39 protein-coding genes and 1 pseudogene are annotated in these 44,486 nt (G+C 41.4%); 27 read left to right on the top strand and 13 right to left on the bottom strand.

Translation table 11 applies throughout. The features are described 5' to 3' along the window. The first annotated feature begins 12 nt into the window (after window positions 1-12). Window positions 13-1,401, top strand: coding sequence for a group II intron reverse transcriptase/maturase (gene ltrA / locus R8925_RS12105; RefSeq protein WP_430536099.1), 1,389 nt, complete (start codon window positions 13-15; stop codon window positions 1,399-1,401). Between the two features lie 68 nt (window positions 1,402-1,469). Here the strand turns inward: ltrA and R8925_RS12100 are convergent, their stop codons facing one another. Next, on the bottom strand, window positions 1,470-2,759 hold the full coding sequence (locus tag R8925_RS12100) for an NCS2 family permease (RefSeq protein WP_430536094.1): 1,290 nt from the start codon (window positions 2,757-2,759) through the stop codon (window positions 1,470-1,472). A 193-nt stretch (window positions 2,760-2,952) separates the two neighbouring features. Here R8925_RS12100 and R8925_RS12095 point away from each other — a divergent pair, with 193 nt between their 5' ends. The 4 genes from R8925_RS12095 to R8925_RS12080 all read left to right on the top strand — a co-directional run bounded on the left by R8925_RS12095 (window position 2,953) and on the right by R8925_RS12080 (window position 7,509). Then, window positions 2,953-3,600, top strand: a complete 648-nt coding sequence (locus tag R8925_RS12095; protein ID WP_430536093.1) for an HAD family hydrolase — start codon at window positions 2,953-2,955, stop codon at window positions 3,598-3,600. 34 nt (window positions 3,601-3,634) lie between these two features. Beyond that, on the top strand, window positions 3,635-3,925 hold the full coding sequence (locus tag R8925_RS12090; protein WP_430536098.1) for a hypothetical protein: 291 nt from the start codon (window positions 3,635-3,637) through the stop codon (window positions 3,923-3,925). Between the two features lie 142 nt (window positions 3,926-4,067). Beyond that, complete coding sequence (locus tag R8925_RS12085; protein WP_430536092.1) at window positions 4,068-5,174, top strand: AAA family ATPase; 1,107 nt, start codon at window positions 4,068-4,070, stop codon at window positions 5,172-5,174. After that, complete coding sequence (locus R8925_RS12080) at window positions 5,167-7,509, top strand: S8 family peptidase (RefSeq protein ID WP_430536091.1); 2,343 nt, start codon at window positions 5,167-5,169, stop codon at window positions 7,507-7,509. The genes R8925_RS12085 and R8925_RS12080 overlap by 8 nt, the downstream gene beginning before the upstream one ends. A gap of 89 nt (window positions 7,510-7,598) precedes the next feature. Here R8925_RS12080 and R8925_RS12075 read toward each other — a convergent pair whose 3' ends face one another. From R8925_RS12075 to R8925_RS12065, 3 genes are all read right to left on the bottom strand, one after another. After that, entirely contained in the window at window positions 7,599-8,738 is a 1,140-nt protein-coding gene (locus tag R8925_RS12075) for a pyridoxal phosphate-dependent aminotransferase (RefSeq protein ID WP_430536090.1), read from the bottom strand. 65 nt (window positions 8,739-8,803) lie between these two features. Next, window positions 8,804-9,526: an amino acid ABC transporter ATP-binding protein gene (locus tag R8925_RS12070; RefSeq protein WP_133619932.1), complete on the bottom strand. Its 723-nt coding sequence runs from the start codon at window positions 9,524-9,526 to the stop codon at window positions 8,804-8,806. After that, a complete protein-coding gene (locus R8925_RS12065; protein WP_430536089.1) occupies window positions 9,519-10,985 on the bottom strand; it encodes an ABC transporter substrate-binding protein/permease in 1,467 nt (488 codons plus the stop codon). The genes R8925_RS12070 and R8925_RS12065 overlap by 8 nt, the downstream gene beginning before the upstream one ends. A gap of 249 nt (window positions 10,986-11,234) precedes the next feature. Between R8925_RS12065 and R8925_RS12060 the strand changes: the two genes are divergently transcribed. After that, window positions 11,235-11,681, top strand: a complete 447-nt coding sequence (locus R8925_RS12060; protein ID WP_430536088.1) for a hypothetical protein — start codon at window positions 11,235-11,237, stop codon at window positions 11,679-11,681. Between the two features lie 59 nt (window positions 11,682-11,740). Here R8925_RS12060 and R8925_RS12055 read toward each other — a convergent pair whose 3' ends face one another. From R8925_RS12055 to R8925_RS12045, 3 genes are all read right to left on the bottom strand, one after another. Continuing rightward, the gene (locus tag R8925_RS12055) at window positions 11,741-12,259 is read right to left on the bottom strand and encodes a hypothetical protein (RefSeq protein ID WP_430536087.1); all 519 of its coding nucleotides are present in this window, start codon (window positions 12,257-12,259) and stop codon (window positions 11,741-11,743) included. 137 nt (window positions 12,260-12,396) lie between these two features. Beyond that, window positions 12,397-13,398, bottom strand: a complete 1,002-nt coding sequence (locus R8925_RS12050) for an inorganic phosphate transporter (RefSeq protein ID WP_430536086.1) — start codon at window positions 13,396-13,398, stop codon at window positions 12,397-12,399. Between the two features lie 12 nt (window positions 13,399-13,410). Beyond that, complete coding sequence (locus R8925_RS12045; protein WP_036079902.1) at window positions 13,411-14,031, bottom strand: DUF47 domain-containing protein; 621 nt, start codon at window positions 14,029-14,031, stop codon at window positions 13,411-13,413. A gap of 469 nt (window positions 14,032-14,500) precedes the next feature. Here R8925_RS12045 and R8925_RS12040 point away from each other — a divergent pair, with 469 nt between their 5' ends. The 3 genes from R8925_RS12040 to R8925_RS12030 are packed head-to-tail and all read left to right on the top strand — an operon-like array spanning window position 14,501 to window position 16,442. Continuing rightward, the gene (locus tag R8925_RS12040; RefSeq protein ID WP_430536085.1) at window positions 14,501-15,370 is read left to right on the top strand and encodes an aldo/keto reductase; all 870 of its coding nucleotides are present in this window, start codon (window positions 14,501-14,503) and stop codon (window positions 15,368-15,370) included. 41 nt (window positions 15,371-15,411) lie between these two features. Beyond that, window positions 15,412-16,044: a DNA alkylation repair protein gene (locus R8925_RS12035; RefSeq protein WP_430536097.1), complete on the top strand. Its 633-nt coding sequence runs from the start codon at window positions 15,412-15,414 to the stop codon at window positions 16,042-16,044. Window positions 16,045-16,055: 11 nt separating this feature from the next. Then, window positions 16,056-16,442 carry a VOC family protein gene (locus R8925_RS12030; RefSeq protein WP_430536084.1) on the top strand — a complete coding sequence of 129 codons (387 nt, stop codon included), beginning with the start codon at window positions 16,056-16,058 and terminating at the stop codon, window positions 16,440-16,442. A gap of 40 nt (window positions 16,443-16,482) precedes the next feature. On the opposite strand, the gene R8925_RS12025 is transcribed toward R8925_RS12030, so the two are convergent. The 3 genes from R8925_RS12025 to R8925_RS12015 all read right to left on the bottom strand — a co-directional run bounded on the left by R8925_RS12025 (window position 16,483) and on the right by R8925_RS12015 (window position 19,481). Then, window positions 16,483-17,805 carry a hemolysin family protein gene (locus R8925_RS12025; RefSeq protein ID WP_430536083.1) on the bottom strand — a complete coding sequence of 441 codons (1,323 nt, stop codon included), beginning with the start codon at window positions 17,803-17,805 and terminating at the stop codon, window positions 16,483-16,485. A 281-nt stretch (window positions 17,806-18,086) separates the two neighbouring features. Continuing rightward, entirely contained in the window at window positions 18,087-18,971 is an 885-nt protein-coding gene (locus R8925_RS12020) for a cation diffusion facilitator family transporter (protein ID WP_430536096.1), read from the bottom strand. Between the two features lie 90 nt (window positions 18,972-19,061). Next, window positions 19,062-19,481 (bottom strand): low molecular weight phosphatase family protein, encoded by a 420-nt coding sequence (locus R8925_RS12015; RefSeq protein WP_430536082.1) that lies wholly within the window; start codon window positions 19,479-19,481, stop codon window positions 19,062-19,064. 355 nt (window positions 19,482-19,836) lie between these two features. Here R8925_RS12015 and R8925_RS12010 point away from each other — a divergent pair, with 355 nt between their 5' ends. The 4 genes from R8925_RS12010 (at window position 19,837) to R8925_RS11995 (ending at window position 25,158) form a co-directional block, all read left to right on the top strand. Next, window positions 19,837-21,975: a transglycosylase domain-containing protein gene (locus R8925_RS12010; RefSeq protein ID WP_430536081.1), complete on the top strand. Its 2,139-nt coding sequence runs from the start codon at window positions 19,837-19,839 to the stop codon at window positions 21,973-21,975. A gap of 170 nt (window positions 21,976-22,145) precedes the next feature. Next, the gene (fumC, locus tag R8925_RS12005) at window positions 22,146-23,501 is read left to right on the top strand and encodes a class II fumarate hydratase (RefSeq protein WP_430536080.1); all 1,356 of its coding nucleotides are present in this window, start codon (window positions 22,146-22,148) and stop codon (window positions 23,499-23,501) included. Window positions 23,502-23,598: 97 nt separating this feature from the next. After that, window positions 23,599-24,732: a DUF445 domain-containing protein gene (locus R8925_RS12000; RefSeq protein ID WP_430536079.1), complete on the top strand. Its 1,134-nt coding sequence runs from the start codon at window positions 23,599-23,601 to the stop codon at window positions 24,730-24,732. A 72-nt stretch (window positions 24,733-24,804) separates the two neighbouring features. After that, the gene (locus R8925_RS11995) at window positions 24,805-25,158 is read left to right on the top strand and encodes a YlbF/YmcA family competence regulator (RefSeq protein WP_036070534.1); all 354 of its coding nucleotides are present in this window, start codon (window positions 24,805-24,807) and stop codon (window positions 25,156-25,158) included. A gap of 56 nt (window positions 25,159-25,214) precedes the next feature. Here the strand turns inward: R8925_RS11995 and R8925_RS11990 are convergent, their stop codons facing one another. Further along, a complete protein-coding gene (locus tag R8925_RS11990; RefSeq protein ID WP_430536078.1) occupies window positions 25,215-25,649 on the bottom strand; it encodes an NUDIX domain-containing protein in 435 nt (144 codons plus the stop codon). A gap of 161 nt (window positions 25,650-25,810) precedes the next feature. On the opposite strand from R8925_RS11990, the gene R8925_RS11985 reads away from it, so the two are divergent. From R8925_RS11985 to yhaM, 3 genes are read left to right on the top strand one after another with little or no spacing between them, the layout of a single operon-like run. Beyond that, window positions 25,811-27,049 carry a metallophosphoesterase family protein gene (locus R8925_RS11985; RefSeq protein WP_430536077.1) on the top strand — a complete coding sequence of 413 codons (1,239 nt, stop codon included), beginning with the start codon at window positions 25,811-25,813 and terminating at the stop codon, window positions 27,047-27,049. Further along, window positions 27,046-29,853, top strand: a complete 2,808-nt coding sequence (locus tag R8925_RS11980) for an ATP-binding protein (RefSeq protein WP_430536076.1) — start codon at window positions 27,046-27,048, stop codon at window positions 29,851-29,853. The genes R8925_RS11985 and R8925_RS11980 overlap by 4 nt, the downstream gene beginning before the upstream one ends. Window positions 29,854-29,904: 51 nt before the next feature. Further along, entirely contained in the window at window positions 29,905-30,843 is a 939-nt protein-coding gene (yhaM, locus tag R8925_RS11975) for a 3'-5' exoribonuclease YhaM (RefSeq protein ID WP_430536095.1), read from the top strand. Between the two features lie 304 nt (window positions 30,844-31,147). On the opposite strand, the gene R8925_RS11970 is transcribed toward yhaM, so the two are convergent. Both R8925_RS11970 and R8925_RS11965 read right to left on the bottom strand, forming a co-directional pair. Then, window positions 31,148-31,537, bottom strand: coding sequence for a tautomerase family protein (locus R8925_RS11970; RefSeq protein WP_430536075.1), 390 nt, complete (start codon window positions 31,535-31,537; stop codon window positions 31,148-31,150). Between the two features lie 25 nt (window positions 31,538-31,562). After that, a complete protein-coding gene (locus R8925_RS11965) occupies window positions 31,563-32,315 on the bottom strand; it encodes a DeoR/GlpR family DNA-binding transcription regulator (protein ID WP_430536074.1) in 753 nt (250 codons plus the stop codon). A 289-nt stretch (window positions 32,316-32,604) separates the two neighbouring features. Between R8925_RS11965 and iolA the strand changes: the two genes are divergently transcribed. The 11 genes and pseudogenes from iolA (at window position 32,605) to R8925_RS11910 (ending at window position 44,406) form a co-directional block, all read left to right on the top strand. Next, window positions 32,605-34,071: a methylmalonate-semialdehyde dehydrogenase gene (gene iolA / locus R8925_RS11960; protein ID WP_430536073.1), complete on the top strand. Its 1,467-nt coding sequence runs from the start codon at window positions 32,605-32,607 to the stop codon at window positions 34,069-34,071. Between the two features lie 16 nt (window positions 34,072-34,087). Next, window positions 34,088-34,897 carry a 5-deoxy-glucuronate isomerase gene (gene iolB, locus R8925_RS11955; protein WP_430536072.1) on the top strand — a complete coding sequence of 270 codons (810 nt, stop codon included), beginning with the start codon at window positions 34,088-34,090 and terminating at the stop codon, window positions 34,895-34,897. Between the two features lie 16 nt (window positions 34,898-34,913). Further along, window positions 34,914-35,891 (top strand): 5-dehydro-2-deoxygluconokinase, encoded by a 978-nt coding sequence (iolC, locus tag R8925_RS11950; protein WP_430536071.1) that lies wholly within the window; start codon window positions 34,914-34,916, stop codon window positions 35,889-35,891. 20 nt (window positions 35,892-35,911) lie between these two features. Beyond that, entirely contained in the window at window positions 35,912-37,822 is a 1,911-nt protein-coding gene (gene iolD, locus R8925_RS11945; RefSeq protein WP_430536070.1) for a 3D-(3,5/4)-trihydroxycyclohexane-1,2-dione acylhydrolase (decyclizing), read from the top strand. A 21-nt stretch (window positions 37,823-37,843) separates the two neighbouring features. Further along, window positions 37,844-38,743, top strand: coding sequence for a myo-inosose-2 dehydratase (iolE, locus tag R8925_RS11940; RefSeq protein WP_430536069.1), 900 nt, complete (start codon window positions 37,844-37,846; stop codon window positions 38,741-38,743). After that, window positions 38,740-40,176 (top strand): sugar porter family MFS transporter, encoded by a 1,437-nt coding sequence (locus R8925_RS11935; RefSeq protein ID WP_430536068.1) that lies wholly within the window; start codon window positions 38,740-38,742, stop codon window positions 40,174-40,176. The genes iolE and R8925_RS11935 overlap by 4 nt, the downstream gene beginning before the upstream one ends. 38 nt (window positions 40,177-40,214) lie before the next feature. Then, complete coding sequence (gene iolG, locus R8925_RS11930) at window positions 40,215-41,261, top strand: bifunctional inositol 2-dehydrogenase/D-chiro-inositol 1-dehydrogenase (RefSeq protein ID WP_430536067.1); 1,047 nt, start codon at window positions 40,215-40,217, stop codon at window positions 41,259-41,261. Further along, window positions 41,245-42,105, top strand: a complete 861-nt coding sequence (locus R8925_RS11925; RefSeq protein WP_430536066.1) for a sugar phosphate isomerase/epimerase family protein — start codon at window positions 41,245-41,247, stop codon at window positions 42,103-42,105. Before iolG ends, R8925_RS11925 begins: the two co-directional genes overlap by 17 nt. 22 nt (window positions 42,106-42,127) lie before the next feature. Then, window positions 42,128-42,964, top strand: coding sequence for a 2-keto-myo-inositol isomerase (gene iolI, locus R8925_RS11920; RefSeq protein ID WP_430536065.1), 837 nt, complete (start codon window positions 42,128-42,130; stop codon window positions 42,962-42,964). A 70-nt stretch (window positions 42,965-43,034) separates the two neighbouring features. After that, window positions 43,035-43,888 (top strand): annotated as a pseudogene (gene fba / locus R8925_RS11915) (class II fructose-1,6-bisphosphate aldolase). A gap of 137 nt (window positions 43,889-44,025) precedes the next feature. Further along, window positions 44,026-44,406, top strand: a complete 381-nt coding sequence (locus tag R8925_RS11910) for a VOC family protein (RefSeq protein ID WP_430536064.1) — start codon at window positions 44,026-44,028, stop codon at window positions 44,404-44,406. Window positions 44,407-44,486: the final 80 nt, after the last annotated feature.

The raw sequence follows: 44,486 nt of genomic DNA, 5'->3' as shown, positions 1-44,486 counted from the left end.
GGAGGTGGAGAGATGCATTCACTGCAGAAAACCGAGAAATCGGGCTATTATCAAAAGGATAGGCTGGAAGCCGAAAGGTATGACGAAGCGCATAGTATTCTCTCTGGTGAAATTGGCAGACAAGATGGTGTAGAAAATCTGATAGACAAACTTATCCATCGAGATAATCTGAACCTTGCTTACCAGAAAGTAGTACGTAATAAAGGCGCCGCAGGCATCGATGACATGACAGTGGAAGAACTACTTCCTTATCTGCGGGACAACCGAGAAAATCTAGTAGAACAATTGCGTACAGGAAAATACCAACCGCAACCAGTGAAACGTGTCCTGATTCCAAAAGCAGATGGTGGCAAACGTCAATTAGGTATCCCTTGTGTACTAGATAGGCTGATACAACAAGCGGTGGCACAAATCCTAGAGCCTATCTTTGACCCGTTATTTTCCGATAATAGTTATGGATTCCGCCCAAAACGAAATGCGCATCAAGCCATTCGTAAGGCAAAAAGCTTCTATGAAGCTGGCTACAAATATGTGGTAGATATGGATATGAAGCAATATTTCGATACCGTCCATCATGATAAATTGATGGGATTCATCGAAAAGTATGTGCTAGATAAACAGCTACTATCCTTGATTCGTCGATTTCTACAAAGCGGTGTGATGATTGGTACGGAACGACAAGAAACGGAGAGAGGAACGCCACAAGGTGGCAATCTATCCCCGCTTCTCAGTAATATTTATTTATATGTCTTCGACCAAGAATTACATCGGAGAGGACACCTATTTGTACGCTATGCCGACGACTGCAATATTTATGTGCGTAGTAAACGTGCTGGTGAGCGCGTGATGGCAAGCTGTATTACCTTCTTGGAGAAAGAATTATATCTGCCGGTAAACCGTGATAAAAGCCAAGTAGGAAGTCCAACGAAACGTAAGTTTCTAGGTTTCTGCCTACTACCAACGGCAAATGGCGTCAAGCTACGTCCACATTCTCAGGCGAAGAAACGATTCAAAGAGAAATTAAAGAGGATTACCAAGCGAAATAGAGGCAAAGCTATTGAACAGATATTTCAAGAATTGGATCGCGTGACACGAGGCTGGATAAATTATTACGGCATTGCATCCATGAAGACATTTCTTTCAGAAATAAATGGTTGGTTAAGACGTCGAATCAGACAATATATTTGGAAGCAATGGAAAAGAGTACGAACGAGATTCAGTCGCTTGCGACAACTAGGCACAGATAGGTATCAAGCTTGGCAATGGGCGAATACTCGAAAAGGTTACTGGCGCATTGCGAGCAGTGGCATTTTACATCGTACACTGACAGATAAATACCTCGTATCGATTGGATATAAAGATATCTCCAAAAGATACGAGGCACTACACTCAAGCTATTGAACCGCCGTATACCGAACGGTACGTACGGTGGTGTGAGAGGTCGGAGCCTAACGGCTCCTCCTACTCGATTAATGTGGTAGGAATGCGACTAGAATGAAGAACAGAATCGCGATGACAATGACGAACCAGTTTAGTTCACGCCATTTCCCAGTGAAAATTTTTAAGATTGGATAGGAGATGAAGCCGAAAGCTAGGCCGATTGCAATGCTGGATGTTAGTGGCATTGCAAGAATAACTAGAAATGCTGGGAAGGCTTCGTCCAATGTGTCCCAATCGATTTCCTTAACCGCACCAATCATCATGCTACCAACGATGATGAGGGCGGGTGCCGTGATTGCCGAAATACCGGATACTGCGCCAACAAGTGGTGCAAAGAAGGCAGAAACTAGGAATAATCCTGCAACGGTAAGTGTTGTTAAACCTGTACGTCCACCAGTTGCAACACCAGCAGAGGATTCAATGTAGGCACTTGTTGGTGTTGTACCAAACATGGAGCCAACACTTGTCGCAACAGCATCTGCAAGCAGAGCGTGTTTGGCGTTTGGCAAGCTTTCGCCTTTCATGAGACCAGCTTTTTTTGCAACACCAATCATCGTTCCTGTTGTATCAAAAATAGTGATTAAAAGGAACGAAAGAACAACGCCATAGAGGCTATACGTGACTACATCACCGAATGCGTGGATTGGATTTGTGATGACAAAGTCAGGCATCGATGGTACTTTGACAAAACCGTCGAATTTTAGTTCGCCAGTGAAGAAGGCAATGATTCCAGTTGAAATCATCCCAATGAAAAGTGCTCCTTTAACCCTCAATGCTAAAAAAATTAGCGTAATGAGAAGTCCCACTATTGCTAACAAGGCTTCGGGAGAGTGCAAATCACCTAACCCGACTAGATTGGAGTCGCTTTTTACGATAATTCCTGTCATTCGGAAACCTAGAAAAGCGATAAAAAGCCCGATACCAGCAGTAATCCCTGCTTTTAATGTATGGGGAATCGCTGTGATTAGTTTTTCGCGGAAGGGTGTTAGAGATAGTAGTAAGAAAATAATACCTGCTACGAAAACGGCGGTGAATGCGGTCGCGTAGTCTAATTTTTGCGTTGTGACAACAGTGACAAAATAGGCGTTCATACCAAGTCCAGGTGCAATTGCAATTGGGTAGTTGGCGAATAGTGCCATCCAGAGTGTTCCAATGACCGCTGAGATAATTGTTGCCATAAATACCGTGTCAAAAGGAACGCCTGCCGCTGAAAGGATTGCCGGGTTTACGACGATAATATAGACCATTGTTAAAAATGTTGTAAAACCTGAAATAACCTCTGTTTTGACGTCTGTTCCGTGAGCTTTTAGTTGAAACATGAAATTCCACTCCCTTTTATAGTTAAAAAGATGATTTTTCGTCTCATTACGAACGTTTTAAATCACAATTACAATAATATTCGTTTTTCGGATGAAATGCAAGCTTATTTTAGGAAGTCGTATTCTTTTGAAGGATGAAACTATTTCATATGGTATAATGAAGAGGTCGAAATATGAGAGTTGGAGGAATTTCATGAAAGCATTTGTTTTTGATTTTGATGGGACGATGATTGATACGGAAGCGGTTTGGTTTGACGAAACACAGAAGTATTTGCAGGAACATTATGGTATGAGTTTGCCGATGGATGTGTATGAGAAAGTGGTTGGAAGCACGGATGAGCCTCTTCTTCTTTACATGGCGGAGCAAACGAATGGAAAATTTGATGCGGCGGCTTTTCAGAAATACATAGATTTGCAAGTGCACAATGGCCGTGACAAATTGGAGATGCGTGAAGGGTTTATGCGTTTATTCAATTATGCGAAAGATAATGGCTACAAAATTGGCTTAGCAACGAGTTCAGCACGTGCTTGGGTTGATCCAATTTTAGAGAAGTTTGGAATCTTAGCGGATTTTGAAACGATTCAGACGGCAGATGATGTGGAGGTTATTAAGCCAGATCCGGCGCTTTATCGTCAAGCAGTGGAGGCTCTTGGCGTGAAACCAGAAGAAGCGGTTGCGGTGGAGGATTCGCGAAATGGTTCTTTATCTGCGGTTGGTGCAGGATTACACGTAATTGTTGTAAAAAATGAAGTGACGAAAGGTATAGTTTTCCCGGAAGGCACGAGCGTTTATGATTCATTTGAAGATGTGGATTTGGATGCATTTTTAGCGGGTAAATAGAATCAGAGGAGTGGTTGAAATGATTGAAAACACGATAAAAGAAGTGGAGTTATTTGAACAAATGAAGCATGGTGAGCCGGTGCTTTTTGTAACATCAATTGGCTATATTATTGGTATTACGGATATTCCAGATGAAATTCCACATAGTGTTGTGAAGCTAAAAGATGTGTATATTAATTGTGTTTCGGCTTCACGAGTGAATCGCTTTTCTAAGGGATTGACGATTTCGGTGGATCAAATTATTGGTTTTAATGCGTTGACGGTGGAAGAAATGGACCGGATGGTTACGAATTGGCAGGTATCTATGGCTCCTACGATTGGATAAAAAGGTCTGTGACTTTATTTTTAATAAAGTCACAGACCTTTTTTATTTAAATGAAAAAATCGCCCATATTTTAAATTTCATGTACGTTTTGTTGATTAAAATGTCCAATAATGATATCCTTAGTTAGGAAGGGGTGTTTTTCGTGTACGATGATTTATTTAAAATTATAGAAGGTGGTATAACAAATAATCGCCAAAAAGTTATTAACTACTCAGCAAAATTAGTTGACTATTATGAAGAAAATAGTCAACAAAATGTGGCTAAAAAAATCAGGAAAATAATTCAAGAAAATAACACTCATGTTGCCTCTCTGGATAGTTTATCATCTAAACCGTTTGATAGTGATAGCAAACTAGATATTGTGGATGTAACAGTTCCTAAGGAAAGTAGCGAGGTTTTGATTTTTAATTCTTTAATTGAAAATGAGGTGAGAGATTTTATTTTATCTTATGAAAAAAAAGATGAATTGATTACTCTGGGAATAGAATCAAACAATCACTTGTTGCTTCATGGTCCACCAGGCACTGGTAAAACATCTTTAGCCAGATTTATTAGTTTGCAAGTTGGTTTACCTTTGGTGACAGCGAGACTAGATGGACTTGTATCGTCAATGCTAGGTAGTACATCAAAGAATATAAGAAAGGTGTTTGATTTTGCATCTAGACAACCATGTGTTCTTTTTTTGGATGAATTCGATGTATTGGCAAAAATTAGGGATGATAAAAATGAGTTAGGTGAGCTAAAGCGTGTGGTCAATAGCTTGCTCCAAAATATGGATTCTTTTGATGATAAAAGTATATTAATAGCAGCTACAAATCACTCGCAACTGCTCGATGAAGCTGTATGGAGAAGGTTTGATAAAATCATAATGCTTAGTGCCCCTGGTGCAAACGAGCGGGAGGAAATTATTTTAGAATATTCGGATGTCTTGCCTAATGATTTTTCTATGGATAAGAAAAAAATAAATCGTTTAGTATCTTTAATGGAAGGCTACTCTCCTTCGACAATAAAGTCAATAATTAATACATCAGCTAAAAAAAGTATTGTAAACTCACAATCAGAACTAAAGTATGCTCAAATAATATATGAATTATTCATGAAAAATTCTTCGTATGAGGCATCAAACGATTCACTAATTAAATATCTAAATGAAAATGGTGTAAGCCAAAAAGAAATTTCAAATGTTTTTAGATTTCCAAACAGGCAAGTGAGAAATATTTTAAAGAAAGGTGTGGGAGAGAATGAATAAAGAAAGATATCCAATTATAAAATTTTCACATAGGAAACAAGATAACTTGAGGACTGAAGGAGGTGGAAGTTCTAAGGTTCCATCTTGGGTATTGGATGAACAGCACCTACAAGACAAAAGCCAAGAATTAATATCAGATCTTAATAGTTTAAAGTATCATATAGGGGAATACCCATCACATATTCCTCATGCAATTGAGGTTAGCTTTATAGATGATGCAAAAGCAAAATCGCACCAGAGCCTTATTATTAGTATGTTTAAAGTAAGTCCTGAATCAGGGCAAATTGGTATGTCAGGAGAAAACTCTATACTGGTTAATATGGATTCGGAAATTTCATTGAATAGAGTTATTTCAAATGTACAAGATCTAAACAGATATAGAAATCAAATTTCTGCAATTACTAGTATAAATGTCTATGAACCCAAAATTATTGAGAATAGCGAGATAAATGAAGACGTGTATAAAATGAGTTTTTTGGATTTTCAAGATGCTGAAAAAAATAATGAAATACATGAATATATATTGACTGAATTGAGAGAACACAAAATTACTTTTAATGAAAGGGTTTACAATGAGGAGGAGAAAATAATTGAAATAACGGAACACGAATTTGATAGGCTACAATTTCTTAAAAAATTACCAATTAAGTCATTAGAGCCTATAGAGAAAACTCAATTTCCCTTTCCAGTTATAGACTTTTTAAATGAAGATAAATTGGAAGTTGGTGAGTATAATTCAAATATAAAATATCCGGTAGTGGGCTTATTGGATTCGGGCGTTGCTATTAACAAGTACACAGATGGGTGGGTTATAAAAGGGAGAGGTTGCGCATATAGAGAGGATCAGCTTGATACCAATCATGGTACATTTATTGCAACACTACTAATTCACGGAAATGAGATTAACAATTGTGAAGACTATTCGTTTAAAGGCTGTACTATTATTGATGTTCCGGTAGTGCCTATGGGTGGAATAGATGAAATAACTTTGGTTAATAATATAAGAGATGCGGTGGAACAAAATCCAGAAGTGAATGTATGGAATTTATCGGTTAGCTTAAAAGGAGAAATTGCATCAGATAGATTCTCAAATTTTGCTGTTTCTTTAGATAAAATTCAAGATGAATTCAATGTGATAATTTGTAAGTCGGCGGGGAATGATTCATCATTTTATAACAATGATGAGGCTGGATTATTGAGTGTTGGGGCTGAATCAATAAGGGCAGTGACTGTTGGGTCATTAAATAGGGGAAATGATGAGTATGGTTTTTGTAGAAAAAATTATCCGGCTCCCTACTCCAGAACTGGAAGAGGTCCAGGATTTATTATTAAGCCTGAACTAGTACATTTTGGAGGAGATGTTATTGCTACTGTAGAGAAACCAAGGACAAGAGAAGATTTCCGAGAAGTTAGTGAGATAGGAATTTCTAGTGATGAGCGCTTAGCTACTCATGTTGGTACAAGTTTCTCTACCCCAAAAGTAGCAAAAAATATAGCAGAACTCTCCGAAGGACTTAGAAGTGAGTTTAACCCTTTATTGTTGAAAGCGTTATTAACGCATTCAGCTGGCTATGCTGAAAATTTGAATATTTCTGGAGAAGAGAGATTATTGAAGATGGGGTATGGCAAGCCCTTAAATTCAAGAGATATATTAGTCGCTAGTTCGCCCTATTCCACAACGCTAGTTTTACAGGGGAATTTGAGAAAAGGTGAAAAAATAGATATCATGGATTTCCCCTACCCTAAAAATTTGATTGAGGCTGGTAAATATAAGGGGCAAATAAAAGCAACACTAGTGTACAACAATTTCTTAGAAGCTGATTTAGGGCCAGAGTACTGTCAGTCAGATATTAAATTGAGATTTGGTACCTATTCAGAAAAATTTGATAGGGATTTATCGAAACAGACTATTCTCAATCCGATTGGAAGAAAGAATGCTACGAATTTGTTGAATAAAGGATTGTATAGTAAAAAAATTATTAAAGCCAACGAAAAATATGCAACTGAGAGAATGCTAATTCAATATGGAGATAAATACTATCCAGTCAAAAAATTTGCGGCAGATTTGAGTGAATTAAAGAATTCGGTATCGGAGGAGTCTTTGGATCATAGTAAATCATGGTTTTTATATTTAGAAGGGCAGTATCGGGATTTTATTTTAAAGAAATACGATAGGGAAAGTAAAGTTCTTTCAATGGATTACTGCGTTGTAATAACGATATCAGATCCTGATTATAAAGAAGATGTCTATATGGGAACAATTCGCGAATTGGAATCAAATAACTTTGTATATGATGATATTGAGATTTCAAGTAATATTGATATTAATTTTTAATAATTGATTTTGCATTGAATAATTGGATAGTTCTGAGCAACTTAAAAAGCCGCTAAAGATTTATATCAATATAAATCTTTAGCGGCTTTTTAAAATGCTAGTTTTGCGAGTCGGTCAAAGGCTTCTTTTAATACCTCTAAGTTTTGCGTCGCAGCTAGACGGACGTAGTTGTCTCCGGTGTCGCCGAATGCCAAGCCAGGTATTAGTAAGACTTGCGTTTCCTTTAGGACATATTCGCAGAACGGAACGGAGGTCATGCCAGAGCCGCTGATGTTGATAAAGGCGTATATTGTGCCTTTGACAGGGTGGATTGACAGGTAAGGTATCTCAGCAACGCGTTTTCCGACGTATTCCAGCCGTTCTTGGAATGTTTTTGTGACGGCGGGTATAAACTTCTCAGCGTTATTTAAAGCGTGTATGGCGGCTCTCTGCGACGGTGATGGGGCCGAGAACGTAATACCTTCATTGATTCCTTTTACGGCCTCGATAATGTAGCTACCTGCAATCATATAACCAATGCGCCAACCAGTCATCGCAAAATTTTTCGAGAGACTACCAAGCGTGATAGTGTGCTCTGGTGCGTATTTTGCCATCGGTGTGAATTTTTCGTAAAAACTAAAGCCATCGTAAACTTCGTCAGATAGGATGTAAAAATCGTGTTTTCTCGCAATCTCAGCAATCTCTTCAAAAATTTCTTTTGTGAAAACCGCACCTGTTGGGTTATTCGGTGAGTTTAGAATCAATGCTTTTGTTTTATCGGTAATTGCGGCTTTTAAAATGTCTAGATTAATCGCAAAATCGTCTTTTTCGTAGGTTGGAATAAAAATAGGTACGCCACCAGCTGCTAAGACTTGATCTTTGTAGGGCGTAAAATAAGGCTCATGGATAATGACTTCATCGCCAGCATCAATAATTGCTTGTAGCGCTAGATACATACCATGACATGCGCCTACTGTTGCACGGATTTCACTTGTTGGGAACTGCAAATCATACGTGCGATCGTAAAATCCGGAAATAGCTTCGAGCAATTCAAGGTCACCAGATGCTTCGGTATATTTGGTTTGACCGTTTTTCACGTCTCGGAAAGATGCCTCGATGATTTCTTCGTCGGTAATTAGATCAGGATCACCAATGGAAAAGTCGATTAGATTCGGTGTTGTTTTTGCGATAGTGGTGATTTGAGAGAGAATATTGACAGGCGCTTGTTGGTATTTTTTCGCTAACTTCATTTAAAAAACCTCCATATGTATATAAAGAGGAATGCGTCTAAATTAGCATTCCTCTTTTTTATTTATTATAACACTTTTCCGAGGAAACTTTGTGTTCTTTCGTTTTGTGGGTTTGTAAAAATTTGTTCAGGTGTGCCTTGTTCTTGGATATAACCGCCGTCCATGAAGATAACGCGATCGGCTACTTCTTTGGCAAAGCCCATTTCATGTGTGACAACGACCATTGTCATACCTTCTTTGGCAAGACTCTGCATAACTTGCAACACTTCGCCGACCATTTCTGGATCAAGCGCGGATGTAGGTTCGTCAAAGAGCATCACATCTGGATTCATAGCCAAGGCACGCGCGATGGCAACCCGTTGTTTTTGTCCACCGGATAGGGATGATGGATAGCTGTTTGCTTTGTCCGCTAAGCCTACTTTATCGAGCAGGGATAGCGCGTGTTTTTTCGCTTTTTCGGCAGTTTCGCCTTTTACTTTTAGTGGTGCCAGAGTAAGATTCTCAAGCACGGTTTTATGCGGAAACAGGTTAAAGCTTTGGAACACCATACCCATCCGTTGACGCAATTCATTAATGTTGACGTTTTTATCAGTGAGGTTAGTGCCTTCGAATTGGATGACGCCGCCAGTTGGTTGTTCGAGTAGGTTAAGGCAGCGCAAGAAGGTACTTTTTCCTGATCCTGAGGGGCCGATGACAACGACCACCTCACCTTGTTCTACCTCTATATCAATACCTTTTAAAACTTCTAATTTATCGAAATGCTTTTGTAGTTTGGTTACTTTAATCACTTGTTCTCATTCTCCTTTCAGCAACGCCTAGCAGTCTGGATAGACCGAATGTTAGGATAAAGTAAATTACGGCTGCAACTGCATATGGTAGCACGGCATTGAAGCTGGCTCCTGCAACGACTCCAGACATAAACATCAACTCAGTGATACCAATAATGGATACGATAGATGATTCTTTAATTACGGTAATAAATTCATTGCCGAGTGCTGGTAAAATGTTCTTAATTGCTTGTGGCAAAATAATATAGCGCATACTCGCGACTTTCGTCATACCAAGACTACGTGCAGCTTCTTCTTGTCCTTTATCAACGGCCATAATTCCCGCACGAATGATTTCTGCGACATAGGCGGCACTATTTAGTGACAGAGCGATACAACCGGCTACAATTGCTGGTAAATTAAGCCCTCCGAAAACTGCTGTTGTTCCGAAATATACAAGAAAAATTTGGACGAGTAGTGGCGTTCCACGTACGAATTCAATGTAGCAGTTTGCTGGCCAGCGTAGCCATCTTGTTTTAGCTAATTTCATTAGGGCAAGTAGAGCACCGAGAATAGAACCGAAAAGTACGCCAACAGCAGCAATTCCAATCGTATAAAGTGCTCCTTTAACATAATAAGAACCGTATTGTGTGAAGAAGTTACCATCTTTAAACATGGCTTTATTAGCTTCTTCTTTGTACTCTTTCAGTAAGTTCTTGTCCTTTATTTCTTGAAGAGAGGCATTGACACTTTTTTGTAGCGAGGTCGTGCCTTTATTCATAGCGATGGCTGTTTGTTTCGTACCATTGACAAACTGTACATCAGATATCATCAAATCATCATATTGTGAAATATAAGCATCAGCAACAGGGCCTTCTAGTACGACAGCATCTAATTTCTTTTGCTGTAATTCAAGCATTAATGTGGTTACTTTCGATAATGATTTGACTTTCGCACCTGTAAGTTCATCTTGCGCAAGTGCTTCTTGTGTTGTTTGTTTCTGTGCCCCAACTGTTGCACCTTGGAAGTCGTTTGTTGTTTTAAATTTGTCTTTATCTGCTTTACGAATCACGACTTTTTGTTGCACAGTCATGTAAGGATTGGAGAAATCAACCTCTTTTAGGCGTTCCGGTGTTGGTGACATACCGGAGATAATCATGTCAATTTTGTTTGTTTTTAAAGCCGGGAGGAGACTGTCAAAATCCATTTCTTTAATATCTAGTGTAACTCCCATATCTTTGGCGATTTTTTTAGCGATACTAATGTCAAATCCAACAATTGTGTCTTTACCTTTAATCGTTTTGTGGAATTCATATGGCGGATAATCCGCAGATAAACCAACCACCAAGCGGCCAGTTTTTTGAATATCGGCCAATGATGTGTCTTTTTCTGCTGCTAAAACGGGAGAAAAGCTAGTAAATACTATCATTAGTATAAATAGTATAGCGGTTAACTTGAGATAAAACTTCCCTTTAATCATGTGTACACTCCTTTATTATGTATATCATCTCCATAGTTTATGCATTTTTGTGAATAACTATTAAAGATGAACATATAATTTATAACTTCTTTCGATGGATATAATAATACATGTTTTTGAGTAATTATGCAATAGAATTTTTTATAAAAACACGTAAATGATTTTCATTTGGCTAGAATACTAGTATCGTGTTATATTGAAAGCAAGCTATAGATACGATAGATTAAAAATTAGGAAGGCGGGATAAATATGGAGAAAGAATTTGAACTTGTGATGCAGGAAGTTGAATTTCCAAATGATTCTAGAGGAGTTTTTGATGGAACTCTTTTGTGCTTGGAATTTTTTGTGGCGAAAAATAAGGCGGCGTATGATGCGGAGTCTGGAGAGCCAATGTTGCGAAGAGAGGATCGGCGTCGTGTGAATAGTTTGATTCAAGGCGAGTTTAAGATATTTGAGCAGCGGATGGAAGAGGAGCAGGATATCAGGCCGCTACATCATTTGGATACGCTTTTTAAGGCGTTGGAAGTGGGGCTGGGCGAGCTGTTTTCACCGGAACAGGAGATTGAATTTGCCAATGTGGGGATTGATGGCTTTATTCAGGTGTATAATGATCCAGATGTGCAGTCGAAACACGCCGATGCGATACTTGCGAAGATGTTGGGGAGTTTGGATGGAGAAATAGACGAGGAATATTGATATATAAGATAGAAAATGCCGATGTAACCAGTTTTTTAACTGCTTGCATCGGCATTTTCTTAGAATTCTTCTTTTATAAGGCGAACGATGAAGGCGGTAAGTAAAAAGAAAGCGGGAGGTAGTTGCTCATTTTCTTGATATTCGATAGATACAGCGCTACCAGATAAAGAACGGTTGATGGCGATGTGGCATATGTCGGTATGGTCAAGCAAGACTTTGAGGAACCTTTTTGGTTCGGGCTGGATAATATCGATACGGTGGTCTTCTTTTAAACCGCGAATATGCAAACTATGGTCACTACCGGCGATTTCCTTAAGCGAGATATCAAAATTAGGTTCAGTATTGTGGTACACAACGGAAGATCCATCTTCTCCGAGCCACCCAATTTCGATTGTTAGTGTTGCCGATTCTTGTTTTGTTTCGTCGGTGGAATAGCTGTACAGTGGTTGATTGTTTTGAAAAGCGATGCGTGATGAAATTTTTTCGATGGTTCCGATAATCTCTTCATTTTCATTTTTAACTTCGATAGGATTGCCTTTTCTTAGAACGAGTGGTTTTTGGAAGTGAAAGCTCGGCATAATATTATTCATCTCCTGACGTAGTATACAATTTGTAAGTCAATTATTTTTAACAGTCTTACATTGGAACTATTCCCTTTATTTAGTAGAGAAAACATAAAAAACTCGCTTCTACGTGAGAAACGAGTTTTTGAGAATTAAGCAAGTATTAATTTTAGTAGGAAGTAGACGGCTGCAGCTAGTGCGGCTGAGATTGGTAGCGTGATAATCCATGTGGTAATCATGCGTTGTGCTGTATCCCATTTTACGCCCTTCACACGATGAGCTGTTCCAACACCTAAGATGGAGGAGCTGATAACGTGTGTTGTACTTACTGGTAAATGAATGAAAGTGGCACCAAAGATGATGAATACAGAACTTAAATCTGCCGCTACACCGCTCACTGGTTTAATTTTCATGATTTTACCGCCAACTGTTTTGATAATTTTCCAACCACCAATCGATGTACCAACAGCCATAGCAATCGCACAGGATACTTGAACCCAAAGTTGAACGTCATCTGTATGTTGGAATCCATTGGCGATCAAGGCAAGCGTAATGATACCCATTGATTTTTGAGCGTCATTTGTACCGTGTGTGTATGATTGGAGCGCTGCTGTTCCGACTTGAATGTAGCGGAAACGACGGTTCGTTGATGTTAGATTTAAATTTTTCAGGAACAATTTGAATAAACTATAGAGTAGGAAACCGACTCCGAATGCTATGAATGGAGACGCGATAAGGCCGATGATAATTGTTAAAAAGCCTTTATACTCGAGTGCGCCAAATCCGGCTGCGGCAATAGCACCACCCGCGATAGAGCCAATCAAAGCATGGGAGGAACTACTTGGGATACCGAAGTACCAAGTGACTAAGTTCCAGGTTATTGCTGATATCAGTGCCGCGAGAATAACAAGGTCGCCATGTGGCAAGGAGAATGGATCAACAATGTCTTTTGTAATTGTTTTGGCAACTCCTGTGAAGGAAATCGCACCGACAAAGTTCATCACTGCAGCTAATATAATTGCATGTTTTGGTTTTAATGCTTTCGTTGAGACACTGGTTGCAATCGCATTGGCTGTGTCATGAAATCCGTTGATAAGGTCAAACGCTAGCGCTGCAATAACAATGACAACCGTTATAAATAACATACCTTCCATTTAGCCGGCCCCTTACGCGTTTTTCATAACAATTGATTCAAGCGTATTGGCTACACTCTGACAACTGTCTGCGATTTCTTCAAAATTCTCATACACTTCTTTCATCCGGATTAGGCGGATTGGGTTTTCTTCGTTTTGGAACAATTGAATGAGAGATTCACGATATACTTCATCACAAATGGATTCGTAGTTTTTTATTTTAATAGCTAGTGTGCGTACGTCTTTTAATTTTTTATCGAAAACGAGATCTACTGCTTTTTCAATTTCAACAGTGCTTGCTTCAATCGCATCGATGAATTTTTGCATGTAATCGTCAAATCGCTTGATATGACAGATTTCGAATGTGAAGGCAATTTGTTCAAAGCCGTCCATTACGTCATCTAATCGGTTTGTTAGCTCTAACATGTCTTCGCGCTCGATTGGAGTGATGAAGGCATCGTTTAGTTCTAAAATCATTTTGTGAACTAGTGAATCACCATGCGTTTCATATTCCTTCATCTTCTCCGAAAAAGTATGTAAGTCTTCCCCAGTTTCGATGTTGTAAGAAGCGAAGTAATTGGCGCCCTCACGTAGGTTTACTGCCATGTCATGTAATAATGATGCAAAACGGTCCTTTTTGTTTTTAAAAGCCATTTTTTAATTCCCCCGATCTTTTTTGTGTGATTTTTTCCCAGTATAATAGGGCTCACTTTTCGTTGATGTATAGTGAGCAGATGTTTACAAAAAATATACGTAAAAAAATCATTACAAGGATAGAAATTTACTACATATTCATACTAACATAGGATGAAGCCAATAGGTATCTTTTTTTTGCAAAGAAATAGGAAGAAACTAGTTGAAATCGGTTACAATTGTTATTTGACGGGTTTTTAAGTTGTTTGGATATTTGTTGATTTATTTGGTGTGATAGGATATTTTTTGTTTGGGAGGATGAGGGATAGTTTTTTTAGGGAAATGTTGCTTTTTTTTTCACATCGTTTTTATGCATGAAAATTGCGTTTTGATGGATAAGGTTGGTGGTTTTCTGTATACTGATTTTAAGAATTAATGAAAGAAAAGGCAGAAAGTATCGATTAAACTACAATTGCAGGAGGTTTTATCAATGGTCAGTTCCTTTCAATCACGTTATCGTTTGAATAATGGGGTGATGATTCCTTATCTTGGTATGGGCGTTTTTCAAGTGACGGAGCAGCAACATGTAGCTGGTGCGGTTGAAAAAGCGCTTGAATTCGGTTACCGGTCGTTTGATACAGGCGCGGTTTACAATAATGAGAAGTTGGTTGGGCAAGCCATTAGTCATAGCGATGTACCGCGTGACGAGCTGTTCATTAGTTCGAAAATTTGGAATGGGGATCAGGGCTATGACAAGGTTTTGACTGCTTTTGAGCATACCTTGGCTAATCTTGGTGTAGATTATTTAGATATGTACCTGATTCATTGGCCGCTAGCGGAAATGTATACAAAGACGTGGCAGGCAATGGAGCGTTTATATGAGGAAAAAATGGTGCGCGCGATTGGTGTTGCCAATTTTAAAGAGCATCACTTGGCGAATTTAGCTGTGAAGGCTAATGTGAAACCAGCGATTAATCAAGTGGAAACGCATCCGCTATTGCCACAAAATGAGTTACGGGTTTATTTGGCAGAACAGGGAATTGCGCACGGGGCTTGGTCACCACTCGCAAAGGGTGCTTTATTTCAAAACCCGGTGATTGGAGAAATTGCGCGAAAACATGGTGTTCATGTGGACCAGGTGATTTTACGATGGCATATGGAGCGAGAAACGATTACAATGTCGCGCTCAATCAGTGCAAAACGAACGCTTGAGAACACGCAATTGTTTGATTTTTCTTTGGATACAGATGATATGAAGCGGATTGGGCAGTTGGAAAGTGGAAAACGTGTGGGGCCAGATCCTGATGATATGGATTTCATGATAGCGAGTATGGAGAAAGAGCGCGCGATGTTTTCTTAAAGAAGGAGATCTAGATGGATAATTATACGAAGCGATTGGTTATGTATATGAGGGAACATGTGGATTCAGAGGAGAAGCAGGCGATGGAGCAGTATATGCGAAATCAGTTTGTTTTTCTTGGCTTGCGAAGTCCTAAGCGACGTGTGCTGTATCGTGATTTTGTAGCGGAGCACGGGAAGCCACGGGATGCCATTTCTGTTGCCGAGATGTTATATGAGCAAGAAGAACGAGAATTTTATTACATGGCGATTGATATTTTGACGAAAAGTGTGAAGAAGCAATCGTCTGACGCAGTGGATTTTTATGAAAGGCTGATTCAAACGGAGTCTTGGTGGGATACGGTGGATTTATTGGCAAGTACGCTTGTCGGTGGTCATTTCGCGATGTACCCGGAATTGATTCCTGTGTATAATGCGAAATGGATTGATGGTGACGATATTTGGTTGGCGCGAACGGCGATTTTATTTCAGTTAAAGTATAAGGAAAAAACGGATGCGACACTGCTATTTGCGAATTGTGAGAAATGGCTGGATTCAGATGAGTTTTTTATTCAAAAGGCGATTGGCTGGGCGTTGCGTCAATACGCGAAATTTGATGCGGAAAAGGTTCTGGATTTTGTGGAGTCAAATGATTTGGCACCGCTCAGTCGGAGAGAAGCGTTAAAGCATTTTTAGGGGGAGAGCAGATGTTGCATCATGTGGAAGTAAATGTTTCAAATTTGAAAGAGGCTCGGCTGTTTTGGGATGATTTGTTGGGGTGCTTAGGCTATTCGCTTTATTCGGAGTGGGAAAAAGGCGTTAGTTGGATATATGGTGAGACGTACTTAGTGTTTGTGCAAACCGAGGCACGTTTTCTTGATGCAGGGTATCACCGCGGCCAAACTGGATTAAATCATTTAGCGTTTCATGTAGAGACGCGTGCGGATGTGGATATTTGGACGGAGCGTTTTCGTGCGCAAGAAGTTCCTGTTCTCTATGAAGACCGCCATCCTTTTGCAGGTGGGCCAGATTATTATGCTGTTTTTGTAGAGGGACCGGATCGGATGAAAGTAGAGCTGGTCGCAAAAAATTAGAAAATCCCGAAATCCGTTTAGGCTGGATTTCGGGATTTTCTTATGCTTCAGGTGTTTCTTGATGCTTGTCTTTTTTGAAAACTTCGATATAGGAAATGTGATGTGGTTCAGCCTCTTTCACGCGGAAAGTATAGCCGTTATTTTCGATCTCATCGCCAATTTCAACTTCGTAATTATGTGTCAGGAACCAGCCGCCGATTGTATCGACCTCTTCTTCTTCGATATCTGTGCCAAGCATGTTGTTAACTTGGTCAATCAGCACCTTAGCATCAATAATGAAGTGGCCGTCTTTAATTTTACGGATTTCGGGAATTTCATCAGCGTCGAATTCATCACGAATGTCACCAACGATTTCTTCGACAATATCTTCAACTGTTACGAGTCCAGATGTTCCGCCATATTCATCTAACAGAATCGCGATATGCGAACGTTCGCGCTGCATTCGGATGAGTAATTCTTTAATTGGAATCGTTTCAATCACACGTATAATTGGTTTAACATAAGGATCAATGCTGAATGCCGAATCAGAGCCATTTTCGACATATGCCGAAAGAATTTCTTTCAAGTTTAGTACACCAATAATGTGGTCTTTGTCGCCTTCAATAACTGGATAGCGTGTGTAGCGTTCGTATTTCATGATGTCAGATAAATCGGCAATCGTGCCACCAGTATCCACAGTAACAATTTCTGTACGTGGAATCATAATTTCTTTCGCCATTCGTTCATCAAAATCGAAAATCTTATTAACATAGCTAAATTCAGATTGGTTGATTTCACCACTCTTGTAACTTTCACCGACGATAATTCGTAGCTCTTCTTCTGTATGGGCGATTTCATGATCTGTAGCTGGTTCTAATCCGAACATCTTCGCGATAACTACTGCTGATTCATTTAAAAGCCAGATGAATGGGAACATAACTTTATAAAAGATATGGAGCGGGCGCGCAACAGCAAGTGCGACAGCTTCTGTTTTGTCGATAGCTAATGTTTTTGGAACGAGTTCTCCAACAACCACATGTAAGAAGGTAATTAGGATAAATGCAATGGTAAAAGAAAGTACAGACGTTACAGAGCTTGGCAATTCAAACATCACAAAAAGTGGATGTAAAGCTGCCTCCACTGTTGATTCCCCTAACCAACCAAGTCCAAGAGAGCTAATCGTAATACCTAATTGACAGGCAGAGAGATATGCGTTCATATGTGCGTATATATGTTTTGCTAAATTCGCGCGCTTGTTACCTTCTGAAATCAGTTGGTCCAAACGGCTTGGGCGCATTTTTACGATGGCGAACTCGGTTGCGACAAAAAATGCTGAAATTGCAATTAGTAAAGCAATAATTAAAAATTTAGTGGTTAATATCAATGAATGGCCATTCCTGATAAAGCACCAGAAATGGCGAACACCTCCTATGGGTTCTAAAGTTTTTGTGCTGTGTTTGTGTTTATCCAGGAAGGTTTATCCATTCAGCAAGGAAACACGAGACAGCAACGATTTATATGATTGTTTCGTTTTGTATATATTTTTAGTTTATCTGCCCCAACGTGTTTTTCCCTCCCAACGAGTATACTTAATCTAGATTATAAGTCAAATGTGAGAATAAAACAAGCGAACAAGAACTTATATTTACTCTAAATTTTTACAGTTTATTTACTTATATGGTTATCGAAATAAGGCTCGATATGAACGAGTGTGTAAGCGTTTGGATAGGTTTCTCGGATTGCGGTTTCAATTTTTTCTGTGATAGTATGGCTTTCGGCAACGCTTAGATCAGCTTTGACAGAAATCGTTGCGTCAATCCAGATTCTATTGCCATTCATGCGTGCTTTAATATCTAAAACTTGGTGGACTTGAGAGACGTTCGCGATGATAGTATGGATGGACTCGATTTTACCAATATCAAAGCCATCGGTGAGCGTGTGTGCCGCATCATAAAATATTTTCCATGCGGTGTAGATGATGAGTACGCCTACGAGAAATGCAGTGATATTATCTAGCCATGTAATCCCAATTATGGCACCAGTTATACCGATACATGTTCCAAAACTGACATACGCATCTGAACGATTATCGTAGGCTGCTGCTTTGACGGCTAAACTATCTATTTTTTTCGCGAGTTTACTGTTAATTAAGTATACGATATACATGACAATGCCTGAAAATAGAGCCACAATTGCTGTGAGAGAAGAGGGAGTGGCGAATTCTTGATGAATGAATGCGAGAAATGCCTGCCATATAACTTGGATGCCAACGAGAAACATAATGAAGGAAGCAATTAAGGAACTAATCGTTTCTGTGCGTCGGTGACCGTATAGATGATCTTCATCTGGCGGGATACGCGAAATTTTTAGACCGATAAGCAAGGCCACAGAGGCGATGATATCGGTTGTATTATTTAGTCCGTCGGCTTGTAGTGCGTCAGAATGACCTAGAAACCCAGTGACAATTTTGAGTGTTGCCAAGAAAATGTAAACAATGATACTAAGCCATGCGCCCCGTTCGCCTTTTTTTAGATCCTCATAATTATCCATCATATTTCACCTCTTCCTTTCATTTACGTTGGATAATAAAAATCCCGCTAGCAAGCGTATCAGAATACGGTGGCTAGTGAGATTAGCAATTTATAGCAATGATTTCTCTAAACCTTTAACGGATGCCGCGATACTGTCGCATACCTCCTGGTAATATGCCCATTTCACAGGCGCATCTGGGCTTAGTTCCGGGTCTTTGATGTCCCAGTAAACAATTTTATCGCTCAGTTCTTCTGGAAATCCTGGGGCAAGTTCAGTGGCGGAGTCGTAGATTGTGACAATTAAGTCAGCCTCGTTTAATAATTTTTGGCTAGGAGTTACGGGCATTGTTGCAGGTGGTTCCATGGCATACTCTAGAAGGGCATCTGCGACAAATGGCGATGTCTGTGTGTGACACCAAGAGCCACTAATAAATTGAGCATTGCTGATGGCGAGTTTGGAGGCCCAAGCTTCTGCCATGGAACTGCGAATGTGTCTTTGTGATAGGAAGTAAATAAGTTTCTTCTTCATGCTCCAAATCCTTTCTTGCTCTTTAGACTGAAAAAATGCGAATGTGCGTTATTTCAACTAGGTCTAAATGAAAGCAGGTAATAACGCCTTTTATGGAAGACGTGATGATATATACGATTCATTCGTTTGGCCTTTCCCGTTAACAGTAGGTAAATACCCCGTATGAAAAGACAAAAACCTCATTTCGAAAATAAAATAAAAAAAGCGTAAATATTGTTACGAAATTGTGTATAATTAGAATGAGGTTGTGGAAATCGGTCTAAAGTTGGTGGCGTGATTCGGTCTTTTGCCGTAAAATGGACGTATACAGCTGAGTTTAACTAACAAAACTAATGTAGAAAGCTAGGAGATATGCGTGAATAATGAGAACAAAACTATCTTGACCTATTTAAAAAGCTTCTTGCTCTTTCTAAAGAAGTGGTTGGGGATCGGTTGGCGTAAATTCCGCCGTTTTTGGAAAAATAAGCATATCGGGAAATTTATAACACTTATTGGTTTGACATGTATACTGATTTTTATTGTATCGCTGGTCATTGTGGCCAAGTCAGCCGACATCGATGCTTTAAAAAAGGGACTTGAAACGACGACAGTTATTTATGATAAGGATAATGACAAAGCGGGTGAACTCTCTGCGTCGGATGCTACATTTATTAGCATCAAAGACATGTCACCGAATCTACAAAATGCTGTTATTTCAATTGAAGATAAACGATTTTATGAACATGGCGGTTTCGATATAAAGGGGATTTTCCGATCTGTTTGGGGACTTGCCACGACAGGAAACATTACGGGTGGTGGCAGTACAATTACCCAGCAAGTAGCAAAAAATGCGCTCTTGACGCAGGATCAGACTTTTACGCGAAAAGCGAAAGAGCTATTTATGGCACGCGAAATCGAAAAGACGTATACGAAGGATGAAATTTTAGAGATGTACTTGAATACGTCCTACTTTGGCAATAATGAGTGGGGTGTGGAAAATGCTGCGCTGAAATATTTTGGAACGAGTGCTTCTGAATTAACGATTCCACAGGCTGCGACAATTGCTGGACTTTTGCAAGCGCCGTCTGCCTATGATCCGTATACGCACGCAGATAAGGCAATAAATAGACGCAATATCGTGCTAGGTGCGATGTACACAAATGGTAAGATTACGAAGGAACAAATGAAAGAATATCAGGCGACTAAGCTAGTATTGACGGATAAATCGAAGGATCCAGATAATTATCACTACCCATGGTATACCGATGCTGTCATTAATGAAGCTTTGAAAGAAACCGACCTAACGCAAGATGATATCATGAAAAAAGGCTATCAAATCTATACAGAGCTCGATCAGAATTATCAAGCGGCACTCGAAAGCACGTTTGAAAATGATAGTTTATTCCCGTCAAACTCGGCGGATGGCACCCTTGTACAAGGCGGAGCTGTCCTGATGGATCCAGAGAGTGGCGGAGTTCGTGCACTTGTTGGTGGTCGTGGCAAACATGTTTTCCGTGGATTTAACCGTGCCACACAGATGAAAGCTCAGCCAGGTTCAACAATGAAACCCCTTGCGACCTATGTTCCGGCGCTTGAAGAAGGTTGGAAAGTAGATGACATGTTGCAGGATGAGAAGACGACTTATGGTAAATATACGCCGACTAATGTGGGTGGTGTTTATCGCGGTGAAGTTCCAATGTACACAGCAGTGGCGAAGTCGATTAACGCGCCAGCTGTATGGCTTCTTGATAAAATTGGCCTACAAAAAGGTGTTGATTCGGTGAAACGCTTTGGGATTCAGTTGACGAAAGAAGATGAATACCTTGGTTTAACGCTTGGTGGCTTAAATAAAGGTGTATCACCAGTGGAATTAGCGACAGCGTATGCAACATTTGCCAATGATGGCGCAAAACCAGAATCTCACATTATTCGTAAAATTGTTGATCCCACAGGGAAAGTAGTGTATGAGAACGAGGCATCAACGAAACAAATTATTTCTAAGAAAGTTTCGACAGACATGACTTCGATGCTAATTGATGTCATTAATAATGGTGGTACTGGTGAAAATGCTGGCGTTTCTGGCTATGAAATGGCTGGTAAAACGGGCTCGACACAAGTACCATTTACGACGGATGGCACGAAGGATCAGTGGTTCGTTGGTTATACACCAAATTTAGTCGGCTCTGTCTGGATAGGCTTTGATAAAACAGACGAAGCTCACTATTTGAAGACGACAAGTTCTGATGGTGTGGCATCGCTTGCGCACTATGTGATGAAGAGCGGGTTGAAGTATCAAAAACCTGTTGATTTTGGAACAAAGAGCGCATCGGTGAAAACAGAAGAAAAGAATAAGGAGAATGCTGTATCTGAGCAAGCGGGTGATTTCTGGGGATCTATTAAGGATTCGGCGAAAGGTGCTGGCGAAACCATCAAAAAAGGCGCTGAGAAAGCGAGAGAAATTGGTGGTCAGATTGCGGATGGATTTAACAATATTCTTGATTCGTTTGGCAACTAAATAATTACGAAGGACTCAAAGTTAGAACTTAGAAAAACTGCTCGACATGATTTTTTGCAAAAATTAAGCGTTTGTCGACACGCTGGGACTCAAGGCGGATTGTTGCTTTGAGTCTTTTTTGTTGGTAGGATGGAGGAAGATACATAATTTTTGAAGGGGGACTTTTTACTATGGTAAGAATGGAACGGGATACGATTGGTGAGATTGCGGTTGCTGAGGATAAATTTTGGGGGGCGCAGACGGAGCGAAGTCGGCAGAATTTTAAAATTGGTGAGGAGCGGATGCCGAGCGAAATTGTACGGGCTTTTGCTAGGTTGAAAAGGGCGGCAGCTTGGAGTAATGCTGATCTTGGGAAACTTAGTGAGGAGAAAGCGCGTGCTATTTCAGATGTGTGTGACGAAATAGTCGCTGGGAATCTGGATGAGCATTTTCCGCTTGTTGTTTGGCAAACTGGGAGTGGTACGCAGTCAAATATGAATGTGAATGAGGTTGTAGCGCATATTGCTGGGGAGTCGGTGCATCCGAATGATGATGTGAATATGTCGCAGAGTTCGAATGATACGTTCCCGACAGCAATGCACATTGCAGCATACGAAGCAATTGTTGAGCAGTTGATGCCAGAACTCAGTGAGATGCGACGAGTGCTCGCGGAGAAGAAAGAGAAATATTGGCGAATGGTCAAAATTGGCCGGACGCATTTACAGGATGCAACGCCGCTTACGCTAGGTCAAGAGATTAGTGGTTGGGAGAGCATGATTGCGCATGCAGAGAAATTTATCGTACAAAGTAGTGACCATTTGCTAGAATTGGCAATTGGAGGTACGGCGGTTGGGACTGGACTCAATGCAACGGCGGACTTTGGAGATCGTGTCGCGAAACATTTGGAGGCTGACACAGGACACAAGTTCCGCTCGGCATCGAATAAATTTTATGCATTAACAAGTCATAGTGAGATTAGTTTTGTGCATGGAGCTGTGCGGGCTTTGGCGGCTGATTTGATGAAGATTGCGAATGATGTTAGGTTTTTGGCGAGTGGGCCGCGTAGTGGGATCGGTGAGTTGACGATTCCAGCGAATGAACCTGGTAGTTCGATTATGCCTGGAAAAGTGAATCCAACGCAATGTGAGGCATTGACGATGGTTGTGGCGCAAGTGATGGGCAATGATACGACGATTAATATAGCAGCGAGCCAGGGAAATTTTGAGTTAAATGTATATAAGCCGGTTATTATTTATAATTTCTTGCAGTCAGTGCGGTTGCTAGCTGATGGAATGCGTTCATTTAGAGTGCACTGTTTGGAAGGGCTAGAGGCGAACGAAGCAGTGATGCAGGAGTTGGTTGATCGGTCATTGATGCTTGTGACGGCGCTCAATCCACATATAGGCTATGAGAAGGCTGCAAAAATTGCAAAGACGGCGTTTGCAGAAAATTTATCGCTAAAAGAGGCGGCGATTCGGTCGGGATTCGTCACGGAAGAGCAGTTTGACATGTGGATTGATCCGTTAAAAATGACGAATTTGGAGTAATCATACTTTAGGCTGAAATTGCAACGAAACCATTGTGTAGTGAGCAAAAATGCCGTAAGATGATAACACGACATGGAAATTAGAAGGTGACGCTATTTTGAGCGATTGGATGACGATTATATTTATGGTTATTGTTGGAGCGTTTATCGGCGCTGCGACGAATTTTATTGCGATTCGAATGCTTTTTAGGCCGTTTGAGGCAAAATATATCGGAAAATGGCGAATCCCGTTTACACCGGGTGTTATCCCGAAGCGACGTGAGGAATTGGCAGTGAAAATCGGCGAGGTGGTCGCGGAGCATTTGTTGACGAACGAGGCGGTGCAGGAAAAGCTTGCGAGTGAAGATTTGCGCACAGAGCTTGTGACAACGGCGAATGAGCTGGTTCGGGAGCAACTTGCGATTCATACGACACCGAGAGAACTCTTGGCGCAGTGGGATATGACGGCTATTGGAGATACGGCGAATGACAAAATCGCGGTGGCTTTGAAAGGGCAACTGGATCAGTTTTTTGCTAAGCGAAATGAGTTGGCGGTGAAAAAAGTATTACCAGATGTGGTACACGCAGAGCTAGCTCGGAAAATTCCTGCCATTTCTGCCCAAACGTTACAAAAGGTCAGTATGTTTACGGCAAGTGATGCTGGGAAACTCCAGATTAAGTCTATGATTGAGCGAATTTTAGCAGATCGTGGCAAGGTTGGCGGGATGGTTGGACTTTTCTTGAATAATGATACATTCGTGACGCGGATGCAAAAAGAGGTTTTAAAATTTCTTGGTAAACCTGAGACAGAGGCTGTTTTGGAGGCATTGATTGTATCAGAATGGCAACAGTTTTCGGAGCGTGCATTGGTGGACGTGATGCCGGTCGACAAGCAGGAGCAGTTCTCGGAGCAGTTGATTGCGGAAATTATGCGCACGGTGCAACTGGAGAAGTGGCTGGATACGCCAGTTCAAGATTGGATTCGTCCGTATGAGCAGGACATCTTGGACAGAGTGGTACCATTTTTGATAGATACGGTGTTACATTTTGCTAGTGAACATAGCGCAGAAGTGATGAAGCGTCTTGAGATTGGAACAATGGTACAACATCAGATTGAGGCTTTTTCATTGCATGAAATGGAACAGATTGTACTCGATATATCCGGAAAAGAGCTAAAAATGATTACTTATTTGGGAGGCTTTTTAGGTGGATTTATCGGAGTACTTCAAGGCATTATTGCCATTTGGTTTTAACCTTTGCCCTTACTTGCGAAATTTGATATAGTGGGGATGGAAGAAAAATTCGGATATATGGAGGAACATAAGATGACTATCAATATTTATGACATTGCAAACGATTTAGAGCGTGGCATTCGTGAAACAGAACAATTTACAAACTTGAAGCAAGCATATGCGGATGTAAACGCAGATGCTGAGGCAAAAGTGAAATTTGATCGTTTCCGCGAAGTACAGGTAACAATTCAAGAAAAACAAATGAGTGGTCAAGAAATTGACGATGAGACAATCGATTTGGCGCAAGAAGTCGCTGAGGAAGTTCAGAGTAATGCGGCTATCACAAATTTGATGGAAAAAGAGCAAGCGATGAGCTTAATTATCAATGATTTAAACCGCATTATTATGACTCCGTTACAAGAATTATATGATGTAAAAGAAAAATAAGTAGATGGAAAAATGCCGTACATGAGCTTCTAGTTAAGAGCTTTGTACGGCTTTTTTTATTTTTGAAGGATTTCGGCGGCTTTTAGGGCGGCTGGTGTAGCGTTGTTTTCTGTTAGTAAATTCATTGGAACCCATTGATAGGGACGTTTTTCTGTAGGCTCTGCTTGGAATATTAATGGGACAGCTCTCTCGGCAGTAAAGTCTATATCCATGTAGAAAAGAGCGGTAATGTGTTGTAAAATGCGTTTATCCAGAAAAGGATAGCCAACTAGGAAATCGTAGACGCCAAGATTAGCGGTAATATCAGGTTTTCCACCAATTTCTGCTATATTTCGTTTTAAACAATCCATTAATGTTTCATCTTCATTCAGTTTTCCTCCTGGTAAATCCCACTTTTGCTTATACGGATCGTTCTCGCGTTGTACCATTAGTAGTTTGCCGTTATTTTCTGCGACGCCATACACGCCGAAACTACGATGCCAATTACTCATTGACGGTTACCTCCTGTGATTTTAATACGTTTAGAATATCATGTTTTCTGAGTAATTGGGAGACTTTTGTAAAAATTTATCTCTGTTAAGTGGGATTTCGTTGTGTGATAAGGAACTTCAGGTTATAATAGAACGTATATTCGTGATCTAGGAGGGCTATAATGAAAGAGGTAAGATTTGTACATATGGCGGATTTACATTTGGATAGCCCGTTTTTAGGCTTAAAGCAGCTGCCGGATGTGGTTTTTAGACAGTTAAAGAACAGCACTTTTGTATCGTTTACTAAAAGTGTCGATGTGGCGATAGAAGAAATGGTTGATTTTGTAATTATTGCTGGTGATATATATGATGAAGAAGATCAGAGTATCAAGGCACAGGCTCGGTTTTATCGAGAAATGGAACGATTGAATAAAAGTGGAATTCCTGTTTACATGATACATGGAAATCATGATTATGTAGCGAAGTATCAGGACCGACTGAAATTACCTGATAATGTAACGGTTTTTGATACTGAGCTGGAGTGTTACCAGTTTACGAGTTCAGGTGGAAGTACGGCGAATTTGTATGGCTTTAGTTACGGTGAGCGTCATGTTCGAGAAGCGGTTTATAAGAAATATGAACGTATGGGTGAGGCTGATTTTCATATCGGTTTGTTACATGGTTCGGAAATGACCGGAAATCCAATGCAGGATGTCTATGCTCCATTTCGAGTGAATGATATGAAACAAATGGATTATTGGGCACTGGGACATATCCACTTACGGCAAGTTTTAGCAGAGGAGCCAATGATTTATTTCCCGGGAAATATTCAAGGACGGCATCGTAAAGAAGCAGGAGAAAAAGGTGTTACGCTTGTCTCACTACGTGAAACTGGCGCAGAGTTAATTTTTGTTGATACAGCACCAATTATTTGGGAAGAGAAACGACTTGAAATTCGAACAGAAGTAGATTTTTCGGGGCTTTTTCAATTGCTAATGCAGGCGGTGAAAGATACTAAGAGGGCGAATAAGGCAGTTTTACTATCACTCGTTGTGAAATCTGAGGTTGCGCTTAGTAGTGATGTGAAGCAGCGTATGGATAGTGGTGAATGGCTAGATACGTTACAGGAGCTATGGATAGATGAGCCGAATTTTGTTTGGGTGATGCGCGTAACTTATGAGGTAGTGAAGCAGGATACTGATTGGTTGGCCTCCTCTGGATTGTTGGCGGAATGGGAAATGGCGAAAGAAGCTTTAAAGCAGGAAAGTGCTTTTTATCAGACAACAGACAGTCTATTTGCAAATGGTGCAACAAGTCGCTTTTTAGAAGATCTGGATGAATTGGAGCGCAAGGCTCTTGTTGAGGATTCGGCTATTTTGTTAGAAAATATGTTGGAACAGTTAAAGGGTGACATCAAATGAAAATTAGTGCATTGGAGATTATTGGATATGGTAAATGGGAAGGCAAAACAATAGAGAACTTGCAGGATTTTCAATTGTTTTTCGGATTAAATGAGGCTGGAAAATCAACAATTATGGCTTTTATTCATAGTATCTTATTTGGTTTTCCGACAAAGCAACAAAGTTTACCGCGAATGGAGCCTAAGAATAAGGGGGCTTATGGTGGAAAACTGGTGTTGGAGGATACGGTGTTTGGTCGGGTTACTGTAGAGCGATTACGTGGTAAGGCAACGGGGGATGTGATAGTTTATTTTGAGGATGGCTCGACTGGATCAGATGCTGAATTGGAACAACTACTTGGTGGGACGGACCGAGCGCGCTATCAATCTATTTTTTCTTTTGATATCCATGGTTTACAAAATGTGCAGAACTTAAAGGAAGTAGATTTTGAGAGATATTTATTGGCAACTGGGACGATTGGTTCGGATGTTTTGATTCGAGCAGAGGAGCGTTTGCAAAAGAGATTGGATGAACTCTTTAAGCCGAGTGGGAAAAATCCGAAGTTGAATCAGCAGTTGCAAAAGGTGAAGTTAGCATTTGCAACTTATCAAGATGGGAAGCGAAACAACCAACAGTATTTGCGTATTTTGAGTGATTTGGAAGAGGCGCAAGGTGGTGTTGCTAGAGTGCATGTGCAGAGACAGGTACTTCGACTTGAAGTAGAGCAGGAGGAAACCTTGCTCAAGATTTGGCCGATTTATGAAGAGTGGCAGTTCTTAAGGAAGCAAATGGAACAGTTGGGAGATTTGGATTTTCCAGCAAACGGCGTCGTTCGGCTAGAGCATTTGGTGGCGAGGGAGAAGGAACTGAATGCACAACTCATTCAATGGCAGGAGGATTTGGTAAAGCTTGTCGAACAACAGCGAACGAATGATTTGTGGAGTGAGTCAGATGCGGAGAAAGTGGATGGATTGTTGGAGGAGTGGCCGCTTTTTCAAGAATGGCAAAGACATATTAGTGAGTTGGAGCAAGAGATTCGTTATTTGAACCAGAAGGAGGCGCAACAGTTTGTATCATTGGATGCGGTGAAGGTGATTCCTGAGGATGATGATATTTTAGCGATGCGGCTAGATGTTTCTATAGAACATGACTTGGTGAATTTACAACAGGAAGCAGAACGGAATCAGCTTCAAGTTGCTGAGTTGCAACAACAGGAGTCATGGAAGAACAACGAACTGGCACAACTCCAGAAGCAGTGCGAGAATCTAGAACAGGGATTATGGTCTTCGGCTAAGTTTCAAGAGACACAACAGAGATTGGAGCGACAAGAAGCAAGAAAGAAAGCTGTGTCTCCTATGCCGGCTTTGGGATTATCTGTGGTATTCTTAGTATCTCTAGTTTTAGCTGTTGTGTTACAGTGGGTTATTTTATATGGTATGGCGGCGCTATTTTTGGTTGGAGCAGTTATTGCTTGGATTAGGTTTACTAAGAAGCTGCTGGTGAAGACCCATTATGATCCGATGGAGTATGGCGCTTTTTTGGAGCAAAAGCAGGCGAGAGTTGCGCTTAAAAAGTGTTATGACGAAATGGATTATTTGACGGTACAGTTGGGACAATTGGAGAAACGGTTGCGAGAATTACAAATAGTTGACGCGGATTTGGATGCTAAATGGCAAGTATATCGGGAATTATTTTTCTTGCCGAGTGATTTTTCTGGGAAGCGTTTGGAGAGTATTCTGTTTGTTTGGCGTGAGGTTAAGCTGGGGATAGAAAACAAGACGAAGGCTATGAATGAAGCGCGAATTTTAGAAAAGAAAGTGGCTGCATGGACGTCAAAGCTTGCAGAGTTGGAGCAAGAATTAGGACTTGAATCGTTGCCTGTGGATGAGCAGGTGATGCAACTTAGGACAAAGCGTAAGGCACGGAAATCGTATGTTGCAGAAATTGCGAAGTCACAGGAGAAAGAGGAGCAACTACGAAATCAGATTGCTATTTTGGAGCGGGAAAAGGCTTCGATAGCATTGGACAAGTCGGAATTGTTAAAGGCTGCGAATGTGAAGAATGAAGAGTTTTTCAGGCAGAAAGGATTGCAGGTGGAGCAACAGTGGAAATGGCAGGAACGGGCTGTTTTGCTTCGGGCGCAAATTACGGATGTGCACTTGGAGATGTTGGCAGGGGTTCAGCATGAGAGCGAGATTAGTGCGCAAGTGCTGGAGCGTAAAGACAGATTACGAATGTTGGATGCAGATTTGGATCGTTATAATAAGACGATTGTGGAGAATGAATTAGCAAGGGATGCGCTTGAGGATGGACAAAGCTTCTCGGATCGGATGCAACATTTTTATTCGGAGCGAGAGACTTTTCAAGAGTTAGCGAAGGAATGGATTCGTGTGAAGTTGGCGAAGGAAATGGTTGGCCAAATTATGCGTAAATTGCAGGAGGAGAAATTGCCAAAAGTTTTGACGCGTGCGACGCATTTTTTTCAGTTACTTTCAAAAGATAATTATAAGCAAGTACGATTTGTGGAAAATAGGTTGCAAGTGGAGCGTCATGATGGAGTGCGATTCTTTCCAGAGGAGTTGAGTCAAGCGACAAAGGAGCAATTGTACTTGGCAATTCGGTTTGCGGTAATTCAAATGTTGCATGGTGAACAACGCTTGCCAATTATTATCGATGATAGCTTTGTGAATTTTGATGAGGCACGTTTGGAGGAAATTATGATATTGTTGCAGGACATACGGCAAGATAATCAGATTATCTTTTTTACATGTCATAAGCAGCTTAGTAAATATTTTCCCAAGGAAGCGCAACACATGCTATACTAGAGTGGTAAAAGAGAGGCGAAAATGGAATCAGAGAAAGTAGGCGACCTGAAGATGGATAAGAGATTATTGGATTATGAAGTTGGAGAAGGACTAGATTTGTTTTTATTAATTAAATCGAGTACGAGGGGAATCGCGAGCAATGGTAAGCCTTTTTTATCGTTAGTTTTACAGGATAAATCGGGAGAACTAGAGGCGAAACTGTGGGACATTTCGGACAGTGATGAGGAAAATTATGCGAGTCAAAATATTGTCAATATTGTAGGTGAAGTACAGAATTACCGTGGTAGAAAGCAGTTGAAAATTCGCCAAATTAGGCAGTCATCAGGAATTGACGGTGTAAGCATTGGTCAGTTTATGGAAACGGCGCCGATTGATAAAACGGAGATGACTGAAGAGGTTACAAAATATATTTTTGAGATGCAAAACGCGAATTTACAACGTATTACACGGGCGCTTTTAAAGAAGTATCAGGATGATTTTTTTGATTATCCGGCGGCAGTACGACACCATCATGAATTTGTTTCGGGGCTTAGTTTCCACGTGGTATCGATGTTGCGCTTGGCAAAGTCTATTGCGGACTTGTATCCGACGGTGAATCGGGATTTACTGTATGCAGGTGTAATTTTGCATGATCTTGGAAAAGTGATTGAGCTTTCCGGTCCTATTTCTACTACGTATACATTAGAAGGTAATTTGATTGGGCATATTTCGATTGTGGTAGAAGAAGTGAGTAAGATGGCGGATGAACTCGGGATTGACGGTGAGGAAGTCGTTATTTTGAAACATGTTCTTTTGAGTCATCATGGCAAAGGCGAATGGGGTAGCCCTAAGCCACCGCTTGTGAGAGAGGCCGAGATTCTGCATCAGATTGATTTGATGGATGCCTCGATGAATATGATGGATAAAGCGTTGCGCCATACGAAACCAGGCGAGTTCTCAGAGCGAGTGTTTGGCTTGGATAATCGGTCGTTCTATAACCCGAATTTTTAATGGAACGAATACTCACTGCGTTCGTACTCATATTGAGGCTCTAATTCAGCAGAAGATGCTTCATAAGAGCCACAACAAAGCGAAAACAGCCCGTTCAGCCTCGACAGAAATTGTTAGAGGGCGCAGTGAAAGTCCTCTTTTGACTTTTGCGGAGGCCACGAAAATTTTGAGTGTTTAGAAGGTAGTCAGTTTCATTCCAGTTAACTGTATGTTGAGGCCCTAAATCAGCAATCGATGCTTCACACAGATCCACAAGAAACCAGCAATCTCCCTGCCCCTCGAGGCAGAGCGATTGCTGGTTTCTTTAGAGTTTCCCCGTAATAAACTGCGCTTCTCCTAATCCAAAACTCCAATCGGTATTCTCATTTTCAGTAATTGAAATCATTAAATCTGTCGAAGCAATCCCACAAATAGTAGCTAACCTTTCAGCGGTGAGCCTATACAGAAGTTGTTTTTGTATCGCCGTTCTCTTTTTACTCACAATACTAAGCAAAACGAACTGCTCTGTTCGCTTAAATCCGAGCCCAGTATCTTCAACTACCATTTCATAGGGCTCGTGTTGATGCACAATCTGATAGCGATCGCTTTCAGGTACGTCAAATGCCTCAACCATGGCATCATGTACGGTATCCAGCAACTTCTTAATATCTGCGGGTGTGCGTCCTTTAATTAAATCAAATCTCAATAGTGGCATTCGTCTACTTCCTTTCCAATCTAGGTTATTTTGTAGCTATCTGAACATGGTTTTTCTTACAAAACGTTGCATATTCTTCAGAAAGCGGTTTTGCCGTGACAATGGTATGCACATTCTCGAGTGGGCAATAGGTTAGTAAGGTGGATTTGCCATATTTAGAGTGGTCAGCGAGCAGGATAATTTCTTCGGCTTTCATCACGATCCTTTTTTTGATTTCATATTCGAGTAAGTCCGAATTTGTTAGACCGTGGGAGATGGAGACACCGGTTGCAGCCATGAAGGCTTTGTTTACGTTATATTTATCAATTGTATTCGAGTCGTCAGTACCAACAAAGGATTTTGTTTTGCGCTTGTAGTTGCTCCCGATGATGATTAAATTAATGTTTTCCATCGCTGCAGCAGCATTAATAATGTCTAAACTGTTTGTTAAAAGCGTCACTTTTATACTCTTAGGTAAAAAATCCATGATGTTTCGTGTTGTTGTGCCGGAATCGATGAAAATAATCTCGTCTTCTTCTATATAGCTTGCGGCAATTTCCCCGATAATATACTTCTCCTCTTGATTTGCATGATCGCGATTCTCAAAAGGAATAAGGCGGTCGGAAGTGGTCCTTACTCCACCGTATACTTTCTGGATGGTTCCTTTTTCGAGGATTTTATTTATGTCACGACGAATGGTGTTCTTTGAGACGTCGAAGTGTTCGCATAATTCGTCTAAAGATGCTGTGCCTTTTTCTTGGATGAATTCTTCCACTAATTGCAGTCGCTTTTCTTTCATTTTTACATTCTCCTATTCATCAATAACTTGCCTAAAGTTTAACATATATTCAAAAGTTAATCAACATGTAACAATATGATGTGCTGATAGCTTGTTTTCTTTTATTTTAAATGGTTTTTGGCTATGTTTTGATGAATAATCGGAAAATGATGATTGACATTTACTCATGATAAGTATAGAATGTAATCAAGATGTTACCAAGAAATCACTTTTGAAAGGTTATCTTGAGGTGTTGTAGTATTTTTTATAAGGAATAATGAAAGCGTTTATATATGGAGGAGGAAATGTAGTGACAGAGACTAGAAAACTGAAGAATTTTATTGGTGGTAAATGGGTGGAGAGTGAGACAGCAGTTTATGAAGATGTTATAAATCCAGCAACAAAGGAAATTGTGGCGCAGGTGCCGATTTCGACTCGCGCAGATTTTGATAATGCGGCTAGTGTGGCGGCTGAAGCTTTTGAGAAATGGCGTCATGTCGCTGTTCCAAGGCGGGCGCGAATTTTATTTAATTATCAGCAATTGTTATTGAAAAATAAGGATGAACTGGCGCGCTTGATTACGATTGAAAATGGAAAAAATTTGACGGAAGCGCTTGGTGAGGTGCAGCGTGGGATTGAGAATGTGGAATTTGCGGCTGGGGCACCAACATTAATGATGGGGGATTCGCTAGCTTCGATTGCGACGGATGTAGAGGCAACAAATTATCGATATCCGATTGGTGTGATTGGTGGTATTGCACCGTTTAACTTTCCGATGATGGTACCTTGCTGGATGTTCCCGATGGCAATTGCGCTGGGGAATACATTTATTTTGAAGCCTTCCGAACGGACGCCGCTTTTGATGGAGCGCATTGTGGCATTGTTTACGGAGGCGGGTTTGCCAGATGGGGTTTTCAATGTGGTTTACGGGGCACATGATGTGGTGAATGGCATTCTGGAGCACTCTGAAATTAAAGCGGTTTCTTTTGTGGGCTCGAAACCTGTTGGTGAATATGTTTTCAAAAAGGGAAGCGAGAATTTGAAACGAGTACAGGCGCTTACAGGGGCAAAAAATCATACTATTGTGCTTGCAGATGCGAACTTGGATGATGCGTTGACGAATATTATTGCTGCGGCATTCGGCTCTGCAGGCGAGCGATGCATGGCTTGCGCAGTCGTGACAGTGGAAGATTCGATTGCAGATGAATTTGTGGCAAAACTGACGGAACGAGCGAGCCAGATTAAGATTGGAAATGGCTTGGATGATGGTGTTTCCTTGGGGCCGGTGATTCGTGCAGAAAACAAGGAGCGAACGCTTGCTTATATTGAAAAGGGAATCGCAGAAGGCGCTAATCTCGTTTACGATGGGCGAAGTGATACGTTGGATGATGGTTATTTTGTTGGACCAACGATTTTTGACGGGGTTACGACGGATATGACAATTTGGAAGGATGAGATTTTTGCGCCAGTATTATCAGTGATTCGAGTGAAAAATTTGAAAGAGGGGATTGCGATTGCGAACGCATCTGAATTTGCGAATGGGGCTTGTTTATTTTCAACGAATGCTTCGGCAATTCGTTATTTTCGGGAGAACATCGACGCGGGAATGCTTGGTGTGAACCTTGGTGTGCCTGCTCCGATGGCGTTCTTCCCGTTCTCTGGCTGGAAATCATCTTTCTTTGGCACGCTACATGCAAATGGGAAGGATAGTGTTGATTTTTATACACGTAAAAAGGTTGTGACGGCGCGTTATCCGAAGCCGGATTTTGAAGATTAGAGGAGATGTTGTAAGGATGGCAAATTTACTTCGGAAGCCAAATTTGGCAGAAGCTTGTGTACAGGATGTGGCGATTAGTGAGGATTCTCTGCTGAAATATGTTGGCTTTAAAATGCTGGATTTGGTAAAGGATGAAACGTATGAGGCGTCGCTTGGAAAATTGGAAGTGTGTATCGTTGCGCTTACTGGACGGATTACGGTAACCGATTTGGAGCAGACATTTGAGAAAATTGGACGGCGGGCAAGCGTGTTTGAGAGGATTCCGACGGATAGTGTTTATATTTCGAATGATCGGTCGTTTCGTGTGAAAGCAGAATCAGATGGGGTTCGGGTGGCCCTTTGTTATGCGCCTTCTGAGCAGCAACGACCGACTGTTTTGATTCCAGCAGAGGAGAACTCAAAGGAGCATCGTGGAAAATATAGCAATCAGAGAACGGTGCATAATATTTTGCCAGATTCTGTGAAGACGGCGAATAGTTTGTTAGTTGTTGAAGTTTATACGGAGGGTGGCAATTGGTCAAGTTATCCACCGCATAAACATGATCAGAACAATTTGCCTGCGGAGTCATTTTTAGAGGAGTCTTATTATCATGAGATGCATCCAGAGCAGGGGTTTGTTTTTCAGCGGGTGTATACGGATGATCGGTCCATCGATGAGACGATGGCGGTGGAAAATCGCGATGTGGTGCTTGTTCCCGTGGGGTATCATCCGGTTGGCGTGCCTGATGGGTATACGTCATATTATTTAAATGTGATGGCTGGGCCTGTTCGAACGTGGAATTTTCATAATGATCCGGCGCATGCATGGATTCTAGATCGAAAATAAGGAGGACTGTGGCTAAATGAAATATGTATTTGATGAAACGAAGAAATATGATGTGATTGCAGTTGGGCGGGCTTGTATCGATTTGAACGCGGTGGAGTACAATCGTCCAATGGAAGAAACGATGACATTTTCAAAATATGTTGGTGGTTCGCCTGCGAATATCGCGATTGGGACAGCGAAGTTGGGACTTAAAGTCGGTTTTATTGGCAAAATTCCAGATGATCAGCATGGCCGTTTTATTGAACAATATATGCGTCAAGTCGGTGTGGATACGTCGGAAATGGTGACGGATAAGGAGGGGCATAAAACTGGGCTTGCTTTTACGGAAATTAAAAGTCCTGAGGAATGCAGTATTTTGATGTACCGTGATCAGGTGGCGGATCTTTATTTGGAGCCTGAGGAGATTAATGAGGATTATGTGAAACAAACGAAAGCGCTAGTTATCTCTGGTACAGCATTGTCGCAAAGTCCGTCACGGGAAGCGATTTTGAGAACGGTGCAGTTGGCGCGAAAACATGATGTGAAGCTTATTTTCGAATTAGATTATCGTCCTTACACGTGGAAATCGACAGAGGAGACAGCGGTTTATTATCAGTTAGTTGCCGAACAGGCGCATGTGGTCGTCGGAACGCGAGATGAGTTTGATATGCTAGAAAATCAAACGGGTGGTGACAATATAGCGACTGTGACTGAACTTTTTGAACATACGCCAGAATTAATCGTGATTAAGCATGGCGTCGAGGGATCTTACGCGTACACGAAATCAGGTGAAACGTTCCAAGGAAAGGCTTATTTGACAAAAGTTTTGAAGACATTTGGTGCAGGTGATTCGTATGCTTCGGCGTTTCTTTACGCGCTTATTACGGGTGAAACGATTGAAACGGCGCTAAGGTTCGGAAGTGCATCGGCTTCGATTGTAGTAAGTAAGCATAGCTCATCAGAAGCGATGCCAACCATTGCAGAGATTGAAGCACTGATTGCAGCACAAGTTTAAAATGGAAGGTGGAACAGAAAATGGGAACGATTCGCCTGACGACGGCGCAAGCTTTAGTAAAGTTTATCAATCAGCAGTATGTTGGGATTGATGGTCATATTACACCATTTGTAGATGGGATATTTCAAGTTTTTGGTCATGGAAATGTGCTTGGAATTGGTCAGGCCTTGGAGGAGAATGCAGGTCATTTGAAAGTTATTCAGGGTAAAAATGAGCAGGGCATGACGCATGCAGCGATTGCTTTTGCAAAGCAGCATTTGCGAAAGAAGATATATGCCGTTTCTACTTCGGCTGGGCCTGGAGCGGCGAACCTTGTGGCTGCGGCTGGGACGGCTTTTGCAAATAATATTCCGGTGCTGCTTTTACCGGCAGATACGTTTGCGACGCGACAACCTGATCCAGTTTTACAGCAGTTAGAGCAGGATTACAGTGCTTCGGTGACAACGAATGATGCTTTGAAACCGGTTTCGCGTTACTGGGACCGGATTACGCGTCCAGAGCAGTTGATGAGTAGCTTATTGCGAGCGTTTGAAGTGATGACCAATCCAGCGACGGCCGGACCTACGACGATTTGTATTTCGCAAGACACAGAAGGTGAGGCGTATGATTTTGATGAGGCATTCTTCGAGAAGCGGGTGCATTATATCGACCGAAAAGCACCAACGGAACGAGAACTTATTGGCGCGCTAGAAAGAATCGAAGAAAGCAAGCGTCCTGTGATTATTGTCGGTGGTGGCGCGCGTTATTCGGAGGCTCGTGAGGCGTTACTTGAAATTTCTGGTAAGCATAATATTCCGCTCGTGGAGACGCATGCAGGGAAATCAACGGTGGAATTTTCGTTTAAAAACAATCTAGGCGGGACGGGAATCCTTGGAACGAGTGCCGCAAACGCGGTGATTCGGCAAGCGGATTTGGTAATTGGTATTGGGACGAGATATACAGACTTTACGACTTCCTCGAAAACGGCGTTTAACTGGGACGAAACAATCTTTTTGAACATTAATGTGAGCCGTCCACAAGCATATAAACTAGATGCTTTTCAGGTGGTTGCCGATGCAAAAGTGACGTTAGAACAGTTGGCAGAGCGACTTGGAGATTATCAGACGGCTTATGGTATGGAACTGGCAGAATTGAAAGCAGCATGGCTTGTGGAACGCGATCGATTGGCGAAGGTAACGTTTAATCGAGATGTCTTTGATCCGGAAATCAAGCATCAATTTTCACAAGCGGTTATGAACGAATATGCAAATGCTTTGAATACGGAGTTGTCACAAACGGCGGCTTTTCTGGCAATCAATGATACGGTCGCAGAGGATAGCATCGTCGTTGGTGCAGCTGGTTCGTTACCAGGTGATTTACAGCGGCTTTGGAATTCAAACATTCCGAATACATTCCACCTCGAATACGGTTATTCTTGTATGGGATATGAAATTTCTGGTTCGCTCGGTGCTAAGCTTGCAGCGCCAAATCAAGAAGTTTACGCTATGGCAGGGGATGGTAGTTTCCTCATGCTTCATTCAGAGCTCATCACGGCTCTACAGTATAACCATAAAATCAATATCTTACTTTTTGATAATTCCGGCTATGGCTGTATTAATAATCTGCAAATGGAGCACGGTAGTGATAGTTACTTTTGTGAATTCAGAACCGCAGATAATCAGATTATGAACATTGATTACGCCAAAGTTGCAGAAGGATACGGCGCAAAGACATATCGGGCAAATACAATCTCAGAATTAAAAGTAGCGCTAGGGGATGCTAAAAAGCAAACTGTCTCCACGTTAATTGAAATGAAAGTTTTGCCGAAAACGATGTCAGATGGTTACGATTCTTGGTGGCATGTTGGGGTTTCAGAAGTTTCCACGAAAGACAGTATCCAAAAAGCGCATGAAGCAATCAAAAAGAAATTGGAGAAAGCTAAAAAATACTAGAACCATAGGGGGTATTTGCTCATGATTAGATGGGGAATCGCGCCAATTGGCTGGCGTAACGATGATATACCGGAAATTGGAGCAGGAAACACGTTGCAGCACCTACTGAGTGACATTGTAGTTGCAGGTTTTGAAGGAACAGAGGTTGGGGGATTTTTTCCGGAAGCGGATATTTTAAATAAGGAACTGGCGCTACGAAAGTTAAAAATTGCTGGGCAGTGGTTTAGTAGTTTTATTATTCGCGATGGTTTGGATTCTGCCAAGCAGGAATTCACAAAGCACTGCGTCTATTTACGAAACGTGCACGCGAATGTGGCGGTTGTTTCTGAGCAAACGTATAGTATTCAAGGTCAAACTAAGAATGTTTTCACGGAAAAACCGCATTTTACTGCGCAAGAATGGGAACTTCTGCTTGATGGACTCAATCAATTGGGTGAGATTGCGAACGCATATGATTTGAAGCTTGTTTACCATCACCACTTAGGAACAGGTATTGAAACGGTGGCTGATGTAGATCGTTTGATGGCAGGGACGGACCCCACGCGCGTGCATTTACTCTATGACACGGGTCATATTTATGTAGCAGAAGGAGAGTACATGATGCTTCTGAAAAAGCATATTGATCGCATTGCGCATGTCCACTTTAAAGATGTTAGAAAAGACGTAAGGAGCACTTGTGAAAAAGAGCAGCTATCCTTTCTGGAATCATTTTTAAAAGGGATGTTTACAGTACCAGGCGATGGCTGTATTGATTTTCAGGAGGTGTTTCAGTGTTTGCTGGCCGCGGAATATAGCGGATGGATTGTTGTGGAGGCGGAGCAAGATCCAGCGATTGCGAACCCTTTAGAGTACGCCTTGATTGCTAGAAAATACATTGATGAAAACTTGCTACGAGCAAAAGTGGAGGAGCGAATGATATGAAAATTTCAGGACAAGATGGGCCCGATTTGGCATTGGAACAGGCGCCAGCTAATAAGCGAACGCCAAAAGCTTATTTACGTTTAATCACAATTATTTCGACTTTTGGTGGTTTATTATTTGGTTACGATACTGGGGTTATTAATGGCGCACTGCCTTACATGTCACAAGCTGGTCAATTGAATTTGACACCTGCTGGAGAAGGTATTGTAGCTAGTTCGTTGCTATTTGGAGCAGCATTTGGAGCAGTATTTGGTGGGCGATTGTCGGATCGCAGTGGGCGTAGACGCAACCTTTTGACATTAGCTGTCATTTTTTTCGTTGCGACACTCGGCTGTACATTTGCGCCAAGCATGGCTGTTATGGTTATTTTCCGGGTTTTATTGGGGCTTGCCGTCGGTGGAGCTTCCGTAACAGTGCCAACATACTTAGCAGAAATGTCTCCTGCGCATCGACGTGGGCGAATTGTAACACAAAATGAACTAATGATTGTAAGTGGTCAATTATTGGCTTTCACATTCAATGCTATTATCGGAACAACACTGGGCGAAGATGGTAACGTATGGCGTTATATGCTTGTTATCGCAACGATTCCAGCTGTTATCTTATGGTTCGGAATGCTAATTTTGCCAGAAAGTCCGCGTTGGTTAGCTTCTAAAGGAAAAATTGGGGATGCGCTGCGCGTCTTACAACAAATCAGAGAGCAAAATGAGGCAAGCAAAGAGTTAACAGAGATCAAAGATAATATTGCTGCCGAACAAGAACTTAAAAAAGCAACTTTTAAGGATTTAAGTGTTTCTTGGGTACGGCGTATTCTTTTTATTGGAATTGGAATCGCAGTTGTCCAGCAAATTACAGGCGTTAACTCGATTATGTATTATGGAACCGAAATTTTGCGGGATGCCGGATTTGGAACGGAAGCAGCGCTGATTGGGAACATTGCGAACGGTGTTATATCGGTTCTTGCAACCTTCGTTGGGATTTATTTACTTGGAAAAATAGGGCGTCGGCCGATGCTAATAACAGGGCTGATTGGTACAACTTGTGCGCTGCTACTCATCGGGTTTATGTCGATGTGGCTCCAGGGTACCGAGGCACTACCCTACGTCGTGCTGAGTTTAACCGTCACATTTTTGGCCTTCCAACAAGGTGCAATTTCACCAGTAACGTGGCTCATGCTCTCTGAAATTTTTCCGCAACGATTACGAGGACTTGGTATGGGAACAACGGTATTTTGCCTCTGGATTACGAACTTCTTTGTTGGTTTTTCGTTCCCAATTTTGCTGGCCAATGTCGGATTATCGGTCACATTTTTCATGTTCGCGGTGCTTGGCGTTTTTGCGATTCTTTTCGTCAAAAAATTTTTACCTGAAACGAAGGGGCATTCATTGGAACAAATCGAATATTATTTCCGAAACTATATCAAATTTAAATAATGAAAGCGCTATAAAATATGAATGTGGAGGAACAAAATATGAATTTACGATTTGGAGTTATAGGAACGGGTGCGATTGGGCGTGAGCATATAAAACGGATTAGCCAAACACTGGCGGGCGCGGAGGTCGTTGCAGTAACCGATGTAAACCCAGTGGCAGCACAACAAGCTGTGGATAAATTCCATTTAAATGCAAAAATATATGCAGATGATAGAGCGTTAATCGCAGCTACAGATGTTGATGCCATTCTCGTTTCCAGTTGGGGACCGGCGCATGAAGAAAGTGTGCTCGCAGGAATCGAAGCAGGAAAATACATTTTTTGTGAAAAGCCTCTAGCAACCACCGCAGAAGGTGCACGTCGGATAGTCGATGCTGAAATGAGGTTTGGAAAGCGTCTCGTTCAGGTGGGGTTTATGCGCCGATACGATCATGGTTACGTCAAATTGAAAGAGGCGATTGATGCCAACGAAATCGGCGAGCCATTGATGATTCGCTGTGCCCATCGCAATCCAACTGTGCCTGAAACCTATTCAACCGATATGGCTATTACGGATACATTGATTCATGAAATTGACGTTTTGCATTGGCTTGTAAATGACGACTATGCGAGTGTTCAAATTATTTATCCGAAAAAAACGAAGTACGCGTTGCCGCATCTACGTGATCCACAAATTGCGATTATCGAAACGAAAGGCGGCATCTCCATTACGGCGGAGATTTTCGTGAATTGTCAGTACGGCTATGATATTCAGTGCGAAGTGATTGGTGAAGACGGCATTGTGAAACTGCCGGAGTTCTCGAATATCGTGACTCGAAAAAGCGGCAAGTTGAGCCAAGATATCCTGATGGATTGGAAAGACAGGTTCCTTGATGCATATGATGTTGAAATTCAGGATTTCATCGATTCGATTCAGAAAAATGGCGCACCACAGGGCCCGACATCATGGGATGGATATGTTGCTTCCATAACTGCTGCGGCCTGTGTCAAAGCACAAGAATCTGGCGCGATAGAAGCCATTGAACTAGATAAAAGGCCTACATTTTATGCAGAAAAAGGAGCGGAAAAGAATGAAGTTGGCGCTTGATCCAAGCATGTTTCGCGATAATATGAGTATCGAGCAGATGATTTATAAAACCGCTGAACTTGGCTATAAATACATCGAGTTGAGTCCACGTGAGGATTTCTGTCCTTTTTATAAATATCCGAAAGTAGACAAAGCGAAAATAAAACTTGTGAAAAAATGCTTGCGAGACACAGGACTAGAAATATCGTCGTTGTTACCACTTTACAATTGGGCAGGACCAGATGAAGAGCGTCGCGTGGCAGCAGTGAGAAACTGGAAACGCGCCATTGAAATCGCCGTTGAGTTAGATGTGGACTTGATGAATAGTGAGTTCAGTGGAACGAAATACAATCCGGTTGTTTGCGAAGAGAAGTTCGTGAAATCGATGGATGAGCTAATGCCAGTTTTCGAAAAAGAAGGTGTGCGTCTGAATTTACAGGCCCATCCGCTTGATTTTATTGAAACAAATACAGGGGCGATTGATATGATTCGAGCGCTTGATCAAGATTGGATAAAACTTGTATATTCCACGGCACACACCTTCTTTTACGATGATGGTATTGGTGATGTCGGCAAGATGCTGGATGAAGCCGGCGATTTACTCAATCACGTCCTGTTTGCCGATACATTCAATCATAAAGCAGCGTATGGCCTGCGTTACATCGTGAATCCGCCCGATGCAGAGGTAACGATTCATCAACATCTTAATATTGGGCAAGGAGAAGTCGATTTCGAGCTGATTTTTCGTAAATTGCGTGAGATGGAATTCGACGGAATCGCGACAAATGCTGTTTTTGCATGGGTAGACAAAGCTGAGGAATCCAGCAACTTCATGCTCGAAACAATGAAAAAAGGCTTAAGCTAAAAATAGAAAAGAGGAACGCACGATGAAGTTATGTTTCAATGAAGCAACGACACTTGAAAACTCTAATTTGGAGAAAGATTTAGAAATCTGCGAGGCAAATGGCTACGATTATATTGAAATTCGGAGTGTGGACAAGCTTCCAGAATACTTAAAGACGCACACGCTAGACGACTTAGCAGACTATTTCGCTAGCCATCATATCAAACCATTAGCTCTAAATGCACTCATATACTTCAACAATCGCGATAAGGAAGGACATGACGCCATCATTCAAGAGTTTCGAGAAATGATGGCTATCTGTGGCAAAATTGGTGCTAAATACGTTGTCGCCGTTCCGCTCATGGCTCCCGATAAAATTTTGAGAAAAGATATTAAAGCAAGTAGCATCGCAGTCCTTGAAGAATTATCTGATATCGCAAAACCACATGGTGTCAAAATCGCCGTTGAGTTTATCGGTCATCCAGAATGCACCATTAATACATTTGAAGATGCCTACGATATTGTACAAAGCGTAAATCGTGATAATGTTGGCCTCGTTTTCGACTCTTTCCATTTTCATGCGATGGGCTCCAATATTGAAAATCTGAAAAATGCGGACGGTAGTAAAATCTTCCTTTTCCACATTGATGACACCGAGGACTTCCAAATTGGTATACTAACAGACGATGATCGCGTTTGGCCAGGATACGGCGCCATTAACCTCGGTGCACATATTTCAACACTCCAAACACTCGGATACAGCGGCGCGGTTTCTGTGGAACTTTTCCGACCAGAATATTACAAGCTAACCCCCGAAGAAACCATCCGAAAAGCAAAAGAAACCACAATTAGCGTAGTATCGAAGTATTTCAATAGATAACGACGAAATCCACGAGTGGCAATTTTTCACTCGTGGATTCAGTGTCTAAGAAAGATGAGGAGGACACCAAATGTTAGTATCCCTAAATGAAGTAATCACGAAAGCACAACGCGAAAAATATGCCGTTGGACAGTTCAATATCAATGGTTTATCATGGATTCACGCCATTCTAATTGCCGCCCAAACAGAAGCATCGCCCATCATCGTTGCAGCCTCCGATCGCATGGTCGATTTCTTAGGAGGATTCCAAACCATCACATCCATGGTTAAAAAGCTAATCACCGCATACCACATCACAATCCCTGTCGTGCTTCACCTAGATCATGGAATCACCGTCAAACGCTGCAAGCAAGCTGTCGATGCCGGCTTACCTCTGTCATGTTTGATGGATCCAAACACTCAATTACGGAAAATATTCGACTTACTAAAGAAGCCACCGATTACGCCCACGCACATGGCGTCGATGTGGAGGCAGAGGTGGGGACCGTTGGCGGCAACGAAGATGGTATCATTGGCAATATTCACTACGCTGACCCCAAAGAATGCATCCAACTCGTCAAAGAAACTGGCATCGATGCTCTCGCTGCAGCACTTGGCTCCGTTCATGGCAACTATCAAGGTGAACCAATGCTTGGTTTTCAAGAAATGGTCGCCATCCAGCAAGCCATCACAATTCCACTTGTGCTCCACGGTGCATCGGGCATCCCAACTGCTCAGATCAACCGCGCTATCTCATTAGGACACGCCAAAATTAACGTTAACACCGAATCTAACCAAGCCTGGCTCGCGGCTATCCGCAAAACGCTTACTGTTAACCCAACGACGCACGAGCCTCAACTTATCCTAGAATCAGGTCGTCAAGCTATCATTGAAACCGTCCAATCTAAAATCCACGAATTCGGTTCCGCAGGCAAGTGTCATTGATGGGTAACATGTGTACCTGTGTACTGAGGCCCTAAATCAGCAAAAGATACTTACAATACGCTTAATTTTTGAATCACTCCTCAAATCTTGCTATACTATACAAGCAATCAAAAAGCAAAAGAAATGAGGAATAAGAAATGATTAATAAAATCGGTCAAGTAATGCTTTATGTCAACGATCAAGAGGCACTCGCAAAATTTTGGACAGAAAAAGTAGGCTTCGTTATCTTATCTGAAAATGCACCTGGTGCACCAGAACGTTGGATTGAAATCGCACCTGCAAAAGATGCGGCAACGACATTTGTGCTTCAAGACAAAGTAGCGGTGGGTAAAGCTCAGCCGGAAATGAACTTGGGAACACCATCAATCTTGTTATATGGTGATAACCTAGATGCTATGTATGAGGACTTCAAAGCAAAAGGAATTACAGTTGGTGAACTAGTTGACATACCGAATTTCGGTCGGGTGTTTAACTTCGCAGACATTGAGAATAATTATTTCGCCATCCTTCAAAAATAAGTAAAAAGAGTCTGAGACAAAAGGTTCTCTGACCTAGAAAAATACGTATCCAAAATCTGCATTTAGATTTTGGATACGTA

The sequence above is a fragment of the Listeria rocourtiae subsp. hofi genome (assembly GCF_963575615.1).
Classification (GTDB): domain Bacteria; phylum Bacillota; class Bacilli; order Lactobacillales; family Listeriaceae; genus Listeria_A; species Listeria_A hofi.
Note: the sequence above shows the minus strand (reverse complement) of the source record. Positions and strands in the feature narration are given on the sequence as shown.

Coding starts and splice junctions, on each gene's coding strand:
- R8925_RS12055 (WP_430536087.1), bottom strand. CDS start 12,259: ATGCCGAGCTTTCACTTCCAAAAACCACTCGTTCTAAGAAAAGGCAAT.
- R8925_RS12040 (WP_430536085.1), top strand. CDS start 14,501: ATGGTCAGTTCCTTTCAATCACGTTATCGTTTGAATAATGGGGTGATG.
- R8925_RS12015 (WP_430536082.1), bottom strand. CDS start 19,481: ATGAAGAAGAAACTTATTTACTTCCTATCACAAAGACACATTCGCAGT.
- R8925_RS12030 (WP_430536084.1), top strand. CDS start 16,056: ATGTTGCATCATGTGGAAGTAAATGTTTCAAATTTGAAAGAGGCTCGG.
- R8925_RS11995 (WP_036070534.1), top strand. CDS start 24,805: ATGACTATCAATATTTATGACATTGCAAACGATTTAGAGCGTGGCATT.
- R8925_RS11910 (WP_430536064.1), top strand. CDS start 44,026: ATGATTAATAAAATCGGTCAAGTAATGCTTTATGTCAACGATCAAGAG.
- R8925_RS11990 (WP_430536078.1), bottom strand. CDS start 25,649: ATGAGTAATTGGCATCGTAGTTTCGGCGTGTATGGCGTCGCAGAAAAT.
- fumC (WP_430536080.1), top strand. CDS start 22,146: ATGGTAAGAATGGAACGGGATACGATTGGTGAGATTGCGGTTGCTGAG.
- R8925_RS11965 (WP_430536074.1), bottom strand. CDS start 32,315: ATGAAAGAAAAGCGACTGCAATTAGTGGAAGAATTCATCCAAGAAAAA.
- R8925_RS11925 (WP_430536066.1), top strand. CDS start 41,245: ATGAAGTTGGCGCTTGATCCAAGCATGTTTCGCGATAATATGAGTATC.
- R8925_RS11985 (WP_430536077.1), top strand. CDS start 25,811: ATGAAAGAGGTAAGATTTGTACATATGGCGGATTTACATTTGGATAGC.
- R8925_RS12075 (WP_430536090.1), bottom strand. CDS start 8,738: ATGAAGTTAGCGAAAAAATACCAACAAGCGCCTGTCAATATTCTCTCT.
- ltrA (WP_430536099.1), top strand. CDS start 13: ATGCATTCACTGCAGAAAACCGAGAAATCGGGCTATTATCAAAAGGAT.
- R8925_RS12100 (WP_430536094.1), bottom strand. CDS start 2,759: ATGTTTCAACTAAAAGCTCACGGAACAGACGTCAAAACAGAGGTTATT.
- R8925_RS12020 (WP_430536096.1), bottom strand. CDS start 18,971: ATGGATAATTATGAGGATCTAAAAAAAGGCGAACGGGGCGCATGGCTT.
- iolC (WP_430536071.1), top strand. CDS start 34,914: ATGAAATATGTATTTGATGAAACGAAGAAATATGATGTGATTGCAGTT.
- R8925_RS12065 (WP_430536089.1), bottom strand. CDS start 10,985: ATGATTAAAGGGAAGTTTTATCTCAAGTTAACCGCTATACTATTTATA.
- R8925_RS11935 (WP_430536068.1), top strand. CDS start 38,740: ATGAAAATTTCAGGACAAGATGGGCCCGATTTGGCATTGGAACAGGCG.
- iolI (WP_430536065.1), top strand. CDS start 42,128: ATGAAGTTATGTTTCAATGAAGCAACGACACTTGAAAACTCTAATTTG.
- R8925_RS12045 (WP_036079902.1), bottom strand. CDS start 14,031: ATGGCTTTTAAAAACAAAAAGGACCGTTTTGCATCATTATTACATGAC.
- R8925_RS12080 (WP_430536091.1), top strand. CDS start 5,167: ATGAATAAAGAAAGATATCCAATTATAAAATTTTCACATAGGAAACAA.
- yhaM (WP_430536095.1), top strand. CDS start 29,905: ATGGATAAGAGATTATTGGATTATGAAGTTGGAGAAGGACTAGATTTG.
- iolD (WP_430536070.1), top strand. CDS start 35,912: ATGGGAACGATTCGCCTGACGACGGCGCAAGCTTTAGTAAAGTTTATC.
- iolE (WP_430536069.1), top strand. CDS start 37,844: ATGATTAGATGGGGAATCGCGCCAATTGGCTGGCGTAACGATGATATA.
- R8925_RS11980 (WP_430536076.1), top strand. CDS start 27,046: ATGAAAATTAGTGCATTGGAGATTATTGGATATGGTAAATGGGAAGGC.
- R8925_RS12095 (WP_430536093.1), top strand. CDS start 2,953: ATGAAAGCATTTGTTTTTGATTTTGATGGGACGATGATTGATACGGAA.
- R8925_RS12050 (WP_430536086.1), bottom strand. CDS start 13,398: ATGGAAGGTATGTTATTTATAACGGTTGTCATTGTTATTGCAGCGCTA.
- R8925_RS11970 (WP_430536075.1), bottom strand. CDS start 31,537: ATGCCACTATTGAGATTTGATTTAATTAAAGGACGCACACCCGCAGAT.
- R8925_RS12060 (WP_430536088.1), top strand. CDS start 11,235: ATGGAGAAAGAATTTGAACTTGTGATGCAGGAAGTTGAATTTCCAAAT.
- R8925_RS12035 (WP_430536097.1), top strand. CDS start 15,412: ATGTATATGAGGGAACATGTGGATTCAGAGGAGAAGCAGGCGATGGAG.
- iolG (WP_430536067.1), top strand. CDS start 40,215: ATGAATTTACGATTTGGAGTTATAGGAACGGGTGCGATTGGGCGTGAG.
- iolB (WP_430536072.1), top strand. CDS start 34,088: ATGGCAAATTTACTTCGGAAGCCAAATTTGGCAGAAGCTTGTGTACAG.